Here is a 57,671-nt window from a genome sequence, read left to right as displayed (position 1 = left end):
CACCGAACAGCAGGCAGCCTCGCTCGAAGAAACCGCGGCCGCCGTCGACGAAATCACCGTCACGGTCCGTTCGTCGGCCGAACGCGCCAAGGATGCCGACCAGATCGTCCGCCAAGCCAAGCGCAGTGCCGACGATTCCGCCGTCGTCGTCAGCAATGCGATCGACGCGATGGGCCGCATCGAGGATGCCTCGCGCCAGATCGAGCAGATCATCGGCGTCATCGACGAGATCGCCTTCCAGACCAACCTCCTGGCGCTCAATGCCGGCATCGAGGCGGCGCGCGCCGGTGAAGCCGGCAAGGGCTTCGCGGTGGTCGCGATGGAGGTCCGCGAACTGGCCCAGCGCTCCGCTGCTGCGGCGCAGGAGATCAAGGGGCTGATCAACAAGTCGACCAACGAGGTCAGCTCCGGCTCGCAATTCGTGCAGGAGACCGGCACGGTGCTCGCCAAGATCAGCGCCCAGATCGTCACGATCAGCCAGCATGTCGAGATGATCGCTCGCGCCAGCCACGACCAGTCCAACGCGCTGCAGAGCGTCAACGCGACCGTCAACCAGATGGACCAGATGACGCAGCAGAACGCCGCCATGGTGGAGGAGACGACTGCCGCCAGCCGCGAACTGGCCGACGAGGCCGATTCGCTGCGCCGGCTCATCCAGCAGTTCAAGATCGACGGCGAGGCGGCCGCCGCGCCGGTCTACCGCGCCGCCTGATCATCGATCGATCCGTCTTCATGCGAACGGCCCCGGACTTTCCGGGGCCGTTTCTATTTATTCCGCAAAACAGCGCCTCGATTGAGAAGATTTGAACGATGGAAGAATAGCTCGAATGCCCGGCCGCCTATCACGCCGGGATAATCGGAAAACGCTCGGAAACGAGGCGATCAATATCTCCGACAGCCATGATTTGCGGAGAATCTTCCTTAACGCTTTTAGTCTAATTTAACCTTGGTTTATCTCCCGGGGGTCTCGATGCTGCGCCTTTTCTCTACGTCGATCGTACGCCAGATCGTTGCGATCACGCTGTTTCTGCTGGCGATCAGCACGGCCGCCATCGTCGGCGTGACCTATTACAATCTGAGCCATCAGGTCATGGACGGCGCCGTCTCCGACGCGAAGGACGCCGCCCGTGCGATGGCCGTCCTCTACGGCGCGGCTGATCAGGCTGCAAAGATCGAGCTGAAGGACAATCAGCTCTCCGCTGTCACCGAAGACGCCATTCCCGCCCTTGCCGATCATTCGCTGGTCGACCGCACGGCGCAGTCGATCGCCGGCGTTGCGACCATCTTCCAAAAGCAGGGCGGCGACTACGTCCGCATATCCACAAACGTCAAGAAGGAAAATGGCGACCGCGCCGTCGGCACCAAGCTGGTCGCCGAGCACCCGGCCCAGCCGGTCCTCGCCAGGGGTGAAGCCTATTACGGACCGGCGGAGCTTTTCGGACGAAAGTTCATGACCGGTTATTTCCCGATCAAGAACGCCTCGAACGCCAATGTCGGCATTCTCTTCATCGGTATTCCGATGGAGCTCTATTACCAGCGCATGTATGAGCTGCAGATGCTGGTTCTCGGCGTCGGCGCCATCGTCATGCTGATCGTCGGCGTTCTCGCCTTCTATGCGATCCGCCTCTCGGTGAAGCCTTTGCAGGCGCTGACGACCAGCGTCCACTCGATTTCCGCGGGCGATCTCGAAGGAGCGATCCCCTGTATCGAAAAGAAGAACGAGTTCGGCGATATCGGCCGGGCTCTGGCGCTTTTCCGCGATAGCGCCCGCGCAAGGCGCGATCTGGAAACCCAGGCTGCCGAACAGCGCGCCTTGAGCGATGCCGAACGCGCCAGGAACGATGCCGACAAGCGCTCGCTCGACGGCCAGATCGATTTTGCCGTCAACCAGCTTGCTGCCGGCCTCGGGCGCCTGTCGCAGGGCGACGTCTCGCAGACGATCGGCACGCCTTTCGTCGGCCGGTTGGAGCAGTTGCGCGTCGATTTCAACGCTTCCCTTTTGCGGCTTCAGGATACGCTGTCCGGCATCCGCGACAGCGCCTCGAGCATCCAGCGCAACAGCGGCGCCGTCTCTGCCTCTGCCGGCGAACTTTCGAAGCGCACCGAGGCGCAGGCGGCGAGCCTTGAGGAGACCGCGGCCGCGGTGGAGGAGATCACCGTGACGGTTCGTTCTTCCGCCGAGCGTGCCCGGGAAGCCAACAATGTCGTGGCCGCGACCAAAAAGACCGCCGACAATTCCGGCGCCGTCGTCGGCGATGCCGTCTCCGCCATGGAGCGCATCGAGCAGGCCTCGCAGCGCATCGAGCAGATCATCGAGGTGATCGACGACATCGCCTTCCAGACCAATCTTCTGGCGCTGAACGCCGGCATCGAGGCGGCGCGCGCCGGTGAGGCAGGCAAGGGTTTTGCCGTCGTCGCCCAGGAGGTCCGCGAACTCGCCCAACGTTCGGCCGATGCGGCGCGCGAGATCAAGTCGCTGATCGAGACATCGAGCCGCGAAGTGACGGCAGGTTCCGAACTGGTCCAGAAGACCGGCAGCGTCCTTGCCTCGATCAGCCAGGAGATCATCGCAATCAGCGGCCATGTCGAGACCATCGCCACGGCCAGCCGCGATCAGTCGGCCGCGCTGCAGGAAGTCAACGGTTCGGTCAACGCCATGGACCAGATGACCCAGAAGAACGCGTCAATGGTTGCCGAGACGACGCAGGCAAGCCGCCTGCTCGCCGGCGAAGCCGATACGCTGATGGCGCTGATCGAGCGGTTCCGCATCGTCGCAGAATCTGCACCGGCTCATCTCGGGGCAAGAAAAGTCGCCTGAACCGCGCAGCCACAGCTGCCACGGGATTGCGCCGTGGCCTTGCGGCGCCTTCTGAGGTTGAGATCGAGCGACGTCAGCCAGGCGGCGAAGCCAATGAGGCCGCTGTTTCCGAACTCGGCATAGAACCTATCCTCCTCCGCCTTGCAACCGCATCGCTTGGGAGAGTGCCGATAGCCGATAGTGCCTGCGATGGTAATCATGTCGATCATGACGATGTCCTTTCCTGTGTCAGACATCATCTGATCTAAGCGGAGAATTTCTCTTTATAAACGGGGAAAATCCCGCTATGTTTTTCATCAATGAAAAACGCGAGTTGGGATTCCTATCAGCTCTTCCTGCAGGTGGCCCGGCTCGGCGGGCTGACGGGGGCTAGCACCGTAAGCGGGCTCAGTCCGGCGACCGTCGGCCGGCGCATGCTCGATCTTGAGCAGGAGATCGGCCGCGCATTGTTCTCGCGCAGCCAGACCGGATACCGTCTGACCCAGGATGGCCAGGCGCTGCTCGATCACCTTCAGGAAATGGAGGCCGCCGCCCGCAAGGTGGCGGCATGGCGGCAATCCGGCGAGGGCGGCACGACCGTCAGGGTCGCCGCCGGCACCTGGCTCGCCTGGCTGCTGACGGAGAATTTCGCCGCAATCCGCATGCCGGGCGATGCCTTCGCCATTTCGCTCACCATCGGCGAGGTGCGGGCAAGCCTTGCCTATCGCGAGAGCGATATCGGTATTCGCGCCTTCGAGCCCGAGGAGGCCAATCTTGCCGCACGTCAGCTCGGAGAGGTGGCCTATGCCGTCTATATCAGACGCAACGCCGCCGAGACCGACGAACGCTGGATTGCAGTCGCCGAGGAGGAGGCGATATCGGCCTATCTGCGCTGGCCGCACGCCCATGCCGCAACAGGGATCGTCGCTACCGTCAATCGGCCGCGTTCGCTGCCGGATCTGGTGCGCGCCGGCGCCGGCAAGACCGTGCTTCCCTGTTTCGTCGGCGATCTCCATCCCGAATTGCAGCGGCAGGGCGGCGAGTTGCCGGAATTGCGCCACCGGCAATGGATCGTCATGAATGCCGAGGACCGCCATCGCCCGGAGATCCGCACGGTCGCCGACCGCATGACCAAGCTCATCAAAAGTTATGCCGATCTCTTCGCCGGAAAACGACCGAGCCGCGGCTAGAGCTTATGGCATCAGCCGGCCCACCAGCGCCCACCGCGCTCGCCTAAGCGCATACCCGCGTACATCCTCCCGACCGCTGATCAGCGCGAATTTGTCACTTCGCTTGACCATTTGAGAGAAGTAATCGGCTTGCAAGATCGGCAATTCCGATAACTCCAGCCCGTGCAGCCAGTTTAGCGGGTACTATGTTCGATCTTATGGCGGAGGGGGCTTGAATGCTGATATCGCGAACCAGATCGAGATAGCCTTCGGCAAGGCCGACACCACCTCCAATCACAATCTCCGCGGGATCGAGTATAAGTTGAATATCCCGGCAAAGCATGGCGATCCCACGCGCAGATCGGGCAACGATCGCTTTCGCCCAAGTTTCGCCGTTTCGCGCAGCATTAAAAATGTCGGGGGCGGGCGTGGCGCCAAATCCCTGTCGCGCCGCTTCTGCCTGCATCCAGCGCCCGGACACTTGGTCCTCCAGATAGGTGGAACAACCACCAAAATTTTGCGTCAGCCCGAAATGCCCGGCGAGACCCCCAAGTGGCCGACCGTTGATAACGATACCTCCACCGACACCCGTCGATACGGTCAGAAAAACCAGATCGCCACCAGACCCGGCGCCAAAGCGATACTCACCCCACGCCGCCGCCTGAGCGTCGTTCATCGCAAGGGCGCGTACGCCAAACAAGGCCGAGGTTTTGTCGACCAGAGGGTAGTTTTCAGGTATTCCCAGTGTCTCAGGGTTCATGGCCGACCAAAGCCCATTGCGGATGAAGCCGGTCACCGCAAGGCCGATTGCATCATATTTACCATGCCAACGCTCCGCGGCAGCGTGGGCGTTGGTGAGCCAGATATCCGGTCCGTCAGAACGCTGCGTTGGAACGGTCACCTCCTCAAGGACCTCGGCGTCAGACACGAGCGCCGTCATCGTTTTTGTTCCACCGATATCGATGGCAAGCACCGGCCTCGTCACGCGTCAATCTCCAACGCCAGTATGCGATCAAGCTCGTGGGCGGCGTCCCTGTCCAGCACAATGGTCGCATGGGCATGGCGTGCGAGCGCGGAGCCGGGAACGGCATCTGTTATTGGCCCTGCAAGGCTTGCCGCGACTGCGCCGGCCTTCTCGATGCCGGTCGCCAGAACAACGATTCTCCGCGATTCTAGAATAGTGCCGATTCCCATCGTGATGGCATGCGTGGGTTGGCGTGAGCCCGGCTCGAAATAGCGCGCATTGGCTTCCATCGTCGAGGCTGTCAGCGCAACCCGCCGGGTGCGGGTGTCATGCGGAGATCCCGGTTCGTTAAAGCCGATGTGGGCATTGCGGCCAAGGCCGAGAAACATCAGGTCGATGCCTCCACGCGCTGCAATCTGCGTTTCGTAGCACGTGGCCTCCGCGCTCGCATCCGCAGTTGAGCCGTCCGGAATATGGATATGTCTCTGCATGAAATCGATGTGCCGGAACAGGTTTTCACGCATGTAGAAGGCATAGGATGCAGTGTCGGTGCCCGAAATCCCAAGATACTCGTCAAGATTGAAGGCGTGGGCGCGATTGTAGCAACCACGGCCGTTCCGAAAGTCCTCAATCAGACGAGCGTACACCCTAAGTGGTGTTGCTCCCGTCGGCAAGCCGAGCGCGCTGTCCGGCTTTTCTTCGACTTGCCGGATCAGAATTTCCGCGACGATGGCAGAGGCTTCGTCGACTGTATCCTTGACGATGATTTCCATGGTTTTTCCGTTCAATTCAGGCGTTGTCCAGTCGCGGCGTCGAAAACGGACGCCTTCTCGGCCGCTATTTGTACCTTGATCGTCTGCCCAGGGGCGGTGCTCCCGGTTTCCAGCCTTGCCGTCGCCGTCTGTCCGTTGATCGATAAAGTGACGTTGTCCTCAGGGCCTGTCGACTCGACCAGGTCGACGATGGCGTCATGACCCTCCTCATCGTGACGGGCCAGCTTTATGTGTTCCGGCCGCAAACCAAGGATGACGTCTCCCGAAATGCCTTCGGAAAGTCCTGGGAGCGGAAGAGGCAGTTTCCAATCCTTTCCATCCGTGAAGATCACTGCAGTCCCATCCATAACAAGGCGGCCGCTGATAAACTGCATGGACGGCGAGCCGACGAACCGGGCCACAAAGGTGTTGGCCGGTTTGTGATAGATCTCATAGGGCGAGCCGATCTGTTGAATATCGCCCTTGTTCATCACGACAATTCTGGTCGCTAGCGTCATGGCTTCGATCTGGTCGTGGGTCACATAGACCATTGTCTTTCCGACGCGCTCGTGCAGTCTCTTGATCTCGGCGCGTGTCTCGACGCGCAACGTCGCATCGAGATTCGACAGCGGCTCGTCAAAGAGGAAAATCTTCGGGTCGCGCACAAGAGCCCGTCCGATGGCAACACGCTGGCGCTGGCCACCGGAAAGCTCGCGCGGCTTCCGCTCGAGAAGCGGTTCAATTTGCAAGAGGCGTGCGACCTCCGACACCCTTTGCGAAATTGTCTCACGCGAGAGTTTGCGCATCCGCAGCGGAAAGCCGATGTTCTGCGCAACCGTCATGTTCGGGTAGAGCGCATAGGATTGGAACACCATTGCGACATCGCGCTCCCGCGTCGGGATGTGTGTCACTGGTCGACCCTCGATCACGATTTCTCCAGCGTCGATCGGATGCAGACCCGCGATCGCATGCAGCAGGGTGGATTTCCCGCAGCCGGAGGGGCCGAGAAGGACGACGAATTCGCCTTCATCGACCTCGACATCAATCCCTTTCAGCACCGAGATCGGGCCATAGGATTTTGTGATTTTCCGTAGGGAAAGCGACTGCTTGCTGGCCTGGATCATGCCGGTCATCCTTTTATACTTCCGAGTGACATGCCACGTACGACCTGGCCTTGAACCAACATGCCGAGAACGAGCATCGGCAGCATGACAAGTGTTGCGGCTGCCGTCAGCGGTCCCCACTGCACCCCCTGAAAAGTCAGGAACGAGGTGATACTGACGGGCAGTGTCTGGGTGTCCCGCCCGGTCAGGACGAGGGCGATGAAGAACTCATTCCAGGTAAACAGCACACACAGGATCATCGTCGCGACGATGCCGCCCTTGGCAACCGGCAGGAACACGTTCCAGAAGATCGTCAGTTCGCGCGCGCCGTCCACTTTTGCCGCGTCGCGCAGCTCCTTCGGTATGTCCTCGAAGAAGGTGATGAGCAGCGATATGGCAAAGGGCACATTGATGAAGGCGTAGACCGCAATGATCACCCAGTGATTGTTGAGCAATTTCAACTGCGCGGCTAGAAAGTACGTGGGAATGATGAAGATCAGGGGTGGTGCTATCCTGAGGCTCAGCACGAACTTTTCATTGCTGCGGCGCACCGGTTCTTCCTGTGCCACGAGCCCATAGGCGACAAGCGCACCGATCGCGACCGATATGGCGCTTGCCGTAATGGAGATAAGGACGCTGTTCATGAAGGCGCGAATGAAGACGCCATTGTTGAGAACGCGTTGGTAGTTCTCCCAGGTCGGTTCGAAGAACCAAATCGGGGGGATCGCAAAGGCGTCCTTCGTCGTCTTTACCGATGTGACGACAACCCAGTAGAGCGGAAACAGCACGACCACGATGAGAACGAGGATGGCGATATAGAAGGCCATTTTGCGCATCATACGGCTCCCCGTGCTTGAGCCTTGAAGGCAAGGTTGTACAGCAACAGCAGCGCGACATTGGTGAAGATCGTCAACACCATGGCAACGGTCAGGGCGTAGGAAATGTCGAAATTGGTGAATGCTGAAATATAACCGTAGAGATTGAGTGTTTCCGTCGATAGCGCTGGCCCGCCGCGGGTCATGATGTAGAAAATGTCAAAGGTCTTCACACTGTCGATGGCGCGGATGAGGGCGACGACAAGAAGCGCACGGTGAAGCGCTGGCAAGGTGATGTGCCAGAGAACCTGCCACTCCCGAGCGCCGTCGACACGCGCGGCGTTTTGCGGGTCGCCCGGCAGCGCTTCCAGGGACGCCATCGTCAAGAGCACGACAAAGGGTGTCCATTGCCAGATGTCGGCAATCATCACTGAGAACAGGGCGACGTTTGGATTGCCAAGCCAATCGACCGGACCGAGATGAAGCAGGGACAGGAGGTAGTTCGCCATACCGCTCGACGGGTCGAACATGAAACGCCATGTCAGCCCGACGACGATGGGCGTCATGACGATGGGCACGAGCATGGTAGCTCGCGCGATCCTCTTGCCATGGAATTCCCGGTCGAGCAGCAAGGCGACGAATAGGCCGATGATCAGTTCAATGGTCGTGGCCAGCACCGTGAAGAGGACCGTGCGCCAGAGAGCATTGAGGCCGCGTGGGTCGAGCAGAAGCCGCAAGTAGTTGTCCAGCCCGATGAACTGTTCCTGCCCTGGCCGCATCAGACTGATATTGTGCAATGTCAGCCACACGACATAGATCGTGATGACCACCGAGACCGCGCCGAAAAAGGCAATCACCGGCTGATAGAAAAGCTTTGTCGCGTCGTTGAGCATAATGATCCCCGCAGTGTAGCCACGTCCGGAAATCCGGACGTGGCGCCCGTTTGTTAGCGGGCGAGTGCTGCGTCGTTGGCCGTGTTGGCTTCCGCCAGTGCGTCCTTTGCCGAAGCGGTGCCGGCGAGCGCCTTGGATACGGCAATACCAGCATTGTTGATGATTTCGTTCGCAGCCGTGACCGTCGGCAGATATTGCGGATTGCCCTGGTTGATCGAAGCCAACATCGCTTCCTTGAAGGCTCCGTAGCGCTTGTTAAATTCATCCGAATTCAACGCAGCTTCAGACGTGACACCAGAGTTGGGCGCGATGCTAAACGACTTGATTTGCTGCTCTTTCGCCGTTGCCCACGACGCAAACAGCCATGCCGCTTCCTTCTGGGCGGAGGCCGACGTGATATAAAGGCTGTGCACAGCGAGGGACGATGAGCCACCCTTCAATGCGTCGGTCTGTTTGGGAACCGGCACGTAGCCAACCTTGCCGACCACTGATGACACAGCCGAGTCCTCGTTGAATGCTCCGTTGACCGTTGCATCCATTGTCATACCGGCCTTGCCCTGCTGGAAGAGAACGTGATTTTCTTCCCAACCGAAATTGGCAGCGCCGACAGGACCGTAGTCGCGCAGGATTTTTGCAAAAGCATCGAGCGAGGCGGCGGCCTCCGGCGTTCCCAGGGCCGACTTTCCATCCTTGGTGAGGAATTCGCCGCCGTAACCCCACAGCCAGCCTGCCCAGACATAGACGTTCTGGATACCTTGGGCGCCACGCATCGTAATGCCTGCGATTTCGCCGTTGGACTTTTCCTTGATGGTCTTTGCCGCGCTGATAACCTCGTCAAAAGTCTTCGGCGGGGTGAGGCCGTATTGCTCGAACAAATCCTTGCGATACATCAGGAACGTGCTCTCGCCATAAACCGGCAGGCCGTAGAGTTTGCCGTCGACAATATTCGTGTTGAGGTAGCCGGGCACGAAATCGGCGCGGTCGAGATATTTGGGCAGCTTTTTCGCAAGATCGTCGAGTGGATCGATATATCCGGCCTTAACGAAGCCCGGAATATAGATAATGTTGTTCTGGACGACATCATAGCGGCCAGAGCCGGACGAGAATTCCAGGAGCATCTTGGCGGTGATGTCGGATTCCGGGATGACCTCGAGTTCCACTTCGATGCCGGTTTCCTTGGTGAATTCCGGCAACAGCTTTTGGATGCCATCGGTGGTCGGGTGACCTTCCATCAGAACCGCAATATGTGTTCCTGCATATGGCTGATTGGCGTTCTGTGCGATCGCCGGCAGGGCCGAAGAGGTCGCAAGTGCGAGCGTGAGTGCAAGTAGTTGGCGTCGTTTCATGTCATTCCCCTTTTTTTGAACTATCCATGCGTTGCGTTGAATTGCTTGATCGATGATGCGCTAGAGTCTCTCCACCTCGCCGCTTTCCGCCGAGCGGATGAGGGCTCGGGTCAATTCCAACGAGCGAATGGCTTCTTCGCCGCTGGCCACCTGAGAGGGGCCGCCGTCGAGCCATTCGAGAACGCTGGCAAGCTGGAGCTTGAGGTCGCCGCCAACCCGATTTTCGACGATCGGCCAATGCTGGGTGTCGATCTCGCGGGATGTCTGGTTGTCTGCGAAATAGAGGCCGCTATCGCCGCACTGCACTTCGAATGAACCCTCGGTGCCGATGAGTTCCATGCGTGCGTCGATCATGTGGCGAGCGCCGGCAGGCAATGACCAGGCGCTTTCAAACGTCACGACGGTCCCGCCCGAGAAGCGTACGACCGCTGCGATCGTATCCTGCGTGCCGAGCGATCCGAGGAGAATGTCGGTCTGCTGGGCGTAGACGGAAACCGGAGTCTGATCCTCGAGCATCCAAAGCACCATGTCGACATCATGCACTGTGACATGCAGTGCTAGCGGCAAGGTGCCGCCGTAGCGCTTGGGGCCTTCGGTGCGGGCGCTGTTGCGGCGGGCATAGATGTGAATAGGCGTGCCGATCTTGCCCGACGTAATCAGCTCGCGCGCCTTGTAGTAGCGCGGGTCGAACCGAAGCAGATAGCCGACCCCGAGCTTGACGCCCGCCGCCTCACACGCCGCGACGATCTTGGCTGCGTCTTCCATGGTCGAGGCGATCGGCTTTTCAACGAAGAGATTTATGCCCTTTGCCGCAATGGCGAGCGCCGGATCGAGATGAAGGTGATCCGGGGTGCAGATACTGACCAGATCAAGCTCTTCGGCAGCCAGCAGTTCCTGATGGGAGCTGTAGGCTTTGACGTTGCCGCGCAACTCACCTGCCAGCGCAGCGGCGCGTCCGATGTCGCTATCGACGACGGCGACGAGTTCAGCACGGGGTTCGTTTGCGAAAATCGAAGCGTGCATCGAACCCATGAAGCCGGCTCCAATCACGGCAACGCGAAATTTCCTTGTCATCTGTTTTCTCCATTGAATTCAGGTGTTTGCCGTGCACCGGCCACAGCATCCGCAAACCGTCGTGTGATCACATCCGGACGGGTGATGGCAGAACCGACCACGACAAACGCTGCACCATATTCGATCGCTCTGCGTGCATCGGTTGGTTCCCAGATCCGGCCCTCGGCCACGAACGGGATGCCTGCACGGAAAAGATCTTCCATCAGCTTAAAATCCGGCGCCTCGCTCTGTGGCGAATAGGGCGTATATCCAGACAGGGTCGTGCCTGCGAAATCAGCACCTAGGGCAACCGCTGCCCGCCCTTCGTCCAAGGTGCTGATATCAGCCATGGCGATCCGGCCCGCCTGATGCACCGCCTCGACAAGGGCAGCGACGCTGCAGGGTCTTGGTCTCGCAGTGGCGTCAAACGCCACAATGTCTGCGCCCGCCTCGCAAAGCTGGCGAACGTCCTCCAGCGTCGGTGTGATGTAAATCTCTGAATCCGGATGCTCGATCTTGGTAATGCCGATGACGGGGACGCTGACGGCATTTCGCACGGCGGACACATTTGCGACGCCCTCGATACGAACCGCCTTCGCGCCGCCCAACACCGCCGCCTTGGCAAGTGCCACAATGTGATCTGTCGGCTGCAAGGGGCTGCCGTCAGCCGCTTGACAGGAAACGGCAAGTGTTCCGCGCAAGGCTTCAAGGATGCTCAAGTTCCAATACCCTTCGTCTCAAATTCGAGGTCACGGTATCATAGTGAAATAAACCGTCAAGAAATTATTTATGATGAAAATTTCCGCCAAGACGTGAGAGCAAAAAATCAACCCGGCGAAAAGGGCGCTCGCAGGGGTCTTAAACGTTACGGTCGGTAACGCTTTGGGCGGTGTCGAGAATGGTAATAAGGCGGTCCGGCTCAGCCATCGTCATATAGGACGCCAGAGCATCGACAATCAGTAACTGGCTGATCTTCGAGGGAAAGGCGCCCCCCGTAAGCGGTGTCTCCGGCCAGGATGCCAACAGCACATGCGTGCACGTGGCTGCCAGCGGGCTTTTCGATCGATTGGTGATCCCGATCACGCGTGCGCCCCTCGCATGCGCAAGCTCGGCAATCTTGACCGTATCAAGGGTCGAGCCCGAACTTGAAATCAGGAAATAGACATCAGCGGGATTCGAGGTGGCAGCAGCCATAGTTGCCAGATGCGCGTCGCGGGCGATATGGGAATGCACACCCAGGCGTGCGAGCTTATATTCCAGATATTGCGCTGTGATCGCCGAAGCGGCGACGCCAAAAATCTCGATGTGTTTTGCCTGCAGCAATTCCTGGGCAACGGCTTGTATTATGCTACGGTCGAGCAGCCGCTCCGTTTCATCGAGGGCCGTTCTTGCGGTCTCCACAAGGTTCTGAACCGGATCTCCCGTTGATATCGGGACGCTGGTTTGGCTCTGTGTCGCCAACTCCTGCGCCAAAGCCAGCTTGAAATTCTGGAACCCGGTGAATCCCAGCTCACGGCAGAACCGCATCACGCTGGCTTCCGAGGATTGCGCGTCTTCTGCAAGCTCGGTGATACTTTTGTAAAGTACCGCCTGCGGGTCTTCCAACGTGTAATCTGCGACACGCTGTAGCGCGCGCGTCATGTTCGGAGCGCGTGAGCGAATACTCGCAACGAGAGCCATATGCGGTGTCGGATTCACGTGATGTCCTCAAAAATGTTCTCCGACCCAGGGGGATGGGCCGGAAAATATGCGGTCGCATGCCATTACGCCATCACGATCACCGTTTATCCACCCTGCTCTCGCAAGAAAACTCGCGGAGCGAAAGCCGCTATAGAGTGTTGCAAGATGTTCACTTGCGATTTTCACGACGGGTGAGCCGGCTTCATGTGTTCGGCAATACGGCGTGCCGTTTTCGATGGAGAGCGATAGCGTCTCGACCTGATCGCCCTTCATTATCTCCAACGTGACCTGCTCGGTCACTGAGCTGTAGCCACGCGCCAGAAGCGCGTCCGTTGCGGAAAGGACCCGCATCAGAAACTCCTCCTGGTGGACGAGACGCCATCCCTTGTCCGGCATCGCGAAAACCAACTTGTCCTGCGCCGAACCGTGCCACCGCACCCGCGGGTATACGGTCGAGAATGTCCCCAAAAACCGCAATATGCACCGAGCCGCCCGTCCGGACAGCGCCGCCCAATCCCGGATGATCATACATTCGGGATTGCTCGTATCGATGATCACATACGCAGCGTCCTCGTCGAAGACGTAAATGGATGTCGGGGGATCCGGCCATGTCAAAAGAAGGGACCATTGTGCCGCACTACGCTGCAGATTGCCTGCCTCCACCACGCATTGTCGCTCATGGATAGAGGCTAAGGTCGGCAGCGCGGCAGGCATCGTCAACTGACGGCAATGGTACTTTTCCTTGATTTTATAAAGCTCTGACGTTTCCGCTTCGTAGACAATTTCCGATCCGGCCAATTCATATCCGCCTCTTCGATAGACGGGGCGGGTTGATGCAAACAAGGTTGTGAGAAAAGCGCCTCTGCTGGCAGCGATCGCACCTGCATCCTCCAGGATGGCATCTGCGAGACCCAGGCCGCGGTATTCGGGTAGAATGGCCACATGTGCAATGTTGCATGCCGGCACGGCTCTGCCACCGAACCAGTGCCCGGTGGCGATGAGAACGAAGACCGCCGCCGGCCTATCCTCATGGTCGACGATATAGAAATTTTCGAGGCCCACCTTGCCCACGTAGGCCTCAGTCTGTTGCGCTGAAAACCCGAAGGACGTTGCATAGGCCTTTGCGATGAAATCCGCATCCTGTGTTACTGCAATACGTGACGTCATGGTGCGCCTTGATGATAATTGCCAGAAAAATTCCAACTCTGAAAAATATTTTTATACGAGTGATGCGCAGCTGTCGAGGGCCGCCAACCTACCGGCTCGGTCATTTCCCGGAACGCCGACTAGGCGGCGGTGACAATTGCGGCAAGTTGCGAAGAGCAGTGGCGCGCACAAGCCTAAATCGGATGAGCTTTCGAAAAGGATGAGCGCCCGCCCGTCTCTCCGACGTGCAGGCGCTCTGATTGAGCAGCGGGCCGCCACCGTCGGCCCGCTGCCGGTCGTCAATGCCGGTTGGTGACGACGACCGGAATCAGTAGGTCGCCCCAGTGGCCGTCGCCGCCGTGATGACGGGCCGAGCGCACCAGTTCGACCGAGACGCCGGCCTCGACGGCTTTCATGACCGATTGGTTCAGCCGATGCAGGTCGTTGGCGAGCATGCGGATCGTCGTCTGCTGATCCTCGCTCATGCTGCTTGCCTGCTCCTCGGCCCGTTCCCTGACGCGTGTAATGGATGCCATGATCTTCTCCTCCTCTTCGGGTTATTCCGCAGCCGGTTTGAACTGCGCATGTTCGGTCGAGCCGTGCATCGCCGTCGTCGAAGATCGGCCGCCGGTGATGGCGAGCGACACGGCGTCGAAATAGCCGGTGCCGACCTCGCGCTGGTGTTTGGTCGCGGTATAGCCATTGGCCTCGGCGGCGAATTCCGCCTGCTGCAGCTCGGAATAGGCCGACATCTGCCGCTGCCGGTAGCCGCGCGCCAGTTCGTACATGCCGTAGTTCAGCTGGTGGAAGCCGGCGAGCGTGATGAACTGGAACTTGTAGCCCATCGCGCCGAGTTCGCGCTGGAACCGTGCAATCGTCGCCTCGTCGAGATTCTTCTTCCAGTTGAAGGAAGGTGAGCAATTATAGGCGAGCAGCTTGCCAGGATGGACCCTGTGCACGCCTTCGGCAAAGCGCCGCGCCTGATCGAGGTCCGGCTTCGAGGTTTCGCACCAGATGAGATCGCAATGCGGCGCATAGGCCACGGCACGCGCGATGCAGGGCTCGATGCCGTTTCGCACCTGATAGAAACCTTCGACCGTGCGGCCGGCATCATAGTCGACGAAGGGCTGGTCGCGCTCGTCGATGTCCGACGTCAAGAGCTTTGCCGCTTCCGCGTCGGTGCGGGCGATGACCAGCGTCGCAACCCCCATGACGTCGGCGGCAAGCCGCGCAGCATCGAGATTGCGGATATGGGCGGCCGTCGGGATCAGCACTTTGCCGCCGAGATGGCCGCATTTCTTCTCCGAAGCGAGCTGGTCCTCGAAGTGAACGCCCGCAGCACCCGCCTCGATATAGGCCTTCATGATTTCGAAGGCGTTGAGCGGTCCGCCGAAGCCTGCTTCCGCATCGGCAACGATCGGCGCAAACCAGGTCTCGACGGAAAGTCCCTGGGCTTCCGCGGTCTCGATCTGATCGGCGCGCTGCAGCGTGCGGTTGATGCGTTTGGCCAGTTCCGGACCGGCATTGGCCGGATAGAGTGACTGGTCGGGATACATCGCCGATGCCGTATTGGCGTCGGCCGCCACCTGCCAGCCGGAGAGATAGATTGCCTTCAGTCCGGCGCGCACCATCTGCATGGCCTGGTTGCCGGAAAGTGCGCCGAGCGCATTGACGAAATCCTCCTGGTGAATGAGCTGCCACAACCGGTCCGCCCCCATTTCGGCCAGCGTATGGCGCAGCGCCACCGAGCCTCTGAGCCGCCGCACGTCATCGGCCGAGTACGGCCTCTCGATGCCATCGAAACGGCGTGCTGATGCGTTTGGAACAAGCTTGTAAAAATCCGTCATGCTGCTCTCCTCACTAAAAAGCCTGACAAAGGTGCCGCGTGACAAGATTGACAATATCAGCCGGTATGACCAGAAAAACCTTTGATTTCCTGCTCAGAAAGAGGTTAAGATGACGAGGATTGACAGAGCGGCGCTGTGAATTTGTAAAATTTTGTAAATACAGCGCTCCTTCCTTGTCAAAGGGTGTGACATGGCGGAACGAAAGATATTCGCAGGCCCGAAAGTCAGGCGCATCCGCAATGCGCTGGCGCTGACACAGACCGCCATGGCCGAGGCGCTTGAAATATCGCCTTCCTACCTGAACCTGATCGAGCGCAACCAGCGGCCGCTGACGGTGCAGCTCCTTCTCAAGCTTGCAAGCGTCTATAGGGTCGATCTGGAGGAGTTGCGGGGGCAGACCGGCGGCAGTCTCGACCAGCTCAAGGAGATCTTTGCCGATCCGCTGCTGTCGGGCGAGTTGCCGGGTGATCAGGAACTGGTGGAGGTGGCCGAGGCAGCACCCAATGCCGCGAGCGGCATGATCAAGCTCTACCGCGCCTATCGTGAGCAGGCGGCAAGGCTGTCCGATCTGACGGTGCTGATGGCCGCCGAAGGGCATGCGCCGGTCGCCGCCGGCCGGTTGCCGCTGGATGAGGTGCGCGAGGCGCTGGAGCGCAGGTCCGGCTATTTCGGACGGATCGAGACGGCGGCGGAAGCCTTTGCCGCAACGCTCCCCTGGGGCGTCGATCTTGTCGCCGGGCTGAAGGATTGGCTGCGCTCCGAGCGCGGCATCGCGGTGCGTGTCCTGCCCGTCCATGTGATGCCGGATCTGCGCCGCCGTTTCGATCGCCATTCGATGCGGCTTTTCATCTCGGAGCGTCTGTCACAGGCCGACCGTGCGCATGAAATCGCCATCGAGGCCGCGACTCTCGCTTTGCTGCCGGCAATCGATGCCGAGCTCGCCGATCTCCCGCTCTCCTCCGCCGAGGCGCGCCGCATCGCCCGCTTCGAGCTTGCCCGCCTCGCCGCGCTGGCGCTCACAATGCCCTATGAAGCTTTTCTGTCGGCGGCCAAGGCAACGCGCTACGATATCGATATTCTGCGTGCGCGCTTCGGCGTCTCCTTCGGCCACGCCGCTGCGCGCCTTGCCATGCTGCAGCGGCCCGGGGCGGCCGCCATTCCCTTCTTCCTGATCGAGATCGATGCCGCTGGCCACCGGCTGCGCAGGGCAGGCTCCCAGGGTTTTCCGCAGGCCCGTTTCGGCGGCGGCTGTCCGAAGCTCAATATCCACGCCGCTTTCCTGCAACCGGGCCAGATCCTCGCCGAAACGGTCGTCATGCCGGACGGGGCATCCTTCCTGACGGTCGCCCGCACCTTGGAGGGACCGAGCGTCGAATTCGGCGAAAGGGTAAGGCGCACCGCGATCCTGATCGGCTGCGACGCCGCCCTTGGCGAGGGTGTGGTCTATGGGCAGGCGATGGCGCTCGATCCGGTCACGATCGGTCCGGCCTGTCGCCTTTGCGAGCGGCGCGGCTGCCTTTCCCGGGCCGAGCCGCCGGTGACGAGACCGCTCGGGCTCGACGAGATGGTGGCGGGGCTCAGCGCCTTCGATTTCCAGTGATTGTGAAATCGTTGAGGGCGCGGGATTTTGCGCTTGTGGGCTGTGAAATTCCTTCTTAGTCTGCGTGGAAAACCAGAGGGAAAAGATGTCCGGGGGTGCGGAATCTTTGAACAAACAGGAGAAGTCATGAGGTCAACCATCCTATGCGTGACGGCCGCCGCCGTTACCGCACTCCTTGCTGCCGTGCCGGCCTTTGCGCAGGAGCGTGTGGTCAACGTCTACAACTGGTCGGATTATATCGACAGTTCCATTCTCGAGGATTTCACCAAGGAAACCGGCATCAAGGTCGTCTACGACACCTTCGATTCCAACGAGACGCTGGAAACCAAGCTCTTGGCCGGTGGTTCGGGGTATGACGTCGTCGTCCCCACGGTATCCTTCATGCAGCGCCAGATCGCCGCCGGCGTCTACCAGAAGCTCGACAAGTCGAAGCTGCCGAACCTGGTCAACATGTGGGATGTCATCATGAAGGGCGTGGCGTCCTTCGACCCCGGCAATGAATACAGCGTCGACTACATGTGGGGCACGACGGGCATTGGCTATAATGTCGACAAGGTCAAGGCTGCCCTCGGCACCGACGAGAAGCCCAATTGGGACGCGTTGTTCGATCCGGCGAAAGCGGCGAAACTCAAGGACTGCGGCATCTATATGCTGGATTCTCCAACCGACGTCGTGCCCTCGGTACTCGCCTATCTCGGGCTCAATCCGAACAGCACCGATCCCGCCGATCTCAAGAAGGCGCAGGAGGTTCTCACGGCCGTCCGTCCCTTCGTCCGCAAGTTCCATTCGTCCGAATATATCAGCGCGTTGGCGAACGGCGATATCTGCATCGCGCTCGGTTATTCCGGCGACATGTTCCAGGCCCGCGACCGTGCCGCGGAAGCCAATGCCGGCGTAAAGGTCGATTATTCGGTCCCGTCGCAGGGCGCTCAGATCTTCTTTGACGTCTTCGGCATTCCGAAGGATGCACCGCATGTCGCCGAAGCCCATGAATTCATCAACTACATGATGAAGCCGGAAGTGATCGCCAAGGCCTCGAACTTCGTCTTCTACGCCAACGGCAACAAGGCCTCGCAGCAGTTCCTCGACAAGGAGGTCCTCGACGATACGGCGATCTACCCGACGCCGGAGGTAATGGCGAAACTCTTCACCGTTCCGCCGCTCGATCCGAAGACGCAGCGGATCGTGACGCGGCTATGGACCACCGTGGTCACCGGCCAATGATAGAATAACGGCCCGGACGGAAACGTCCGGGCCTTTTTTGACGATTCCGGTCGGGTGAAGCCGGGAACAAAAGCCGAGAACAAAAGAAAATAATGTATTTTCGGGGAACAATATGAAGTCTCTAGGCAATATTCGCCGCTCTTTCGCACCTTGGACCGATCCGTCCGCCAAGCCCTTTATTTCAATCAAGAACGTCACCAAGCGTTTCGGTGATTTCACCGCCGTCGATAACCTGTCGCTCGATATTTATCACCGCGAGTTCTTCGCGCTGCTCGGCGCTTCCGGCTGCGGCAAGTCGACGCTTCTGCGCATGCTCGCCGGCTTCGAGCAGCCGACCTCGGGCGAAATCGTGCTCGACGGCACCGACATGGCCGGCACGCCGCCCTATCGGCGCCCCGTCAACATGATGTTCCAGTCCTATGCGCTTTTCCCGCACATGACGGTCGAGAAGAACATCGCCTTCGGCCTGAAACAGGACGGCATGGCGAAGGACGAGATGACCGACCGCGTCTTGCAGATGTTGAAGCTCGTCAAGCTGGAGCAATTTGCCTCCCGCAAGCCGAACCAGCTTTCCGGCGGCCAGCGCCAGCGCGTGGCGCTGGCCCGCTCGCTCGCCAAGCGCCCGAAGGTGCTGCTGCTCGACGAACCGCTCGGCGCGCTCGACAAGAAGCTGCGCGAGGAAACCCAGTTCGAGCTGATGGACCTGCAGCAGAATCTCGGCCTCACCTTCGTCGTCGTCACCCACGACCAGGAAGAGGCGATGACCATGGCCGACCGTATCGCCGTCATGAGCCACGGCAAGGTCGTGCAGGTGGCGACGCCGGCCGAAATCTACGAGGCGCCGAATTGCCGCTTCGTCGCCGATTTCATCGGCGATGTGAACATTTTCGACGGCAAGGTCGCCTCATCGGGCAACGGCACCGTCGAGATATCAATCGACAGCGGCTTCAGCGTGCGGGTCGCTGCCGCCGAGACGCCCTCCGCAGGCAGCGCCGTCGGCTTCGCCATCCGGCCGGAAAAGATGCGGGTCGGGCGCACAGCGCCCGCCAACGCCTCCGTCAACGCCGCCAGAGGCGAACTCTGGGATATCGCCTATCTCGGCGACATGACCGTCTTCCATGTGAAATTGCAAAGCGGCAACGTCGTCAAGGCCTCGTCCCTCAATGCGCAGCGCTCCGTCGACGACCCCTTCACCTACGATCAGGAAGTCTGGGTCTCCTTCGACGAGAATGCCGGCGTCCTGCTGAAGGATTGACATCATGGGCAAGTTCACGTCCGGCCTCTACAATCGCCTCGTCATCGTCATCCCTTACGCCTGGCTGCTGCTCTTCTTCCTGGCGCCCTTCTTCATCGTCTTCCGCATTTCGATGTCGACGACGGCGATCGCTATGCCGCCCTATGAGCCTGTCTTTTCCTTCGCCGACGGCTGGGCCGGCCTCTTAAGCAAGATCGGCGAATTCTCCCTCGACAATTACACCTACCTCACCGACGACCCGCTCTATTTCAACGCCTATGTGTCGAGCGTGGTGATCGCCGCGATCTCCACCTTCCTGACGCTGCTGATCGCCTATCCGATCGCCTACGGCATGGCGCAGGCGCCACGTGGCCTGCGGCCGACGCTGGTGATGCTCGTCATCCTGCCCTTCTGGACGAGCTTCCTGATCCGCGTCTACGCCTGGATCGCCATCCTCAAGCCGGAGGGGCTGTTCAACCAGCTGCTGCTGTCGCTGCACCTCATCGACACGCCGCTGATCATCCTCAACACCAATACCGCCGTCTACATCGGCATCGTCTATTCCTATCTGCCCTTCATGGTGCTGCCGCTTTACTCGGCGCTGGAGAAGATGGACGGCACGCTGATCGAAGCCGCACAGGATCTCGGCTGCCCGCCGATCACCGCCTTCTGGCGCGTCACCTTCCCGCTGTCGATCCCCGGCGTGGTGGCCGGCTGCATGCTGGTCTTCATCCCGGCCGTCGGCGAATTCGTCATCCCCGATCTGCTCGGCGGGTCGCAGACGCTGATGATCGGCAAGACACTGTGGAACGAGTTCAATTCCAATCGCGACTGGCCGGTGTCCTCGGCGGTGGCAACCATCCTGTTGCTGATCCTGGTCATCCCGATTGTCTTCTTCCAGAATGTCCAGGCCAAAGCCGAAGAGCGGGGGAAATAAACCATGCTGAAATGGACCCGCTTCAACATCGTCTCCGTCACGCTCGGCTTCGCCTTCCTCTATCTGCCGATCGTGCTTCTGGTGATTTTTTCCTTCAACGAATCCAAACTCGTGACCGTCTGGGGCGGCTTCTCGACGAAATGGTATGTCTCGTTGATGAGCAATCAGGCCTTGCTCGACGCTGCCTGGGTGACGCTGCGCGTCGGGCTGCTGTCGGCGACGTTGGCAACCATCCTCGGCACGATGGCGGCGCTGACATTGGTGCGCTACACCCGCTTTCGCGGCCGCATGCTGTTTTCGGGCATGGTCTATGCCCCGCTCGTCATGCCGGAGGTCATCACCGGCCTGTCATTGCTGCTGCTCTTTGTGGCGATCGGTCTCGACCGTGGTTTCTGGACGATCACGCTCGCGCATACGACGCTGACCATGTGCTTCGTCGCCGTCGTCGTGCAGTCGCGCCTGCTGAGTTTCGATCATTCGATCGAGGAAGCGGCCCAGGATCTCGGCGCGCCGCCGGTGCGCACTTTCTTCGAGATCACCCTGCCGATCATCGCGCCCGCCGTGCTCTCCGGCTGGATCCTGGCCTTCACCCTGTCACTTGACGATCTGGTGATTGCGAGCTTCACCTCGGGGCCTGGCGCCACCACGCTGCCGATGAGGATCTACAGCCAGGTCCGCCTTGGCGTGACGCCCGAGATCAATGCGGTGTGCACGATCCTGATCGGCGTCGTCGCCTTCGGCGTCATCTGCGCCTCAATCGTCACCAAGCGCCGCGAAACGCAGCGACAGAGGGACGAGCGCGCCGCTGCGGCCGGTGCGTGAGGTCTAAAGCGCGTGCTCCTCGAGCTTTATGTCTCTATTTTACGCATGTCGCGCAAAACCGCTGCACACTTTTGCGCGACATGCTTCATTGCGCGTGGGGTGTATTGCCGAATAGCGGAACCGGTGAGATCACCGGGTTCGGCCATGAACCGCCGACGAAGAACGGCAGAAGCGGCAGCTCCGCCGCCTTGGCCGGATCGGTTGCCTCCAGCGATCCGGAAAGCGCCAGCCCGTTCGACTGATAGGTGATGACGCCGGAAAGTGTCAGCGTCTGTGTGGCGCCGGCGATATGGGCGTCGTGCATCTCGGCGGTGCCGTTGGCGAAATCGGCCTGAAGGTTCAGCTGGTTGAAGGCGAAGGCGCCGCCTGCTGCCGCGCTCAGCGGAAAGAACGGCTTTTCGGCCGCCTGTGTCCGGAGTGCTGCGGCATCGATGCCCGGAATCGTACCTTCCCCCGTCCAGAAACGCAGCTTGCCGGTGACGTCGGCAAGACCGGTCGTCCAGATCGCCTTCGGCGACTGCAGGTCGAGATCGAGTGATCCTGTCGCAAGCGGCAGCGGACCCTTCAGCTGCAGGCGCTCGACAAGGGCTGCGAAGTCGGCATTGCGGATCGACAGCTGTAGCTTGCCGCCGCCATCGAAGTCGCGCTGCGTCGCTTCCAGATGCGCGGTCATCTCGCCGCCTTCGAACTGGCTGTCGCCAATATCGAATTTCGCTTCGCCGCCGGCAACGATCACGCTGGCGCCGACGTCGGAAAGTTCGAAGAGACCCATCTGCGCGCGCCGCGCCGAAAGCCTGACGTCGAGGTCGAGCGCCTGCAGCGGCCCGCCTATGCCAGCGGAGATTTCCTCCGCCTCGCCGGCGGCGAGCCTGAGCGCGAAGGCGTCGAGGAAGGGCTTGAGGTTCATCTGGTCGAAGGCGAGCGTGCCGCCGATCTTCGGGCGTTTGCCGGGTTGGGTGAAAAGGTCCATCACCCCGGTGGCACTCGCTTCGTTCAGCGAGAGACTGAGATTGTTGAAGCGCAGCCCGTTGCCCGACGACATGATGTCGGATTCCAGCGAAGCGCTCTTCAACGTTGCGATGCCCGGGATCGATTTGCCCGACCACGTCAGCAGCGCGGACACATCGGGAATGCTGGCGGTGATATTGCCGGAAAGGGCCGAAAGGCTGGCGATGCTAGCAATCCCCTGGAAGTGCGCGGTCAGCAGGTTTGATGTGAGCGACGTCCGGGTTTCGGCATTCCCGCCGGCAAAGGCGAGCAGCGGCTGGCGCGAGGCGAAATCGACCTTCAGGTCCTCGCCGTTGATGCGGGCGATGACGACCGCCGAGATCGCGCCGGATAGCCTCGGCCAGGCGATATCTGCGGTGACGCTCTCGAAATGATAGGTCTTGGCGGACTTGATGTCGGTGACCACAAGCGTGCCGTCCTCGACCGTCACTGCGCCGATCTCGGCATCGAGATCCGGAGCGAGCACCTCAGCTCCGTTTTCGGAGCGCACGCCGCTGATCGCGCGTGCGAGCAGGCCGGCATAACTCCAGTCGATCAGCCCTTTCTCGTCGCGCGTCAGCGCCAGGTTGGGGCGCACCAAATGGAATTCGTGGAAGCTTGTCCGGCCTCGCAACGCATCGATGAGGCTGAAATCGGCCGACAGGCTTTCAATGCTGCCGAGCATCTTGTCGCCGCTTTCGCGCGGCTGGCGGATGGTGATCTGGTTCAGCGTGATGCGCGGTGTCGGCCAGAATTCGAGAACCGGACTGCCCTTGATCTCGGCATGGTAGCCCGTCCATTTCGACAGTGCGTCCTCGATGCCGGAGCGCACGAAGCCGGTCGAGATGAGATAGGGTGCGGCCACCCTGAGCGCCACGAAAAGCGCGAGCGCGATCAGCAGGAATACCGTCGACAGGCGGGCGAAGGCCGGAAGCCAGCGCGAAACGGGTCCGATCTTCCTGCGCCACCTGCGATGTCTTGACGTGCTCATGATCTCCGCCGGCAAATTCAGCCGGTCATCCCGTTATGCGCTGATTTCGCCGGATATAGGAAATATCAGGCATATGCAAATCCCGACAGCGCCGCGCGTCTTTTCAGACGCGCAAAGGACGCTGTAGCACTTTCAATTAAATAGTTGGAGCATGATGTCGTCCGAAAACCGCTCACACTTTTCGGCATCATGCTCCAGGCGACGGATCGCGTCGGTTCCGCGCTTTATAATGCAATGCAGCATGATATAAGGACGGCATTGGGGAGGAGGATTGAATGCAGGATAACAGACCACTTTGGGTGCCCTCGCAGGATGCCATTGCAAAGAGCCCGATCCATGCCTTCATGGAACGCTGCAATGCCGATTTCGGGCTTTCTCTTTCTGGCTTTGAGGACCTGCATGCATGGTCGGTGGCCGAGCGGGAGAATTTCTGGTCGACCGTCTGGGATTTCTGCGGCGTGAAGGGAGAGCGCGGCGCAGAGGTGCTTGCCAATGGCGACCGCATGCTGGAGGCCCGCTTCTTTCCCGATGCGACGCTGAACTTCGCCGAAAACCTTCTGTCTGGCCGTGGTGACGGCGATGCGATCATCTTCCGCGGCGAGGATAAGGCCGAGGACCGCTGGTCGTGGGACCGGCTGCGTGCGCTGGTCTCGAAGTTGCAGCAGGCCTTCTCAGCACTCGGCATCGGCAAGGGCGATCGCATCGCCGCCATGATGCCGAACATGCCGGAGACCGTCGCCGCCATGCTCGCCGCCGCCTCGATCGGCGCCATCTGGTCGTCCTGTTCGCCTGATTTCGGTGAGCAGGGTGTGCTCGACCGTTTCGGCCAGATCGGCCCGAGGCTGTTCATCGCCTGCGATGCCTATTGGTATTCCGGCAAGCTGCAGGATGTCGGCGCCAAGGTCGCCACCGTCACAAAAAGTCTGGGTGTTCCCTCCATCATTGTCCACTACGCCGGCGATGCCGAGGCAGTGGCGCGCAAGACGCCAGGGGCTTCAACGCTTGAGGCCTTTGTCGCGCCTTATGAGGCAAGAGAGGTCGAGTTCGCACGGCTTGGTTTTTCGCACCCGCTCTACATCCTCTTTTCATCGGGCACGACAGGCGTGCCGAAATGCATCGTGCATTCGGCCGGCGGCACGCTGCTGCAGCATCTGAAGGAGCAGCGGCTGCATTGCGGCCTGGAGGCGGGCGAAAAGCTGTTCTACTTCACCACCTGCGGCTGGATGATGTGGAACTGGCTGGTCAGCGGTCTCGCCAGCGGCGCAACGCTCTGCCTGTTCGACGGCTCTCCCTTCGCACCCGACGGCAACGTGCTGTTCGACTATGCCGAGGCCGAAAAATTCGCCATCTTCGGCACTTCGGCGAAATATATCGATGCGGTGCGCAAGGGCGGGCTGACGCCGCGCGCAAGTCACGATCTGTCCAGCCTGCGGCTGATGACCTCCACCGGTTCGCCGCTGTCGCCGGAAGGGTTCACCTTCGTCTATGAGGGCATCAAGGAAGACGTGCAGCTCGCCTCGATCTCGGGCGGCACCGATATCGTCTCCTGCTTCGTGCTCGGCAATCCGCTGCAGCCGGTCTGGCGCGGCGAGATCCAGGGGGCTGGCCTCGGCCTTGCCGTCGATGTCTGGAACGATGATGGCAAACCGGTGCGCGGGGAGAAGGGTGAGCTCGTCTGCACCAAGGCCTTCCCCTCGATGCCGGTAATGTTCTGGAACGACCCCGATGGCGCCAAATATCGCGCCGCCTATTTCGACCGCTTCGACAATATCTGGTGCCATGGCGATTTCGCTGAATGGACGGAGCATGGCGGCCTGATCATCCACGGCCGTTCGGATGCGACGCTCAATCCCGGCGGCGTGCGCATCGGCACGGCGGAGATCTACAATCAGGTCGAGCAGATGGAGGAGGTGGCCGAGGCGCTCTGCATCGGCCAGGAGTGGGACGACGACGTGCGCGTCATCCTCTTTGTTCGCCTTGCCCCCGGTGTGGCGCTGACGGAGGATCTCGTCAAGGCGATCAAGACGCGTGTTCGCACCGGCGCCTCGCCGCGGCACGTGCCGGCGAAGATCATCGCGGTTGCCGATATTCCCCGCACCAAATCCGGCAAGATCGTCGAGCTTGCCGTGCGCGAGGTCGTTCACGGCCGGCCGGTGAAGAACCAGGAAGCGCTCGCCAATCCCGAGGCGCTGCGGCTCTTCGCCGGGCTAAACGAACTGAAGGATTGACAGCGATCGGAAACTACAAGCTTTCACCCTCTATCAATCTCCTGTCATGGAAACCTTTCGTTAAGAAAGGTTTGTCAAAGGTGAAGCCATCTTGGGGGTCGCACATGAACGAGGCGGCCTGGGGCCTTCTGGCCTCCGAAACATGACGTTGATCGACTGAGCTCTTGTTGAACAGCACCAAATTCTAGGCAGCCTCTGGCTGCCTTTTCTTTATGCGCTTACACCGCCGTGCGTCTTTTCAGACGCGCAAAGCGCGGCTCTAGCCGGCCAGCACCCGCTGCGACGGGAAGGTGATCTCGACGAGCGTGCCCTCGTTCGGCGTCGAGTTGATCGAGAACGTTGCCCGGTTGGCATCCACCATCGCCTTGGTCAGCGGCAGGCCGAGCCCGGTGCCGTCGCCGCGATGGCGCGATTGGGTCGAGGAGACCTGCCGGAACGGCTTCATCGCCTGGTCGAGTTCGCCGCGCGTCATGCCGATGCCGGTATCGCGGACCCTGAGGACGACGCTGCCATTGGTCTCATAGGACGTGGAAACGACGATCTGCCCGCCCGATGGGGTGAAGCGGATGGCGTTCGACAGGATGTTCAGGGCGATCTGCTTAATCGAGCGTAGATCGGCCACGACATCGGGCACCGATTGCGACAGCGCGGTGCGGATGATGACGCGCTGGCCATTCGCCTGCGGCTGTATCAGCGCCACGGCCTCAGAGACAGCCTCGTTGAGACCGACGGCATCAAAATCGAGATCCATCTCGCCCGCTTCGATCTTCGAAATGTCGAGCAGGTCGTTGACGATGTCGAGGACGTGCCGGCCGGAGCGGCCGATATCATTGGCATATTCGATATAACGCGGATGGCCGATCGGGCCGAAGCGCTCGCCCGCCATCATGTCGGAAAAGCCGATAATGGCGTTGAGCGGCGTGCGGATCTCGTGGCTGACACGGGCGAGGAAATCGGTCTTGTGGGCGTTGGCGGTTTCGGCCGCGCCCTTGGCATTGCGCAGCTCGTCCTCGGTGCGCTTCCACTGGGTGATATCGCGGATGACGGCGCAATAGCCGTTGGAGGAGGTGAGCTGGCCCATCGTCATGAACAGCGGCACGAAGCCGCCGGCGGCCTCGCGGCCGATCACTTCACGCCCGTCGTTCAGCACACTCGCCACGCCATGGCCGGAGAGGCCGTTCAGATAGTCGATCACCGCCTTCTGGCTCTCATGGGCAAACAGCATGACGAAGGGTTTGCCGCGCGTCTCCTGCTCGTCGTAATTGAAAAGCGCACTGGCCGACCGGTTCATCGAGCGGATGTCGCCCTCGGTGCCGATGACGACGACGCCATCGGTCGCCGTTTCCAGGATCGAGCGCAATTCTTCCACTTCGACCTGAAGCTTGGCGACCTTCTCGACCATCCGCTCGGGGCGGCCTTCGGAACGGCCCTCGGACCGGTTTGCTTCCCCGCGGCCATCTTCCTTGCCTTCCACCGGCATCAGCGCCAGCATCAATGCGTTGGCGTCTTCCCAGCGCACCGATTGTAGCCGCGCGGTCACCGGCGCCAGCGTATCATCGGCCTTGACGAGCATCATGGTGCCGGAGCCGACCGACTTTTCCTCGAGTTCGCGGCGCTGCAGCAGGGCTTCGATGCCGCCCACCTCGCGCAATGCCTCGAGCGTGCCGTAGCCCGTCAGCCGCATGAATTCCGGATTGGCATGAATCAGCGCATCGCCGATATGAATGAGCACGGCAACAGGCAGCTGGTCGACCGTGCCCACCGAAAGCCCGTCCGTCATCTTGACGCGCGGCGGGATGAAGCTTGTGAGAACCTCGATCTGGCTGACCGTCTCCTCAAGCCCTTCCGTCGCCTCGTCCTCGGCGATGATTGAAGGCTCTTCGGCGACGACGACGTCTTCGCGCTCGGCCTCGACGGCATTCTCGAAGATCGCCTCCAGCGGCGCCATTTCCTCGAGCGACGGTGTTTCCGCCTTCTCGACGGCGGGTATTTCGGCCTCGAACTCTTCGGGTCCGGAGGGTTTTTCGAAGCCGGCGGTTTCAGTGACGGCGGGTTCCACCGGCGCCGGGACGGCAGGCCCGTCCTTGTTGGCTCCGAAGGCTTCGAGGCGTTTGGCGATCTCGCGGAAATTGGCCTGTTCGGCGGCCGTCAGCCCGGCACCGCTGTTGTGGAGCTGAATGATCTTGTCGGAGAAGCGGCGATTGGGCGTTTCCGAAATGCGAAGCGCCGGCGGTTCTTGCGGAAGATCGGCTGCGGGCTCGGCGGCGGAAACGTCGCCGGCATCGGCGCTGCCTTCCACTTTTTCTGCAGCACTTTCTGGGGCAGGTGTCTCGATGGCCGCCTGCTCGGTGGCAATCTCTTCCGGCGCTGGCTCCGTCTGCGGCGCCTGATCCTCGACCTCTTGCGTCAGGGCGGGCTCGATCAGGGGCTCTTCAAGCGCTATCTCCGCTTCGTGTACCACCTCGGCAACGGTCTCGGCAGGCGGGCCGAGGCTCGCTGCATCATGGCCGATGCCGTTGGGGCCGAGTGTCAGACCGAGCGCCAGTGGATCTTCCTGGGCATCGGAAAGCCGGACGACGCCGAAGCCGCGGAACCCATCGAAGTCGCGGTTACGGGTATAGGTCGGCAGCGCCGCCAAATCGACCGGAACGACGAGGCTGGTGCCTTCGACCGGCCAGTGGATTGTCTTGCCCGACCACGTGTCGCGGCGGGCGAGCGCCTCCGAAAGCTTGCCGTCAGGATCGAGATTGAAGAGGGCGGCGACATCGCCGAAGCCAGAGCCGATAATGTCGGACGCATGCGGACCGACGGCCTCGGCAAATTCGTGGCTGACCTCGTTGAACCGGCCTTCGGCGTCGATCTTCCAGACGAAGCGCGTGGCGCGGCTGTTCGGCCTGAAGACGAAGCCGGGCTCAGCCGCAAGCTCAGGGGCAGGGGGTACGTCGGGGATCACGGGCGTTACGATGACGGGCTCTTCATGGACCGCATCCGGCGTGTCTTCGATAGGCGTTTCGCGGGCTTCAACAGGCGGTTCCACCGTCTCGGCAACGGAGGCCAAATCGTCCTCGACCGCGGCGGGCTCGTAGGCCTCAGCCGCGCTGCTATCGATCATGCCGTCGTCACTCTCCGGCTCCGCATCCACGGCAGGATAAAACCCATCGTCAACCGCCTCGTCTGCGGATGCAACAGCTGTCTCGGCCGGCTGTTCGCTTTCGCCGGCGATCTCCTCGAGTGTCTCCTCGACTTCTTCGATCCCCGAGACCGCCTCGATGATCTCGGTGAAGCCTGTCGCGGCGACAGGCTCGTCCTGAAGCGCTTCGGCAGGCGGCACGCTTTCTTCCTGTGCGGGCGCATCGACTGGGTCGAGCGCGGGCGTATCGATCGGGTCGAGATGACCGACCGCAGTCTCCACGGCAAAGAGCAGATTGAGCGCCGGATCGTCGCTGAGCTTGCCGACGGCGGCCGGAAGATTGCCTCTGGCGGTGGCGACGGGACGCTTCACCAACCGGTCGGGATGTGCGCCGGCAAGGTTGATCAAGGTCTTTGCCGTCTGCTCGGAGATCCCGAGCGAGGCAAAGCCCGGCGAAGCCGCGATGACCTCGCCATTGGCGCCGATCACCGCCATATGCGTATCGGGATCATCAAGTCCCTGCAGCATCTGGGCCGCCGATGCGCCGGCTGCGAGCGGCTTTGCCGAGATCGGCACTGAAAACAGGATGGCCTTTTCGCCCTGGGAAAGCCGGATCAGTTCGGCAGCCGCCTGTACCTGCGCACGCTGAAAGCCCTTGGCAACGCGGATGATCAGGCTGCGGCTGTCGCCGATATCGGTGAGCTGGCGCGCCGCCGTTTCCAGTTGGCGGAAGGTTATGTCGGCGCGGTCTACGCCCTGATCGAGCAAATCATAGACTGCCGAATGGTCGAAAAGCTCGGCACCTGCACCGTTCGCCCAGAGCAGACGGGCAAGATCGGCCGAAAACAGCACCATGGCCTCGCCGCGTGAAAAGCGTTCCCGTACCCGTGCATGCACGGCGATATCGATGAACGGATATTGGACTGCGGGCATGTTCGAACCTTGTCGCTGTCGGCCTTCTTAAATTAACGGCTTATTAATAACTGCGGGGCGCATGCCGGTCCAGAAGAGGAGGGGGTTTTCGGCCGGAAAGGTTAACGTCTTGTGCACTGCACAATAATTGTTGCAATGCACAATGAAATGTCTTATATAAGCATCATCCAACAAACGCAGGCAGCGGCTGCCTCAACCCAAAGGATGCGACCCATGGCTACCATAAAGACCGACGACGTTTTTTCAATCGCTTCTTTCGACCCGTCCAAGTTCACGGAATCTTTCCGTGAATTCGCCGAAAAGGGCGCCCAGCAGTCGAAGGATGCCTATGCCAAGCTGAAGACCGCTGGCGAGGAAGCCGGCAAGACGCTCGAAGCCACCGTCCAGACGGCGCAGGCCGGCTCGGTCGAGATCGGCCTGAAGGCGATCGACGCTCTGCGTGTCAATGCCGAGAGCTCGCTCTCGCACCTGGAAGCGCTTCTCGGCGTCAAGTCCCCGGCCGAATTCTTCGAACTTCAGACCTCGTTCCTGCGCAAGCAGGCCGAGCTGGCTGTCGAACAGGCGAAGTCGATGCAGGAAACCACCAAGCAGGTGGCCGAGAAGCTCGCAAAGCCCTCCAAGGACGCCGCCGAAAAGGCCATGGCTTCCTTCAAGGTCGCCTGATCGGTCTTTACCGATCGCAGATAAAAGGCTGGACCTCGCGTCCGGCCTTTTTGTATATTGACGAGGAATGGGGCTTGAATTCGTCGCCAAGTCCTCGTATGTGACCCCCATCGCGCCAAGCGCGATATATGCGGTTGTAGCTCAGTTGGTTAGAGCGCAGGTTTGTGGCACCTGAGGTCGGAGGTTCGAGACCCCCCAACCGTACCATCCCCCCACGTCAACTCCCCATCAGGCGAATTGTTTTAGCCAATGTCATTTCGACCGAAAATCGTCGATATAGACGTTTAACTGTATCTGTAACGATCCTGCACCGATGTTGGAGTGTTTTGCCAAAAGCGCGACCTTTCACGTGTGGAATGGCATACGAAACGTGCCCCTGACTAACGAGCAACATCTCGAAAACTAATGGCGCGGCGCCCTGAAGAGCACCTACGCTGCCGGTGGCGAATTTGCTGCTTATTTGCCACATAAAATCGAACATTTAAGAAGCGCAACCCGTCCGTATGGTGCCATACCGCCGTGTGAGCTAAATGTTAGGCACGCAGCTGCGAGGTCCGCGATTGCGACAATACGCCACTCGATACGGAATGATCCGCCCAGGCGGAGACAACGTTCGGCGGCGCCGAAACAATGCGGACCTCTCGCTCTCCCGATATCACCAAGCCTGAGACTTATTAAATTTCAACAGATGACTGTAACGTCAATTTAAGTGCCGTCGTGGCAGCAATTGCGAAGGTTCGAACGGGCGAGCACAGGATCCTGGAATATGGCTTCTGGCCCTCGATAGAGTTGCGGAGAAAGCGCTTCATGAGCGTTGGTTACTAAGGTCAAAAACTTCCTCAAGCGAAATAAAGCTTTTAGTTGAATTTTCCCCTGATTTGGGGCAGAGGGAAACCGGCATTAGGCGCGGCCGAATGGAATAGGCAAACGGGTATTTTATGACGGACCTTATTACTCCGACGAAGAACGTCAGCTCGACTGGGGATCAGAAAGTAGACGGGCTCTTCAGCGGCACCGCCTGGGACGGAACGATAACCTATGCGTTTCCCACCACCTCGTCATCGTATGCCGATGATGGCGCCGATTTATACTACGAGAAGTATTATTCTTTCACTCCAATATCGTCGCAGCAGCAGTCTCTCGCCTTGTACTTTATGGAGCAATCCTATGGGAGTGCGGCAAATGACGGCTTCTCCGTCGAGGGGTTCACGAACGCCAACTTTGAGGCCGGAAGCGCGAATACCGCAACGGTGCGGTTTGCACAAACCTCGGATCCCTATCTGGAGACGGCAGGGGCCTATTTCCCAGCTGCCGGCGAGCGGGGTGGTGATATCTGGTTCGGGACGGGATATGCTGGCACCGAAGATGATTATCGCTTCCCGAGGTTCGGCAACTATGCGGGCCAAACCTTGGCGCACGAGCTGGGTCACGCTCTCGGACTGAAACATGCTCACGAAGGGGGGACAGTCGTTCCGAGCGCCTACGACTCGCTCGAATACACGATCATGACCTACCACACATTTATCGGAGACGATGAGAGGGGGGCCAAGTATGAGCATGATGGCGCGCCACAAACCTTCATGATGCTCGACATCGCCGCCCTGCAGGAAATGTATGGTGCGGACTACACGACGAACAGCGGCGATACCGTCTACAAATGGAATCCGAACCAGGGCATCACTTATGTCAACGGCGTTGCGGCCATCACGCCCGCTGCCAACCGCATCTTCGCGACAATCTGGGACGGCGGCGGTATCGATACCTATGATTTGACCGCTTATACCACCGCCCTCAAGATCGACTTGCGTGCAGGGGGATATTCGGTCTTTTCCCAGGGCCAGTTGGCCGACCTGGGAGGAGGTCCGAATAATGGTTATGCCCGCGGCAATATTTTCAACGCCCTTCTTTATCACGACAATACTGCGTCCTTGATCGAGAACGTTAAGGCCGGCTCCGGCAATGATACGATCACAGGCAACGAGGCGGATAATACCCTCTGGGGCAATGCAGGAAATGATTCCCTTACCGGCGATTCCGGCAATGACACGCTCGACGGCGGGACCGGAATCGACAAGATGTCGGGCGGGGTGGGCAACGACGTCTACATCGTCGACAATGCCAACGATGCTGTGATTGAGAATGCTAATGAGGGGACGGACACGGTCCGGACGGCGGTTGGGGATTTTACACTCGGCACCAACGTCGAAAACCTGACCTACACCGGCACCGACGGGTTCGCCGGTTATGGCAACGCGGCGGACAATGTGATTACCGGCGGGACGAGATTTGATTGGCTGGATGGGAAGGCCGGCGCCGACACTCTGATCGGTGGTGCGGGTGATGATACTTATATCGTCGATAGTCTCGGCGATATCGTGGTCGAGGCGACCGACGGCGGCGTTGACAGGATCTTGACCGATCTTGCCGCTTATTCGCTGGCGGGGATCGCCAATGTCGAGAACCTCGTCCTCCGGAGCAACGGCAATTCTACCGGTACCGGCAATAGCCTCGACAATATGATCACCAGTGGGACGGGCAATGACACGCTTTCTGGTGGGGCAGGCAACGATACTCTGGACGGTGGCCGGGGAGCTGACTCGCTTACGGGCGGGACCGGCAACGATATTTATGTCGTTTACGATGTCGGCGACACTATCATTGAAAACGCCGACGAGGGCATCGATACGGTGCAGACGTATCTTACGGGCTACACACTGAGCGCCAACGTCGAGAACCTCACCTATCACGGACCTTGGGCGTTTGGGTTTGTGGGCACGGGCAACAATCTCGATAACGTGATCACCGGGGGCGGCGCCACCGATACGCTTTCCGGCGGCGCCGGCAATGACACGCTGGATGGCTGGACAGGTGCGGACACCTTGATCGGCGGTACGGGCAACGACACCTATGTCATCGACAATGCCGACGACCGCGTCACCGAAGCTGCCAATGGGGGGATCGACACGGTTCGCACGACCCTGGCAGCCTATACGCTTGGTAGCGATGTCGAGAACCTCACCTATAGCGGCACGGCAGCCTTTACCGGGACGGGCAATAGCCTTGCTAACACGATCAAGGGCGCGGCGGGTGCCGACACCCTAGACGGGAAGGCTGGAGCAGACATACTGATCGGCGGAGCGGGCAACGACATCTATATCGTCGATGATCTTTCCGATGTGGTCACCGAAGGGCTGAATGAAGGAACCGATCTGATCAAGGCGCTTTCCTCCTATGCCTTGACTGCCAATGTCGAAAACCTGACCTTCATCGGCACCGGCGATTTTAGCGGGACGGGAAACAGCCTCGCCAACGCGATCACCGGCGGCGCCGGCAACGATCTTCTGGACGGCGGAGCCGGCAATGATACGCTGAGCGGTGGTGCCGGCAACGACATCTATGTGGTCGACAGTGCGAGCGACGTGATCAATGAGCAGGTCAGCGCCGGCACCGACGAAATCCGCACGGCGCTTGCAGCCTACTCGATCGCCGCATTGGTCAATGTCGAGAACCTGACCTATTCGGGATCCGCGAGCTTCACCGGCACCGGCAATGCGCTCGCCAACACGATCACCGGCGGCGCCGGCAATGACACACTGAACGGCGGGACAGGCGCCGACGGCTTGATCGGCGGGGCGGGCGACGACGCCTACATCGTCGACAATGCCGGCGACAGCGTCACCGAGGACGTCGATGCGGGAAGCGACACGGTTCGCACGACACTGGCAAGCTATACGCTTGCCGCCAATGTCGAGAATCTCACCTATATCGGCACGGTAGCCTTCACCGGCACGGGCAATGACCTTGCCAACACGATCAGGGGCGCGGCAGGTGCCGATACCCTGGACGGGGGGGCCGGTGCGGACAGCTTGATCGGTGGTGCGGGCAACGACACCTATATTGTCGATGATCTGGCCGACGTGGTCACCGAAGCGGCCGAGGTGGGTATTGACACGGTTCGCACGACGCTGGCCGCCTACACACTGGGGGCGAATGTCGAGAGCCTGCTCTATACGGGATCCGGCAGCTTCACCGGCACCGGCAATGCGCTCGTCAACACGATCATCGGCGGCGCTGGCAACGACACGCTTGATGGCGGCACCGGCAATGATACGCTGATCGGCGGCGCCGGCAACGACACATTGATCGGCGGGGCCGGTTCCGACACGATGTCGGGCGGGACGGGCGACGACATCTATGTGGTCGACAGTGCGACCGACGTAATCAACGAGGCGGTCGGCGCCGGCACCGACGAAATCCGCACGGCGCTTGCAGCCTACTCGATCGCCGCCTTGGTCAATGTCGAGAACCTGACCTACACGGGGTCCGCCAACTTCACCGGCACGGGCAATGTGCTTGATAACACGATCACCGGCGGTATCGGCAACGACACGCTGAATGGCGGGGGCGGTGCGGATACCTTGATCGGTGGCGCGGGCGACGACACCTATATCGTCGACCATGCCGGCGACATCGTCACCGAAGCCGCCGATGCCGGAACCGATACGGTTCGCACCACACTGGCAAGCTATACGCTTGGCAGCGATGTCGAGAACCTCACCTATATCGGCACGGTAGCCTTCGTCGGAACAGGCAATAGTCTCGACAACACGATCACGGGTGGCGCTGCCATCGATATGCTTTCCGGCGGCGCCGGCAATGATGTGCTGAATGGCGGGGCAAGTGCGGATACCTTGATCGGCGGGGCTGGCCACGACACCTACATCGTCGACAATGCCGGCGACATTGTCACCGAAGCCGCCAACGCGGGGACCGACACGGTTCGTACGACATTGGCCGCCCACACATTGGCGGCCAATGTCGAGAATCTCACCTACATCGGAACTGGGTCGTTTGCCGGGACAGGGAATCTGCTCGACAACGTTATCACGGGTGGTGTTGGCGCTGACAAGCTCATGGGGGCTGCGGGCAACGACACACTGATCGGGGGCGGCGGTTCCGATACGATGTTAGGTGGGATGGGCGACGACGTCTACGTCGTCGACGTTGCGACGGACCTCGTGATCGAGAACGCGAACGAAGGGATCGACATAGTCCACACGGTGCTTGCGACCTACTCGATCGCCGCACTGACCAATGTCGAGAACCTGACCTATACGGGATCCGCCAGCTTCACCGGCACCGGCAATGCGCTCGCCAACACGATCACCGGCGGCGCCGGCAATGATGTGCTGAATGGCGCGGCAGGTGCGGATACCTTGATCGGCGGGGCTGGCCACGACACCTACATCGTCGACAATGCCGGCGACATCGTCACCGAAGCCGCCAATGAGGGAACCGACACGGTTCGCACGAACCTGGCGGCCTACACACTGGGGACCAATGTCGAGAACCTCACCTATATCGGAACTGGAGCGTTTGCCGGAACAGGGAACGCGCTGAACAACGTTATCGTCGGCGGCAGTGGTTCTAATGCGCTGACGGGTGGCGCCGGCAACGATATCCTCACTGGTGGGGCGGCAGCCGACGTCTTCGTTTATTCGCCGAATTGGGGCCATGATACGATCACAAACTTCGTGGCAACCGGCTCCGCACATGACGCGATTTCGATCGATCACAGCATTTTCGCCGACTGGGAAACGCTTTTTGCGGCAATCGAGCAGTTCGGGAGTGACACAATTATTACAGCCGATTCCGACAACACCATAACGTTAACGAATGTTGCCGTTTCAAGCCTTCAGTCGTGGGACTTCTTGTTTGCGTGATCCTTTCTCGGACCTCGCGGCACCTTGTTTGGCGGGAAGGGGGCTAACCGGTAGCGGCGTGAATCAATTCCGCTGAGACGGCAGCGTTTGGACCCCCACAGTGTCGGGCGAGAGACAACGGGCAAATCAAAATGCTCTGCTGAGTTGGTGAGTTCCGCCGCGTTGCTATAGTTGAATGAATTTTCGCCGCACGAGCTTCAACATAAATGCAAAAGAAGGGTTGATTATCAAACTCTGCGGCCGGCCTGCATAAGGTTTGCAAACTGACATCCGGGAGCGCACGTGCAGCCTCTCGAGTGCAGGAACGAAAACCGGGATCCTGTCGATTAGATGGAACCCGTGCCATCTCGGACCGTTCTCCATGTTAACGGGAGAATTGCATGTCGAAAACCCTTCTCTACGGTGCGACGAAGATCGACGAGACAAACAGCGCTTATGCGCCGGTCGAAAGCCTCGCCCAGTTCCAGTGGAAGAACCGCGTCTTCGTGGTTTTCGCCGACAGGGATAATTCTCGCGCCGCCCGCCAGGAAAATCAGTTGCTGGCCGACCGCTCGGCCCTCGATGAGCGCGACCTCGTGGTGCTGAAGATTTCCGGCGCCGGCGTTCGATCACTCTTTGGTGCGGCTGACAGCCTCGACGGCGAAGCGATCCGCCGCGATCTCAAGGCGCCCGGCGCGGGCGAATTCGCCGCCTTCCTTCTTGGCAAGGACGGCACCGTCAAGCTCAAGCTCAGCGAGCCGATCACCAATGGTGAGCTCTTCGCCATCATCGACAGCATGCCGATGCGCGCTGCCGAATCGCTGAAGCCGGACAAATAACTCCGAACGTTGTGTAGAACCAAGATCATGAAAGGGAGGCGGTCATGTCCGTGCCCAACGAACCCATTCCAGACCAGCCGCCGATGCCCGGGCCCGGCTGGAAGCCGGTGCCGCCGATCAAGGAACCGGAGCCGGACAGGCTGCCCGACGAAGCGCCGGTTCCCAATCCCGACGAGAACGACGAACCGGCAAAACACACTTTCGAGACTTAGAGAAAGATGTGCCGTTCGGCGCTGACGAGTTCCTGAAGAAAATCGGCGACGCTCCTGACGCGTAGCAGGTCGCGCGCCGTTTCGTGATAGGTCGTCCAGTAGGCGCGCCGGATCGAAACCTCCGGCACGATGCGCTGGAGTTCCGGATATTGCCGGGCAATATAATCGTGCAGGATGCCGATGCCGGCGCCTGATCGTACCGCCTCCGTCTGCCCGATCGCCGTCGAAATCTCGAAGCCTGCATCCCAGCTCCGCATGACTGCGCCGGAAAAATTCAGGGACGCGGTGAAGATCAGGTCTTCGACATAGCCGATGCGGCGATGCGCCTTGAGCGCGTCGATATCGGCGGGTGCTCCCTGTAAAGCCAGATAATCCCGCGAGGCATAGAGGCCAAGCGTGTAATCCGTCAGCTTCGAGGAGACGAGCCGGCCGTGGTCCGGTCGCTCCAGCGTGATGGCGATATCCGCCTCGCGCAGCGAGAGCGAGAAAGAGCGCGGCACAGGTACGAGCTGGATCTTCAGCTCCGGATGGCGCTCGATCAACCTGCCCATGCGCGGCGCAAGAAAGGAAACACCGAAGCCGTCGGGCGCGCCGACGCGCACGGTCCCGGCAATTGCCGTATCTGTGTGGCCGAGGCTGGCCTGTGCTGCGAGCATTTCCGTTTCCATCCGCTCTGCGGATGCCAGGAACACTTCGCCTTCGGCCGTCAACTCGCAGCCATTCGTGCGACGGATGAAAAGCCGCGTCTTCAGCGCCTCTTCCAGCGAAGTCAGTCGACGTGAGAGCGTGGCGTGATTGAGCCCCAGCCGCTTCGAGGCGGCAAGGATCTGCCCGGTGCGGGCGACGGCGAGGAAAATACGAACATCGTCCCAGTTCATGGCTTGGCACGCATCGCGATCGGATCGACCTCGATAAGCGTCAACGATGTCACCATGTGCGCCGTCTGGTTCTTGTACTTAAGGAAATGCGGTGTTCGCAGATGAGCCTCGTATGCTGCCTGGTCGGCGTAGACTTCAAGAATACGGATCTGGTTCGGGTTGTCCCTGACGGAAACAGCGCTCAGGGAAAGGACGCCGTCTTCCAGCGCTAGGGATGCTTCGATTTCTTCCGTGAGCAATGCGCGATAGGTTTCAAGCGTGTCCGGATCGATCTCCAGCTCTGCCATTCTGACGACGGGTTTCCGGCTCATCGGTTTGACCTCCCTTGGGGTTTGACTTGTTGGCGTGCGGTGCCAAGTTTGGAAGCAGCCGCAGCGCCCGATGCGATGATAGGGCTATAATTTACGCACAACGGTTGCTTATATCAGCGCATTGATTTGTGCAAATTGAAGTGCGATTGTCGGCCATCGAAAAACAGGAGGAACACCCATGCGTGAGATCGGTCATTTCATCGGCGGCAAGCAGGTTGCCGGCACCAGCGGCCGCGTAAGCAACGTCTACAATCCGGCAACAGGCGAAGTACAGGCGACGGTCGCACTCGCAAGCGTCGAGGAACTGCGCGCTGCCGTCGAAAACGCCAAGGCTGCACAGCCGAAATGGGCTGCCACCAATCCGCAGCGCCGTGCCCGCGTCTTCTTCAAGTTCGTCGAACTCTTGAACAAGCACATGGACGAGCTTGCCGAAATCCTCTCCAAGGAGCACGGCAAGACGATCGAGGATGCCAAGGGCGATGTCATTCGCGGCCTTGAAGTCTGCGAATTCGTCTGCGGCATTCCCCATCTCGCCAAGGGCGAGTTCACCGAGGGCGCTGGGCCTGCGATCGACATGTATTCGATTCGCCAGCCGGTCGGCATCGGCGCCGGCATTACCCCCTTCAATTTCCCGGGCATGATCCCGATGTGGATGTTTGCGCCGGCGATCGCCTGTGGCAACGCATTTATCCTGAAACCCTCCGAGCGTGATCCCTCCCTGCCGATCCGCCTCGCCGAACTGATGATCGAGGCCGGCCTGCCCGCCGGCATCCTCAACGTCGTCAATGGCGACAAAGGCGCCGTCGACGCGATCCTCACCGATCCCGATATCGGCGCCGTCTCCTTCGTCGGTTCCACGCCAATCGCCCGCTACGTCTATGGCACCGCGGCGATGAACGGCAAGCGCGCCCAGTGCTTCGGCGGCGCCAAGAACCACATGATCATCATGCCCGATGCAGACCTGGATCAGGCCGTCAACGCGCTGATGGGCGCAGGTTACGGCTCGGCCGGCGAGCGCTGCATGGCGATCTCGGTTGCCGTTCCGGTCGGCGAGGAGACAGCCAACCGCCTCGTCGAGAAACTGACGCCGAAGATCGAATCTCTGCGCATCGGCCCCTATACCGACGACAAGGCCGACATGGGCCCGCTCGTCACCAAGGAAGCCTATACCCGTGTTCGCGGGTTGATCGACCGCGGCATCGAGGAAGGCGCCAAGCTCGTCGTCGACGGCCGCGATTTCAAACTCCAGGGCTATGAAGACGGCTATTTCGTCGGCGGCTGCCTGTTCGATCACGTCACGCCGGAGATGGATATCTACAAGACCGAGATCTTCGGACCTGTGCTCTCCGTCGTTCGCGCCAACAACTATGAGGAAGCGCTGTCGTTGCCGATGAAGCACGAATACGGCAACGGCGTTGCGATCTACACCCGCGACGGCGATGCCGCTCGCGATTTTGCCTCGCGTATCAATATCGGCATGATCGGCATCAATGTTCCGATCCCGGTTCCGCTCGCCTACCACTCCTTCGGCGGCTGGAAGGCCTCGAGCTTCGGCGACCTCAACCAGCACGGCACGGATTCGATCAAGTTCTGGACGAAGACCAAGACCGTCACCGCCCGCTGGCCCTCCGGCATCAAGAGCGGCGCTGAATTCGTCATGCCGACGATGAAGTGATCGTGACCACATTCCAATCTGCAATCTGGAATTCGGGGGCCTTTGGGCCCCCGAATTTTTCCTCGTTATAGTGACTGCCGGCGATTATCGGTCCGGCGTCGAGGATGTCCAGCGCCGAGGTCAAACTGATGCGCAAGGCGCCCGAGCGCAAGCAGGCGATCTTCGATGACGTTGGGATCCTGGAGCGGGATTGACGTCGCGGCAAATGGCCTCATAAGCTGAATGCGAATTTCATATTTTGGAATTGTTCAAAACTAGCAAACCGCCTATATAGGTCTGAACAGACGAGTCAGGAGAATGGCATGCGGTTGACGAAGCAGACGAACTATGCGGTTCGCATGTTGATGTATTGTGCTGCCAACGACGGGCACTTGAGCCGGATTCCGGAAATCGCCAGGGCCTATGGCGTTTCCGAGCTCTTTCTTTTCAAGATCCTTCAGCCGCTGAACAAGGCGGGTCTGGTCGAAACCGTGCGCGGTCGCAATGGCGGCGTGCGCTTGGGCAAACCGGCCGCCGACATTAGTCTTTTCGACGTCGTTCGGGTGACGGAAGACAGCTTCGCCATGGCCGAATGCTTCGAGGATGACGGTGAGGTCGAATGCCCGCTGGTCGACAGCTGCGGTTTGAATTCGGCACTGCGCAAGGCGCTTAACGCCTTCTTCGCCGTGCTGTCGGAATATTCCATCGACGACCTCGTCAAGGCGCGTCCGCAGATCAATTTTCTTCTCGGAATTACCGGCGAGCCGGCATATCGCAAACCCGCGATCGTTGCCCCCGCCGCCTGATTTAAAGATCAGAATTTGCTTCTGAACCGCGGTTGCCCTGGCAACCGCGGTTTTTGTTTTTGCGGACGTCTCATCGGCCTCCGAATGCTGGGAAAATGCCGGTTGCATGTCGCGATGGGCGCGCTTTTATACCAAATGCGACAAAATTTCGGTCATTTTTGTCCGAATATTTCCAAATGCGGCTGATTTTTGACTGAAAATTTCTAAAATTGTCCAGCTGGAAAATTTTTCTGCATAGCCCGTTGCTTTCAGTAGATAAATATCGTTCCATCAACCGTCGATCGAGATGCATTCTACGATCTCCAAACATCAAGAAGAACAACCGGGAAACAATATTATGAAAAAGATCTCTGTCCTCCTGGCAGCGACGGCCCTGATTTCCGTCATGGCGACGTCGGCCTGGTCCAAGACCCTTGTTTATTGCTCCGAGGGCTCGCCGGAAGGCTTCGACCCGAGCCTCTATACGGCAGGCACGACCTTCGACGCGTCGTCGCGCACGGTCTATAGCCGCCTCGTCGAATTCAAGCATGGCGGCACCGAGATCGAGCCGGGCCTAGCCGACAGCTGGAGCGTTTCGGCCGACGGCACGGAATACACCTTCAAGCTTCATCCTGGCGTCAAGTACCAGACCACCGACTTCTTCACGCCGACGCGCGATTTCAACGCCGACGACGTCATCTTCTCGTTCGAGCGTCAGCTTAAGGCTGACAATCCGTGGAACAAGTATGTCGAGGGCGGCTCTTACGAATACGCCGCCGGCATGGGCTTCCCGGAGCTGATCAAGTCGATCGAGAAGGTCGATGACCTCACAGTCAAGTTTGTCCTCAATCATCCCGAAGCGCCGTTCCTCGCCGATCTCGCCATGGACTTCGCCTCGATCGTCTCCAAGGAATATGCCGACAAGCTTGCTGCCGACGGCAAGATGGCGCAGATGAACCAGCAGCCGCTCGGCACCGGCCCGTTCACCTTCGTCGCCTACCAGCCGGATGCTGTCATCCGCTACAAGGCGAACGAAACCTATTTCAAGGGCAAGGAAAAGATCGACGATCTGGTTTTCGCGATCACCTCTGATGCTGCCGTCCGCGCGCAGAAGCTGAAGGCTGGCGAATGCCACCTCATTCCTTATCCGAATGCGGCCGACGTCTCCGAACTCAAGAAGGACGAGAACCTGACCGTGCTCGAGCAGGCCGGCCTGAACGTTTCGTATCTTGCCTACAACACCTTGATTGCTCCCTTCGACAAGGCCGAAGTCCGCAAAGCGCTGAACATGGCGATCAACAAGCAGGCGATCGTCGACGCCGTCTTCCAGGGTGCCGCGGCCGTTGCCAAGAACCCGATCCCGCCGACGATGTGGTCCTATAATGATGCCGTCGTAGACGACAAGTACGACCCCGATGCGGCGAAGAAGATGCTGGCCGATGCCGGCGTCAAGGATCTGAAGATGAAGATCTGGGCGATGCCGGTTTCGCGTCCGTACATGTTGAACGCGCGCCGCGCCGCAGAATTGATGCAGGCCGACTTGGCCAAGGTCGGCGTCGATGCGGAAATCGTCACCCATGAATGGGCCGAATATCTGAAGCTCTCCTCCGACAAGAAACGCGACGGTGCCGTGATCCTTGGCTGGACCGGCGACAACGGCGACCCTGACAACTTCATGGATACGTTGCTTGGCTGTGATGCTGTCGGCGGCAACAACCGCGCTCAGTGGTGCAACAAGGAATTCGACGATCTGATGACGAAGGCCAAGCTGACGGCCGACGTCGCCGAGCGCACGAAGGCGTATGAGCAGGCTCAGCTGATCTTCAAGAAGGAAGCTCCCTGGAATACACTCGACCACTCGTTGGTCTTCGTTCCGATGAGCAAGAAGGTCTCGGGCTTCTTCATGGATCCGCTCGGAATTCACCGCTTCGACGGCGTGGACATTTCCGAATAATAAAAAATCTGTAAACTACCCGGTCAACGCCGGGTGCGGCCGGCGGTCAGGTTCCCCTGACCGCCGGAAACTATTGGAAAACCTGCTATGTTGCGTTTTTTCATCGGCCGCCTCGCGGTGCTGATCCCGACATTCCTTGGCGTTTCGCTTATAGCCTTCTCGTTCATCCGCATGATCCCCGGCGACCCCGTCATGCTTTTGTCGGGTGAACGTGTGATGGCGCCGGAACGTCACGCCCAGATCATGCATGATCTCGGTTTCGACCGGCCCATATATGTGCAGTATTTCGATTATCTCGTAAAAGTGCTGCACGGCGATCTTGGCACCTCGATCGTCACCAAGCGGCCCGTTCTCGGCGAGTTCTTTACATTGTTCCCGGCAACGCTGGAGCTTTCGCTCTGTGCCATCATCATCGCCGTCTGTCTTGGCGTGCCCGCCGGCGTCTTTGCGGCCGTCAAGCGAGGCACGTGGTTCGATCAGAGCGTGATGGGTGTCGCGCTCATCGGTTATTCCATGCCGATCTTCTGGTGGGGCCTGCTGCTCATCATCTTCTTCTCCGGCTATCTCGGCTGGACGCCGGTTTCCGGCCGCATCTCGCTGATGTATTTCTTCAAGCCGGTCACCGGGTTCATGCTCGTCGACAGCCTGCTGTCGGGCCAGAAGGGGGCTTTCGCCTCGGCCGTCAGTTACCTCATTCTGCCGACCATCGTGCTGGCGACAATTCCGCTCGCGGTTATTGCGCGCCAGACGCGTTCGGCGATGCTCGAGGTTCTGGGCGAGGACTATGTCCGCACGGCGCGCTCGAAGGGCCTGAAGCCGCTGCGCGTCGTCGGCGTGCATGCGCTGCGCAATGCGATGATCCCTGTCATCACCACGATCGGCCTGCAGATCGGCGTCCTTCTTGCAGGCGCCATCCTCACTGAGACGATCTTCTCCTGGCCGGGCATCGGCAAATGGATGGTCGATTCGGTCTTCAAGCGCGATTATGCCGTGGTCCAGGGTGGTCTTCTGCTGATCGCCGGCGTCATCATGCTGGTCAATCTGATTGTTGATGTCCTCTACGGCTTCATCAATCCGCGCATTCGTCATTAGGAGCGGTCCATGAGCACGGTCACCGTCAAAACCGGCCAGCCATCCGCTCTTGCGGAGTTCTGGCATTATTTCTCCCGTAACAAGGGCGCCGTCATCGGCCTCGTTGTTTTCGTAATCATCCTCGTCGTGGCAATCCTCGCGCCGCTCTTTGCGCCGCACGGTCCGAATGAGCAGAACCGCGCAGTCCTGCTGTCGGTACCATTCTGGATGCAAGGCGGCAGCGCTTCCTTCCCGCTTGGAACCGATGCCGTCGGCCGCGATATCCTCTCGCGCCTGATCTACGGCGCGCGCTTCTCGCTCTTCATCGGCGTCGTCGTCGTCACGCTTTCGGTCATTTCAGGCGTCCTGATCGGCCTCGTCGCCGGATTTTTCCGCGGCAAGATCGATACGGCGATCATGCGCCTGATGGATATCATCCTGGCCTTCCCGTCGCTGTTGCTCGCTCTCGTGCTGGTGGCCGTGCTGGGACCCGGTCTCACCAATGCGATGATCGCGATTTCGCTGGTCAACCAGCCGCATTTCGTGCGCCTGACGCGCGCCTCGGTCATGTCCGAGCGCGAGAAGGAATATGTCATCGCCTCGCGCGTCTCAGGCGCGGGCACTTTCCGCCTGATGTTCCAGACGATCCTGCCGAACTGTCTTGGGCCGCTGATCGTCCAGGCGACGCTCGCCTTCTCGGCGGCGATTCTCGATGCCGCCGCCCTCGGCTTCCTTGGCATGGGCGCCCAGCCGCCGACACCCGAATGGGGCACGATGCTTGCCGAATCGCGTGAGTTCATCTCGCGCGCCTGGTGGGTGGTGACATTCCCGGGTCTTGCCATCCTCATCACCGTTCTCGCCATCAACCTGATGGGCGACGGCCTGCGCGACGCGCTCGATCCCAAGCTGAAGAGGTCGTGATGTCCCTTCTTGAAATCGAAAATCTGACTGTCGAATTCCAGACTTCCTCTGGTCTTTTCCGCGCCGTCGACGGCGTATCGCTTGCCTGCGACAAGGGCGAGATCCTGTCGATCGTCGGTGAATCCGGCTCGGGCAAATCCGTTGCCATGCTCGCCCTGATGGGGCTTCTGCCCTGGACAGCGAAGATCACCGCCGACCGCATGCAGTTCGACGGCCAGGATCTGCGCGGCATCTCCGCCCGCCAGCGCCGCAGGATCGTCGGCAAGGATATGGCGATGATCTTCCAGGAGCCGATGTCGAGCCTCAATCCGTGCTTCACGGTCGGTTTCCAGCTCGGCGAGACCCTGCGCGTCCATATGGGCCTCAACCGCAAGGAACGCCGCCAACGCTCGATCGAGCTCTTGAACCTCGTCGGCATTCCGGCGCCGGAAGACCGCCTGTCGAACTTCCCGCATCAGATGTCCGGCGGCATGAGCCAGCGCGTCATGATCGCCATGGCGCTCGCCTGCAATCCGAAGCTCCTCATCGCCGACGAGCCGACCACCGCGCTCGACGTGACGATCCAGGCGCAGATCCTCGACCTGCTCGTTCGCCTGCAGAAGGAGCAGGGCATGGCGCTGGTGCTGATCACCCACGACATGGGTGTCGTCGCCGAAACCGCCGAGCGCGTCCAGGTGCAATATGCCGGCCAGAAGGTCGAGGAACAGCCGGTGAGGGCGCTGTTCCGCGATCCGCATCATCCGTATACCGCAGCCCTGCTCGCCGCTCTGCCGGAACGCGCCAAAGTCGGCCAGCGTCTTCCCTCGATCGCCGGTGTCGTTCCCGGCCAGCATGGTCGCCCGACGGGCTGTCTGTTTGCGCCGCGCTGCGGCTTTGCCACGGTCGAATGCGATCGCGGCGTCGTCCGCCAGGGGCCGGAGCTCGGACTGGCGCTCTGCAACTATCCTTTGAAGGACGGCAAGCCGCTCGGACATCCCGGCATCATGGCCGTTGAAACTGCAGGAGACCTCGTATGACGGGCGCTGTTCTCGAGGGCAGGGATCTCGCCCGCTTCTACACCGTCAATCGTGGCCTGTTTAAAGCCGATGCCACCGTCAAGGCGCTGAACGGCGTTAGCTTCAGCCTGCATTCCGGCAAGACGCTCGCCGTCGTCGGCGAATCCGGCTGCGGCAAGTCGACGCTCGCTCGCCTGGTCACGATGATCGAGAATCCGACATCGGGGCAATTGCTGATCGACGGCAAGCCCGCCCAAGTCGGCGACCGCAGCCTGCGCAGCCAAGTGCAGATCGTCTTCCAGAACCCCTACGGCTCGCTCAACCCGCGCCAGAAGGTCGGCTCGATCCTCGAAGAGCCGCTGAAGATCAACACCAATCTCGACGCTGCCGCCCGCCGCCGCAAGGTGGAGGAGATGATGGCCCGCGTCGGCCTGCGTCCGGAGCATTATGGCCGCTATCCCCATATGTTCTCAGGCGGCCAGCGCCAGCGCATCGCCATTGCCCGCGCCCTGATGCTGCGGCCGAAGGTGCTGGTGCTCGACGAACCGGTTTCGGCGCTCGACCTTTCGATCCAGGCGCAGGTGCTGAACCTGTTGATGGACCTGCAGAAGGAGATGGGGCTTGCCTATCTCTTCATCTCGCACGGCCTGTCCGTCGTCCATCATATCGCCGACGAGGTGATGGTAATGTATCTCGGCCGTCCCGTGGAAACCGGTCCCGCCGCCGAGGTCTTCGCAAGGCCGCGCCATCCCTATACGGCAGCCTTGCTGTCGGCGACGCCGATCGCCGATCCCGATCGCGAAAAGACCCGCATTCGCCTGCAGGGTGAACTGCCTTCGCCGTTGAAGCCGCCGTCGGGTTGCCACTTCAATCCGCGCTGCTGGAAGGCGCAGGACCATTGCCGCCAGGTTTCTCCCGAATTAACTGGGGAAGGCACACATCAATATGCCTGTCACTTCCCGCTCGATTGAGCGGGAAGATAAGCCCGAGGAGTAAACATGCCGGATGAGCAGATGAACAGGCCTCATGCGATCATCGTCATGGGGGTCAGCGGCTGCGGCAAATCCTCTGTCGGCGAGAAACTCGCCGAAGCTCTGCACCTGGCCTTCGTCGAAGGTGATGCGCTGCATCCCGCCGCCAATGTCGAAAAGATGTCGAAGGGCATTCCGCTGACCGATGAGGACCGGATGCCCTGGCTCGACCGCATCGGCGAAGACATCAAGGCCTCACTGGAAAAAGGCGAGGGCATTATCGTCTCCTGCTCGGCGCTGAAGCGTCTCTATCGCGACAGGCTCAGGGCTGCTGCCGGCGGCTATCTGTTCTTCGTCTATCTCGAAGGTTCCAGGGCGCTGCTGATGAAGCGTATGGGCGAGCGCAAGGGACATTTCATGCCGGCCTCGCTGCTCGACAGCCAGCTGGCGACGCTTGAGGTGCCCACAGATGAGCCGGGCGTCGTCACTGTCGATATCGACGACTCGGTGGAAGGTATTACGGCAACGGCCTTGAAAGGTCTCGCCATACTCGGCGTCACGGCTTGAAACGCTGCGGCGAATAGGCCGCAATATCGATGAACGGCGTCTCGCCGGTGATGACTTCGGCAAGCACACGGCCGGTCACTGGCCCGAGCGTCAGCCCGTGATGGGCATGGCCGAAGGCAAACCACAGGCCCTGATGGCGCGGCGCCTTGCCGATGATCGGCATCATGTCTGGCGTGCAGGGGCGCGCGCCCATCCAGGGTTCGGGATCGAGCCTGCCGCCGAGCGGGAAGATCGTGCGCGCCGCGGCTTCGGCGCGGCCGAGCTGGACCGGCGTCTTCGGCGCGTCGAGCGTTGCAAATTCCGCCCCTGTCGTCAGGCGGATGCCGCGGTTCATCGGCGCAAGGAGATAGCCGCGTTCGGCATCGAGCGTCCAGTTGTTGAGCACGGCATTGCCCTCGGTGGCATAGTGCATGTGATAGCCGCGCTTGACGCCGAGCGGGAAGGAGTAGCCGAGCCGGCGCGTCGCAACGGCCGCCCAGGGACCGAGCGCCATCACAGCATCGTCGGCTTCGAGCGGACCTTCCGCGGTCATGATTTTCCAGCCGGAGCCGAACGGACCGAGCGAGGCGGCGTCGCCCGCGACGAACCGGCCACCGAGGCTCTCGAAATAGCGGCGATAGGCCGATGTCAGCGCATGCGGGTCGAGCACCGACCAGGGGTCGCGCCAGCGGATGCCGCCGGCGAAATCGCTGGTCATCATATGAGGCTCCATGCGGGCGATATCGGCCGAGGTCAGGCTGTCATACTCGACGCCGAATTCATTCTGCCAAAGTGCTGCCTCTGCAAAAGCCGCGTCGCGCTTGGCTTCACTGCGGAAAATCTTCATCCAGCCGTCCTTGCGGATCAGCGCTTCGGCCTGCGACGCCTCGATCAGATCCTTGTGTTCGACAACCGAATTTTCGATCAGCGGCGCATAGGCCCGGGTGATGTTCGCATGGCGGCGCGCATTGGAATTCCACCAGTAGCGAGCGAGAAAGGCGATCTGGCTCGGCAGCGTGCGCAGGTGATAATGTGCATCGATGCGGTTATTCAGCGCATAACGCAGCAAAAGCCCGAGCTGCTGGGGAAAGCCATAGGGCATGACACCTTCCCGCTGGATCAGGCCGGCATTGCCGAACGAGGTTTCATTGCCCGGATCCTTGCGGTCGATCAGCGTCACCTGCCGGCCGCGCCGCTGAAGATGGATGGCCGTGGAAACCCCGACGATGCCGGCGCCGAGCACGATTGCGTTTTTCGTCATTTCCGCTTGCATTCCGCTTTGTCTAATGCGGTGAAAATGCCCGCGCCGATACCGCGACGCAAACGGAAAATCGCATTCATTTCAAAATCATTGCGCTTTTCAGTGCGGCATTTTCAGCCTTCACGCGGACATGGAGGATAAGCGCGTTGAGAAGAGAAAAGACGATCGCGTAAAGCGGCAGGCCGAAGGCGAGGGGAAGGGCGGCGATCTCGCCGACGACGATCGCATAGTTCGGATGGCGGAGGAAGCGATAGGGCCCGGATCTGACGAGCGGCGCGCCGGGCAGGACGATGATACGCGTCGTCCAGCGGCCCTTCAGCGTGGCCAGCACCCAGAGCCGCAGCGCCTGCAGCCCCATGAACACCAGAAACCAAAGGAGCGCGACTGGCCGGCCCGGTGCAAGCAGCCAAAGCCCGATGATCCAGCCGGCATGCAGCGCTACCATGGTGGGATAATGCTCGGGTGCCACCTCTCTGGCGCCTCTGGCAAGAAGCGCCGCCGTGTTGCGCCGGGCGAGCACGAGTTCCGCCAGCCGCTGCAGCGTCACGAATGCCAGAAGCGCGATCGACGGCCACATCATGCCGCCCTCCGCAGCGTCACGCAGCTGGCCGAAAAGCCCGGCCCCATGGCGATCATCGCGGAGCGCGCCGGCAACCCGGCGCGGATTGCCCGCTCCAGCACGAACAGGATGGTTGGCGAGGACATGTTGCCATATTCGGCAAGCACGGCGCGCTCGTGATCGAGCGTGCCCGGCACCAGCGAAAGCGCGCTCTCCATCGCGGCCAGCACCTTCGTGCCGCCGGGATGGCAGATGAAGCGGTCGATATCCTCCGGTTTCAGCCCGTTGCGCGCCAGAATAGCCCCCACCGCCGGGCCAAGCTCCTTTTCGGCAAAGGGCGGCAGCGATTGCGCCAGTACGATGCCGAAGCCGCCGTCGTCGATCTTCCAGCCCATGATATCGAGCGTGTCGGGAAAGAGATGTTCGCCGGTCGACTCCACCTCCGCCAGCCCGTCTTCGCCTGATCGCAGCACGCAGGCGGCTGCGCCATCGCCAAAAAGCGCTGTCGCGATGATGTTCGGCCGCGTCAGCTCGTCCAGCCGGAAGGCGAGCGTGCAAAGCTCGATCGAGACGAAAAGCACAACAGTGCCCGGCCGGCTTCGCGCCAGCCGCGAGGCGATCGCAAAGCCCGACACGCCAGCCGCACAGCCGAGCCCGAAGACCGGCACACGTTCGATATCGGGTCTGAAACCCATCCTGCGGCTAAGCTGTGCATCGAGGCTCGGCGTCGTAAAGCCGGTGGAGGAGACGGTCACGACACAGTCGACATCGCTGGCCTCAAGCCCTGCCTGGCGAAGGGCGGAGCTGGCAGCCTCGACGAATAGCCCGCCTGCCACCTCTGCAAAGGCCTGCATCCGGTCCTGCCAGCCATGCGGCTCGTCGAACCAGGCAAGCGGCCGCGCCGCATGACGCTTTTCGATACCGGCGCTGTCGAAGACGCGGGCAAGATGGCGGAAATCCTCGAAGCGGTCGGCAAACAGCCGGGCCGAGGCTTCGACCGCCTGTTTCTGGAAAATGACATGTTCTGGTGTGGCGACGGCGAGGCTGACGAGTTTCACGGTATCGGTCACGGAGTTCTCCTTGTCGTTCCCGGCGCAACGACTGAGAACACGCCTACGCCGAAATTATTCGGATCAGCGCGCTTCACGAAACCGTGATGAAAAAAAATGCGAGGAGCAGCCGAATAAAGTCCGAAGCAGCGGTGTTCTCTCCTCGCAACGTCATTTCTAGAGGAGTTTCCCTATGACGATCATGACAGCCCGCATCGCTTCCATCGTTCTCGGCGGCTGCCTTGTCGCTTCTGTCTTCTCCGGCCCGGTCTTTGCGGTTGGCGATAACAGTAGCACAACGCCCACCTGCAAGAAGGGCGAGATCTACGACCAGAAGACCAAGAAATGCGTCAAGCAGCAGAGCGCCAACGTCTCCGACGAGAACCGCGCCGACTATGCCTATTCGCTGGCCAAGGCCGGTCGCTATGAAGAGGCGCTTGCCGTGCTCGACACCGTCAAGGACCAGAACACCGCGGAAGTGCTGAATTATCGCGGCTATGCCACCCGCAAGCTCGGCCGCACCGACGAAGGCATCTCCTACTACCTGCAGTCGGTGAAGATGGATCCGCAATATGCCAAGGTCCGCGAATATCTCGGCGAAGCCTATGTCATCAAGGGCCAGCTCGATCTCGCCAAGGACCAGTTGAACACGATCAAGGCGATCTGCGGCACCGGTTGCGAGGAATATCAGGACTTGAACGCCGCGATCCTTGACCCTTCGAAGATCTGATCGGCCGGTCACGGGCGGGAAAACGGAAGCACGAAAGGGATGTAAGAATGTCGGTCGCGCGCAGCCATTTTCCTGCCTATAGTCGCGCGAGAATGGAATCGCCGGTTCATCCGGCGGTTCCAAGGGATGCAGGATTGGCGGAGGCGGCCATCGCGAGCGAAGCGGATATCAGAAGCGGCCTGACGGAAAATCTGGCAAGGCTCTGGCGTTATGGTCTCGTTCTCTCGCATCAGCGCGATATCGCCGACGACCTGGTCCAGGCGACCTGCCTTCGTGCGCTGGAGCGCGCCGATCAGTTCATCTCCGGCACCCGGCTCGACCGCTGGCTGTTTTCGATCCTGCACTCGATCTGGCTGAACGAAATTCGCTCCCGCCGGGTGCGCCAAGGCCAGGGTTTCGTCGATGCTGGGGAGACGCTGACCTTCGACGGCGCGCACGACACCGAAACGCATGTGATGGCCCATCAGGTGCTGAAACAGGTGAATGCGTTGCCTGAGGCGCAGAGGACGGTGGTTTTCCTCGCCTATGTGGAAGGACTTTCCTATCGCGAGGTTGCAGGCATACTGGATATCCCGATCGGAACCGTGATGAGCCGGCTGGCTGCTGCCCGCGCCAAGCTCTCCGGCGCCGGACCGGAAGGGGGACGGCAATGAACACGAAACACACCATTCCCTCCGACGAGGACCTGACCGCCTTCATCGACGGCGAGCTGACGGCCGAAGAGGCCGCGCGCATTCAAACCATGGTGGAGGAAGACGAGAGCACCGCCGAACGGCTGGAATTCCTGGCGCGCGCCAGCCTGCCGTTCAAGCAGGCCTTCGCCCCGCTGCTGTCGGAAGCCCCGCGCGAGAAGCTGGAGACGATGCTTGCCGCCATCCCGGCGCAGCCGAGCGCAAGACCTGCCTCCACGCCCGCATTCGCCAGCCGTCGCCGCTTCCTCGGCGCACTCGCGGCCTCGCTCGTCGTCGGCATCGCCATCGACCGCGCCGTCATCGGCATCGGCAAAGGCTTTTCGGCAAAGGACGAAAACGGCGAATGGCGCACCGTGGTCGCCGATTATATCTCGCTCTATACCGCGGAAACGCTCGCCGGCCCCGTCCCTGGCAGGGAGGACCAGGCCGCCCAGCTCGCCAGTCTTGACGAAAAGCTCGGCCTGTCACTCTCCCCTGAAGCCGTCTCGCTCCCGGGGATCGATTTCAAACGCGCCCTGCTGCTGCAATATGACGGTAAGGCGCTTGCCCAGGTCGCCTATCTCGACCCCGAGACCGGCCCGATGGCGCTCTGCATTGTCAAGTCTGACGCGGGGCCGAAGGCGCCGGACCTCGAAAACCGCAAAGGTATGAATGTCGTCTACTGGTCGAACGCGACGCACGCCTTCATGCTGATCGGGCATGCTGCGGCGGATCGGATGACGGCGATTGCGGAAGGGGTGCGGGGGAGGGCGGCGGTGTGACCGGCTATTGGCGGCGGCGTGGATTTACGCTGATAAGTCCTGCGATCGATTGCGCATCAGGAACTGGCCTAACCGGTTCACGATCTTAAAGGCCCAGAACATCGATGTTGAGACCTTGAGGCCGTGGTCGGCAAGGGCGCGCAGCACCTCCTTGTTCTGACGCGATATATTTTGAACGTTCTTGTTCGTGGCGCCCCCTAAGCGCATTCTGACCAGGACTCGCGGGATATAGATTGTTCTGATCTGCACGACCTCCAAAAATCGCATCATCAGCTCGACGTCGGCTGCAAGCCGATAACGCAGATCAAACCGCCCGAACTGTTCATAAATGCTACGTCGAACATAGAAGGTCGGATGTGGCGGACACCAGCCGCGGGCGAAAGAACCGGATCTGAACGCACGCGATTTCCAATAGCGGATCTTGCGATCGATATGCCGGTTGGAAACATAGACGAGATCGCCGTAACAGCCGTCATATGCTTCATCATCCAGCGCAGCCGCCACAGTTCCGAGGGAGTCGCCGCTCTCGAAAACATCATCCGCATTCAGGAATCCAATAATATCGCCGGTCGCTAGACCAATCCCTTTGTTCATCGCCTCATAAATACCTCCATCCGGTCCCGAAAGCACACGGCGGTTCTCGGCCGGTGCCGAAGCGATGATGGCGAGCGTAGAATCTTTTGAGCCGCCGTCGATGATGATGTGTTCGAAATTGCGGTAGGTTTGAGTGTCGATGGACCGTAAGGTATCAGCGATGGTCTGCTCGACATTCCAGCAAACGGTGATGAGGCTTATCCGAGGAGGGCTTGGATGGGCAGTGTCTGCGACCATTTTGACGGGTGTCTTGCTCGTATTCGAAGAGGCGAAATCTAGCCAACCCGTAGCAGACGGAAAGGCAGCGCCGCAATCTAGTACTGCAAGTTATCCTCGATCAATGCCGTATTGGTTGGCGGTTGAACTGCTCCTCCTCTCGCTAAGTGCATTGCATGGGGATCGATCTATCTGTAGTGAGCACTGTCGAATAGCGATCGTCATCACGACAACCTTGCGAATGCGCGGGGATTGACCAGTTGCAGGAGGTCTCTTGTCTTTGAAGAAAAAGCTGCGCAAGGGCATATTGCTCGCCGGGGGCTCGGGCACTCGGCTCCATCCCGCGACTCTCGCCATTTCGAAGCAACTTCTTCCGGTTTTTGACAAACCGATGATCTACTATCCCCTGTCAACGCTGATGCTGGCAGGTATCCGGGATATCCTGATTATCTCTACGCCGCAGGACACCCCACGATTTGAACAGCTGCTGGGTGACGGCGCCCAATGGGGATTGAATCTTCAATACGCCGTGCAGGCCGCGCCGGAAGGAATTCCCCAGGCATTCTCGATCGGCAGAGAATTCATCGGGCGAGAGGCAACCGCCCTCGTGCTTGGAGACAATATCTTTTACGGCAACCTGCTGACTCATGATCTATCCGCGGCTTCCGCGAGGTCGGACGAAGCGACGATCTTCGCGTATAAAGTCCACGATCCCGAACGGTATGGGGTGGTGGAATTTGACGGTCAGGGCAAAGTCCTCACCCTGGAGGAAAAGCCATCCAGGCCCCGCTCTTCTTATGCTGTGACGGGTTTATATTTCTACGACAATGACGTGATTGACATTGCTGCCGGTTTGAAACCCTCACCGCGCGGCGAAACCGAAATTACCGATATCAATCGGCATTATTTGTCCGCCGGCAGGCTGAATGTTGCCGTCCTGGGGAGGGGGCATGCGTGGCTTGATACGGGCACGCACGATTCACTCCTTGAAGCCAGTCAGTTCATTGCCACCATCGAGCGTCGCCAGGGGCTGAAGATTGCCTGCCCCGAAGAAATCGCCTTTCATTTGGAATACATAGATGCCGAGCAGTTGCTAAAGCTGGCAGCTCCACTTGAAAAGAGCTCTTACGGTCGATACCTCATCAGCCTGGTGAGGGAACCAGCTCCGCATTTCCCAACCGGCTGAACCGGCAAAACTGGAAAACCAATCTTGTCTGCTTTTACCCTGCTTACGTTAAAGACGATGTCCGACGCACGAGGCGCGTTGACCGTCATGGACGGAATACTGCCATTTCCGGTCGTCCGGAGCTTCTGGATCTATGGTGCCGACGGATATAAACGCGGCGGCCATCGTCATCACCGGACTCGGCAGGCGTTGGTGGCGCTTTCGGGAAGCGTGGTGATTTCGATGGACGATGGAAAAGCTCAGGAAGAGATCACCTTGTCGTCGCCGGACCAGTGCCTGCTGGTCGAGCCAAGGGACTGGCACGAAATGACCTTCGGTCCGGGTTCGATTCTGCTCGTTTTTGCCTCTCACGGATATGATAAGGACGACTACATCGACACCCCCTATGAACGGCTCTGAGATGATTGAGTACGAAAGTCTTGCGCAGGCCAATCGCCCGCTAATGGAAGATCTGGAGGCGGCTGCTTCCCGCGTGATTCGTTCCGGGTGGTACATACTTGGCAATGAAGTTTCCTCATTCGAAGCCGAATTTGCCACCTTTGCCGAAAGCAAACATTGCATCAGCGTAGCCAACGGTTTGGATGCGTTGATCCTGTCGATCGAAGCGCTCGACCTGCCTAAAGGCAGCGAGGTCATGGTCGCTTCCAATACTTACATAGCAACTATCCTGGCAATCCTGCGTGCTGGCCATAAACCTACTCTGGTGGAGCCCGAGCGGGAAACGTTCAATATAGATCCGGAGCGTCTTCCTGCAGCGCTCACACCGGACACGCGAGCTATATGTGTGACGCACCTGTTCGGAAAAGCCTGTCGGATGACTGAGATCATTGCGTTTGCGAGCGAGCATGGGCTGCAGGTGATAGAGGATTGCGCGCAGTCTCACGGTGCGCGCTATGACGGTAGGCTGACCGGCACCTTTGGTATCGCCGGCTGCTTCAGCTTTTATCCGACCAAAAATCTGGGTGCGCTGGGAGATGCCGGTGCGATCGTTACGGACGATGATGAGTTTGCCGATCGCCTCAGACATATGCGCAATTACGGCTCGAAGAAAAAATATGAAAACCTTTATATCGGTGTGAATTCCAGACTTGATGAGATGCAGGCGGCATTCCTGCGGGTTAAACTCCGTCACCTCGATCAGGTGACCGAGCACAAGCGCGCGCTAGCGAACATCTATTTCGCCAATCTGCCCAAGTGGCTGACGCAACCGCTTCGGCGTTCTTCCGAGTATGATGTCTTTCATATCTTCGGAATACGTCACTCGGCCCGTGACGAATTGCGTCAGTGGCTGCTCGATAACGGGGTGAAAACCGAGATCCATTACCCGATCGCGCCGCATCGGCAGAAGGCAATGCAAGGAATTTTATCCGGCAATTATCCCATCGCCGATGAACTGCACGCCACCGAACTGAGCCTGCCTATTTCGGCGGGGCATAGCAGTGTTGAGATCGAGCGAGTCTGCAGCCTGTTTGCCGCGCTCCCCGAAAAGTTGAAGTTGACCGCATGACAGAGCACCGGAAGGAACCGGCCCCCGCACGCGAGGAAGATTGGGATATCATTATCAGGCCCTCGAAGGGCAGTGCGCCGGATCTTGGCCTTGTCTGGCGATATCGCAATCTCATCTGGATGTTCTTCAAGCGAGATTTCACGACATTCTACAAACAAACCGTTTTGGGGCCCGTCTGGTACATCATTCAACCGTCGCTGACGGCGATGACCTATTATGTCGTGTTCGGAAAGATAGCCAATCTTTCCACGGATGGCCTTCCGCCTTTCTTGTTTTACATGTCGGGTACGATCATCTGGAGCTATTTTGCTGCGTGTCTGACCAATAACTCCGAAGTCTTTTCGAAGAACGCCAATCTGTTCGGAAAAGTCTATTTCCCCAGGCTTGTGGTGCCACTGTCCGTTGCCATGAGTGGTCTTGTCGCATTTTCCATCCAATTCCTGCTCTTGCTGACAGTTGCCTTTGGGATCAAGATCGCGAACCCCGATCTGGCATTGAGCTATCGTTTCCTGTTTTTGACGCCAATGGTGCTGCTCTACATTGCAGTGCTGGGTATTGGTGCTGGACTTGTGGTTTCCGCTCTGACGGTCCGTTTTCGCGATCTCGTCTATGCCGTCGGATTTATGACGCAACTCTGGATGTACGCTACGCCGATCGTGTATCCATTCAGTCAGATCCCGGAACGGTATCATTGGTTCTACTACATCAATCCAATGACGACACCGGTTCAGATTTTCCGTTGGGCGCTCTTTGACGCTTCAGCTTTGCCCGTCACTCTCTGTCTTGCCAATCTAGCGGTGACCGTTGCGATCACGGTATTTGGGCTGGCACTTTTCTCGCGGGCGGAAGCTAACGCGATGGACACCGTCTGATGAACGATATCGTTATTCGAGCGGAACACGTCAGCAAGCTATATCGCCTCGGCGTAATCAATCACGGCACGCTTTATCGTGACCTTCAGAGTTGGTGGGCTAGGTGGCGCAATCTTCCGGATCCTAACGTGTCGGTGTCCGACTTTACGTCCGACCGGGGCAGGCAGTCGCGGCTCAAGGGAGACATCTTCTATGCGCTGGATGATGTCTCCTTCGAGGTCGGGCACGGCGAGATAGTGGGGATTATCGGCAGAAACGGGGCCGGAAAATCCACGCTGCTGAAGGTAATGTCGCGTATCACTATGCCCAATTCTGGGTTCATAGGAATAAGAGGTAGAATTGCCAGCCTGCTTGAGGTTGGCACCGGCTTTCATCCGGAGCTTACCGGTCGAGAGAACGTCTATCTCAATGGCGCCATTCTTGGCATGACTCAGGCTGAGGTCAGATCGAAATTCGATGAAATCGTCGAGTTTGCCGAAATCGGCGAATTTATCGATACGCCTGTGAAGCGATATTCGTCTGGGATGTATGTGCGTCTGGCTTTCTCCGTCGCAGCGCATCTTGAGCCGGAGATTCTTCTGGTTGACGAGGTGCTGGCCGTCGGAGACGTCAACTTCCAGAACAAATGCATGGGGCGCATGCAGGAAGTCACGAAGGCCGGTCGAACGATTCTCTTCGTAAGCCACAATATGACCGCCATAAGCAGCATCTGCCCGAAATCGATTCTAATGGCCGATGGCAAGGTCGCCGCGATGGGCGATACCGCAGATGTGATGAAGGCCTATCTCGATCGCCCGGAATTCGGCGGTACGGCAAGCTACTCGGTCAATCCCGAGGACGTCGATGGAAAGGCGATTATCTGCCGTGTTGCGGTATTGAACGACAAGGATGAAGTTTCGGGAACACTGGAACTTTCGAAGGGATTCTCGGTCGAGGTCGAATACGAATTGAGGGAGCCTCTTTCCGGCCTATCGGTCGGGATGCAGATCAAGATGGAGGACGGCTACACCACGCTCGTCAGCCTATCCGATCCCGAACTTGACGTCGGACGCTTGAATACCCGACCGGCCGGCTACTATCGAGCTCGCGTT

General features: G+C 60.0%; 50 protein-coding genes and 1 tRNA gene (2 of these 51 cut by a window edge). 30 read left to right on the top strand and 21 right to left on the bottom strand.

What is annotated here, in order from left to right; genetic code table 11:
- Together C3Y91_RS37250 and C3Y91_RS37245 are read left to right on the top strand one after the other, a co-directional pair.
- Window positions 1-712, top strand: partial view of a methyl-accepting chemotaxis protein gene (locus tag C3Y91_RS37250; RefSeq protein WP_168576437.1) — the 3' portion only. The gene continues 1,820 nt to the left of window position 1, outside the view; the window shows 712 of its 2,532 coding nt (coding positions 1,821-2,532); its start codon lies beyond the left edge, outside the window; it ends in the stop codon at window positions 710-712.
- 258 nt (window positions 713-970) lie between these two features.
- Window positions 971-2,818, top strand: coding sequence for a methyl-accepting chemotaxis protein (locus C3Y91_RS37245; protein ID WP_168576436.1), 1,848 nt, complete (start codon window positions 971-973; stop codon window positions 2,816-2,818).
- Here the strand turns inward: C3Y91_RS37245 and C3Y91_RS37240 are convergent.
- The gene (locus tag C3Y91_RS37240) at window positions 2,791-3,027 is read right to left on the bottom strand and encodes a hypothetical protein (protein WP_168576443.1); all 237 of its coding nucleotides are present in this window, start codon (window positions 3,025-3,027) and stop codon (window positions 2,791-2,793) included. The genes C3Y91_RS37245 and C3Y91_RS37240 overlap by 28 nt on opposite strands.
- Window positions 3,028-3,117: 90 nt before the next feature.
- On the opposite strand from C3Y91_RS37240, the gene C3Y91_RS37235 reads away from it, so the two are divergent.
- Window positions 3,118-3,987, top strand: a complete 870-nt coding sequence (locus tag C3Y91_RS37235; protein ID WP_168576435.1) for a LysR family transcriptional regulator — start codon at window positions 3,118-3,120, stop codon at window positions 3,985-3,987.
- Window positions 3,988-4,081: 94 nt separating this feature from the next.
- On the opposite strand, the gene C3Y91_RS37230 is transcribed toward C3Y91_RS37235, so the two are convergent.
- From C3Y91_RS37230 to aceA, 12 genes are all read right to left on the bottom strand, one after another.
- Entirely contained in the window at window positions 4,082-4,951 is an 870-nt protein-coding gene (locus C3Y91_RS37230) for an ROK family protein (protein ID WP_168576434.1), read from the bottom strand.
- Window positions 4,948-5,703, bottom strand: coding sequence for a glucosamine-6-phosphate deaminase (gene nagB / locus C3Y91_RS37225; RefSeq protein WP_168576433.1), 756 nt, complete (start codon window positions 5,701-5,703; stop codon window positions 4,948-4,950). Before nagB ends, C3Y91_RS37230 begins: the two co-directional genes overlap by 4 nt.
- 11 nt (window positions 5,704-5,714) lie before the next feature.
- Entirely contained in the window at window positions 5,715-6,815 is a 1,101-nt protein-coding gene (locus tag C3Y91_RS37220) for an ABC transporter ATP-binding protein (RefSeq protein ID WP_168576432.1), read from the bottom strand.
- Window positions 6,812-7,621: a carbohydrate ABC transporter permease gene (locus C3Y91_RS37215; protein WP_168576431.1), complete on the bottom strand. Its 810-nt coding sequence runs from the start codon at window positions 7,619-7,621 to the stop codon at window positions 6,812-6,814. The genes C3Y91_RS37220 and C3Y91_RS37215 overlap by 4 nt, the downstream gene beginning before the upstream one ends.
- Entirely contained in the window at window positions 7,621-8,493 is an 873-nt protein-coding gene (locus C3Y91_RS37210) for a carbohydrate ABC transporter permease (RefSeq protein WP_168576430.1), read from the bottom strand. The genes C3Y91_RS37215 and C3Y91_RS37210 overlap by 1 nt, the downstream gene beginning before the upstream one ends.
- Window positions 8,494-8,546: 53 nt before the next feature.
- Window positions 8,547-9,839, bottom strand: a complete 1,293-nt coding sequence (locus C3Y91_RS37205; RefSeq protein ID WP_168576429.1) for an ABC transporter substrate-binding protein — start codon at window positions 9,837-9,839, stop codon at window positions 8,547-8,549.
- A gap of 60 nt (window positions 9,840-9,899) precedes the next feature.
- Window positions 9,900-10,913 (bottom strand): Gfo/Idh/MocA family protein, encoded by a 1,014-nt coding sequence (locus tag C3Y91_RS37200; RefSeq protein WP_168576428.1) that lies wholly within the window; start codon window positions 10,911-10,913, stop codon window positions 9,900-9,902.
- Window positions 10,910-11,611 carry an N-acetylmannosamine-6-phosphate 2-epimerase gene (locus C3Y91_RS37195; RefSeq protein WP_168576427.1) on the bottom strand — a complete coding sequence of 234 codons (702 nt, stop codon included), beginning with the start codon at window positions 11,609-11,611 and terminating at the stop codon, window positions 10,910-10,912. Before C3Y91_RS37195 ends, C3Y91_RS37200 begins: the two co-directional genes overlap by 4 nt.
- 139 nt (window positions 11,612-11,750) lie before the next feature.
- A complete protein-coding gene (locus C3Y91_RS37190) occupies window positions 11,751-12,590 on the bottom strand; it encodes a MurR/RpiR family transcriptional regulator (protein ID WP_309506198.1) in 840 nt (279 codons plus the stop codon).
- Between the two features lie 9 nt (window positions 12,591-12,599).
- Window positions 12,600-13,739 carry a GNAT family N-acetyltransferase gene (locus tag C3Y91_RS37185; RefSeq protein ID WP_168576426.1) on the bottom strand — a complete coding sequence of 380 codons (1,140 nt, stop codon included), beginning with the start codon at window positions 13,737-13,739 and terminating at the stop codon, window positions 12,600-12,602.
- A 278-nt stretch (window positions 13,740-14,017) separates the two neighbouring features.
- Window positions 14,018-14,254 (bottom strand): SMc00767 family acetate metabolism repressor, encoded by a 237-nt coding sequence (locus tag C3Y91_RS37180; RefSeq protein ID WP_003545603.1) that lies wholly within the window; start codon window positions 14,252-14,254, stop codon window positions 14,018-14,020.
- Window positions 14,255-14,275: 21 nt separating this feature from the next.
- On the bottom strand, window positions 14,276-15,565 hold the full coding sequence (aceA, locus tag C3Y91_RS37175; protein ID WP_168576425.1) for an isocitrate lyase: 1,290 nt from the start codon (window positions 15,563-15,565) through the stop codon (window positions 14,276-14,278).
- A 190-nt stretch (window positions 15,566-15,755) separates the two neighbouring features.
- Here aceA and C3Y91_RS37170 point away from each other — a divergent pair, with 190 nt between their 5' ends.
- The 5 genes from C3Y91_RS37170 to C3Y91_RS37150 all read left to right on the top strand — a co-directional run bounded on the left by C3Y91_RS37170 (window position 15,756) and on the right by C3Y91_RS37150 (window position 21,382).
- Window positions 15,756-17,165, top strand: coding sequence for a helix-turn-helix domain-containing protein (locus C3Y91_RS37170; RefSeq protein WP_168576424.1), 1,410 nt, complete (start codon window positions 15,756-15,758; stop codon window positions 17,163-17,165).
- 126 nt (window positions 17,166-17,291) lie between these two features.
- Window positions 17,292-18,389 carry a polyamine ABC transporter substrate-binding protein gene (locus C3Y91_RS37165; RefSeq protein ID WP_027685946.1) on the top strand — a complete coding sequence of 366 codons (1,098 nt, stop codon included), beginning with the start codon at window positions 17,292-17,294 and terminating at the stop codon, window positions 18,387-18,389.
- A gap of 112 nt (window positions 18,390-18,501) precedes the next feature.
- Window positions 18,502-19,644 (top strand): ABC transporter ATP-binding protein, encoded by a 1,143-nt coding sequence (locus C3Y91_RS37160; protein ID WP_168576423.1) that lies wholly within the window; start codon window positions 18,502-18,504, stop codon window positions 19,642-19,644.
- Between the two features lie 4 nt (window positions 19,645-19,648).
- Complete coding sequence (locus C3Y91_RS37155; RefSeq protein WP_018244859.1) at window positions 19,649-20,560, top strand: ABC transporter permease subunit; 912 nt, start codon at window positions 19,649-19,651, stop codon at window positions 20,558-20,560.
- 3 nt (window positions 20,561-20,563) lie between these two features.
- A complete protein-coding gene (locus C3Y91_RS37150) occupies window positions 20,564-21,382 on the top strand; it encodes an ABC transporter permease (protein ID WP_168576422.1) in 819 nt (272 codons plus the stop codon).
- A gap of 85 nt (window positions 21,383-21,467) precedes the next feature.
- Here the strand turns inward: C3Y91_RS37150 and C3Y91_RS37145 are convergent, their stop codons facing one another.
- Window positions 21,468-23,360, bottom strand: coding sequence for an AsmA family protein (locus C3Y91_RS37145; RefSeq protein ID WP_168576421.1), 1,893 nt, complete (start codon window positions 23,358-23,360; stop codon window positions 21,468-21,470).
- A 275-nt stretch (window positions 23,361-23,635) separates the two neighbouring features.
- Between C3Y91_RS37145 and C3Y91_RS37140 the strand changes: the two genes are divergently transcribed.
- Complete coding sequence (locus C3Y91_RS37140) at window positions 23,636-25,588, top strand: acetoacetate--CoA ligase (protein ID WP_168576420.1); 1,953 nt, start codon at window positions 23,636-23,638, stop codon at window positions 25,586-25,588.
- Between the two features lie 259 nt (window positions 25,589-25,847).
- Here C3Y91_RS37140 and C3Y91_RS37135 read toward each other — a convergent pair whose 3' ends face one another.
- Window positions 25,848-29,651 carry an ATP-binding protein gene (locus tag C3Y91_RS37135; RefSeq protein WP_168576419.1) on the bottom strand — a complete coding sequence of 1,268 codons (3,804 nt, stop codon included), beginning with the start codon at window positions 29,649-29,651 and terminating at the stop codon, window positions 25,848-25,850.
- Between the two features lie 213 nt (window positions 29,652-29,864).
- Between C3Y91_RS37135 and C3Y91_RS37130 the strand changes: the two genes are divergently transcribed.
- From C3Y91_RS37130 to C3Y91_RS37110, 5 genes are all read left to right on the top strand, one after another.
- On the top strand, window positions 29,865-30,314 hold the full coding sequence (locus tag C3Y91_RS37130) for a phasin (RefSeq protein WP_168576418.1): 450 nt from the start codon (window positions 29,865-29,867) through the stop codon (window positions 30,312-30,314).
- A 130-nt stretch (window positions 30,315-30,444) separates the two neighbouring features.
- Window positions 30,445-30,521 (top strand) — tRNA-His (locus C3Y91_RS37125).
- 731 nt (window positions 30,522-31,252) lie between these two features.
- Complete coding sequence (locus C3Y91_RS37120; RefSeq protein ID WP_168576417.1) at window positions 31,253-36,037, top strand: M10 family metallopeptidase C-terminal domain-containing protein; 4,785 nt, start codon at window positions 31,253-31,255, stop codon at window positions 36,035-36,037.
- Between the two features lie 380 nt (window positions 36,038-36,417).
- The gene (locus C3Y91_RS37115; RefSeq protein ID WP_018481371.1) at window positions 36,418-36,855 is read left to right on the top strand and encodes a DUF4174 domain-containing protein; all 438 of its coding nucleotides are present in this window, start codon (window positions 36,418-36,420) and stop codon (window positions 36,853-36,855) included.
- Window positions 36,856-36,899: 44 nt separating this feature from the next.
- Window positions 36,900-37,067, top strand: a complete 168-nt coding sequence (locus C3Y91_RS37110; RefSeq protein WP_017990318.1) for a hypothetical protein — start codon at window positions 36,900-36,902, stop codon at window positions 37,065-37,067.
- On the opposite strand, the gene C3Y91_RS37105 is transcribed toward C3Y91_RS37110, so the two are convergent.
- Together C3Y91_RS37105 and C3Y91_RS37100 are read right to left on the bottom strand one after the other, a co-directional pair.
- A complete protein-coding gene (locus C3Y91_RS37105; RefSeq protein ID WP_024321402.1) occupies window positions 37,064-37,945 on the bottom strand; it encodes a LysR family transcriptional regulator in 882 nt (293 codons plus the stop codon). The genes C3Y91_RS37110 and C3Y91_RS37105 overlap by 4 nt on opposite strands.
- Window positions 37,942-38,256, bottom strand: coding sequence for a putative quinol monooxygenase (locus C3Y91_RS37100; protein WP_018070269.1), 315 nt, complete (start codon window positions 38,254-38,256; stop codon window positions 37,942-37,944). The genes C3Y91_RS37105 and C3Y91_RS37100 overlap by 4 nt, the downstream gene beginning before the upstream one ends.
- A 178-nt stretch (window positions 38,257-38,434) precedes the next feature.
- Between C3Y91_RS37100 and C3Y91_RS37095 the strand changes: the two genes are divergently transcribed.
- The 8 genes from C3Y91_RS37095 to C3Y91_RS37060 all read left to right on the top strand — a co-directional run bounded on the left by C3Y91_RS37095 (window position 38,435) and on the right by C3Y91_RS37060 (window position 47,174).
- Entirely contained in the window at window positions 38,435-39,931 is a 1,497-nt protein-coding gene (locus tag C3Y91_RS37095; protein ID WP_018070268.1) for a CoA-acylating methylmalonate-semialdehyde dehydrogenase, read from the top strand.
- A 302-nt stretch (window positions 39,932-40,233) separates the two neighbouring features.
- Window positions 40,234-40,716: an iron-responsive transcriptional regulator RirA gene (rirA, locus tag C3Y91_RS37090; protein ID WP_003545647.1), complete on the top strand. Its 483-nt coding sequence runs from the start codon at window positions 40,234-40,236 to the stop codon at window positions 40,714-40,716.
- Window positions 40,717-41,053: 337 nt separating this feature from the next.
- Window positions 41,054-42,649, top strand: a complete 1,596-nt coding sequence (locus C3Y91_RS37085) for an ABC transporter substrate-binding protein (RefSeq protein ID WP_018070266.1) — start codon at window positions 41,054-41,056, stop codon at window positions 42,647-42,649.
- Between the two features lie 87 nt (window positions 42,650-42,736).
- Window positions 42,737-43,741, top strand: a complete 1,005-nt coding sequence (locus C3Y91_RS37080) for an ABC transporter permease subunit (RefSeq protein ID WP_018070265.1) — start codon at window positions 42,737-42,739, stop codon at window positions 43,739-43,741.
- 9 nt (window positions 43,742-43,750) lie between these two features.
- The gene (locus C3Y91_RS37075) at window positions 43,751-44,641 is read left to right on the top strand and encodes an ABC transporter permease subunit (protein WP_018070264.1); all 891 of its coding nucleotides are present in this window, start codon (window positions 43,751-43,753) and stop codon (window positions 44,639-44,641) included.
- Window positions 44,641-45,657: an ABC transporter ATP-binding protein gene (locus tag C3Y91_RS37070; protein ID WP_020397434.1), complete on the top strand. Its 1,017-nt coding sequence runs from the start codon at window positions 44,641-44,643 to the stop codon at window positions 45,655-45,657. Before C3Y91_RS37075 ends, C3Y91_RS37070 begins: the two co-directional genes overlap by 1 nt.
- A complete protein-coding gene (locus C3Y91_RS37065) occupies window positions 45,654-46,607 on the top strand; it encodes a peptide ABC transporter ATP-binding protein (protein WP_018070262.1) in 954 nt (317 codons plus the stop codon). The genes C3Y91_RS37070 and C3Y91_RS37065 overlap by 4 nt, the downstream gene beginning before the upstream one ends.
- Before the next feature lie 27 nt (window positions 46,608-46,634).
- Window positions 46,635-47,174 (top strand): gluconokinase, encoded by a 540-nt coding sequence (locus tag C3Y91_RS37060; protein WP_018070261.1) that lies wholly within the window; start codon window positions 46,635-46,637, stop codon window positions 47,172-47,174.
- On the opposite strand, the gene C3Y91_RS37055 is transcribed toward C3Y91_RS37060, so the two are convergent.
- From C3Y91_RS37055 to C3Y91_RS37045, 3 genes are all read right to left on the bottom strand, one after another.
- Entirely contained in the window at window positions 47,164-48,414 is a 1,251-nt protein-coding gene (locus C3Y91_RS37055) for an NAD(P)/FAD-dependent oxidoreductase (RefSeq protein ID WP_130689376.1), read from the bottom strand. The two genes, C3Y91_RS37060 and C3Y91_RS37055, sit on opposite strands and share 11 nt — an antisense overlap.
- Window positions 48,415-48,490: 76 nt before the next feature.
- Window positions 48,491-48,994 (bottom strand): isoprenylcysteine carboxyl methyltransferase family protein, encoded by a 504-nt coding sequence (locus C3Y91_RS37050; RefSeq protein WP_018497420.1) that lies wholly within the window; start codon window positions 48,992-48,994, stop codon window positions 48,491-48,493.
- A complete protein-coding gene (locus C3Y91_RS37045; RefSeq protein WP_130689377.1) occupies window positions 48,991-50,043 on the bottom strand; it encodes a type III polyketide synthase in 1,053 nt (350 codons plus the stop codon). Before C3Y91_RS37045 ends, C3Y91_RS37050 begins: the two co-directional genes overlap by 4 nt.
- Window positions 50,044-50,215: 172 nt before the next feature.
- Between C3Y91_RS37045 and C3Y91_RS37040 the strand changes: the two genes are divergently transcribed.
- The 3 genes from C3Y91_RS37040 to C3Y91_RS37030 are packed head-to-tail and all read left to right on the top strand — an operon-like array spanning window position 50,216 to window position 52,205.
- On the top strand, window positions 50,216-50,752 hold the full coding sequence (locus C3Y91_RS37040; protein WP_018497422.1) for a tetratricopeptide repeat protein: 537 nt from the start codon (window positions 50,216-50,218) through the stop codon (window positions 50,750-50,752).
- Between the two features lie 47 nt (window positions 50,753-50,799).
- On the top strand, window positions 50,800-51,405 hold the full coding sequence (locus tag C3Y91_RS37035; protein WP_130689378.1) for an RNA polymerase sigma factor: 606 nt from the start codon (window positions 50,800-50,802) through the stop codon (window positions 51,403-51,405).
- On the top strand, window positions 51,402-52,205 hold the full coding sequence (locus C3Y91_RS37030) for an anti-sigma factor family protein (protein ID WP_168576416.1): 804 nt from the start codon (window positions 51,402-51,404) through the stop codon (window positions 52,203-52,205). Before C3Y91_RS37035 ends, C3Y91_RS37030 begins: the two co-directional genes overlap by 4 nt.
- A gap of 24 nt (window positions 52,206-52,229) precedes the next feature.
- On the opposite strand, the gene C3Y91_RS37025 is transcribed toward C3Y91_RS37030, so the two are convergent.
- A complete protein-coding gene (locus C3Y91_RS37025) occupies window positions 52,230-53,036 on the bottom strand; it encodes a glycosyltransferase family 2 protein (protein ID WP_018070254.1) in 807 nt (268 codons plus the stop codon).
- Window positions 53,037-53,289: 253 nt separating this feature from the next.
- Between C3Y91_RS37025 and rfbA the strand changes: the two genes are divergently transcribed.
- The 5 genes in view from rfbA to C3Y91_RS37000 are tightly spaced (at most 24 nt apart) and all read left to right on the top strand, a layout consistent with a single transcriptional unit that may run on beyond the window.
- Complete coding sequence (rfbA, locus tag C3Y91_RS37020) at window positions 53,290-54,201, top strand: glucose-1-phosphate thymidylyltransferase RfbA (RefSeq protein ID WP_018070253.1); 912 nt, start codon at window positions 53,290-53,292, stop codon at window positions 54,199-54,201.
- 24 nt (window positions 54,202-54,225) lie between these two features.
- The gene (locus tag C3Y91_RS37015; protein ID WP_018070252.1) at window positions 54,226-54,600 is read left to right on the top strand and encodes a sugar 3,4-ketoisomerase; all 375 of its coding nucleotides are present in this window, start codon (window positions 54,226-54,228) and stop codon (window positions 54,598-54,600) included.
- A gap of 1 nt (window position 54,601) precedes the next feature.
- The gene (locus tag C3Y91_RS37010) at window positions 54,602-55,708 is read left to right on the top strand and encodes a DegT/DnrJ/EryC1/StrS family aminotransferase (protein WP_026170762.1); all 1,107 of its coding nucleotides are present in this window, start codon (window positions 54,602-54,604) and stop codon (window positions 55,706-55,708) included.
- Window positions 55,705-56,580, top strand: a complete 876-nt coding sequence (locus tag C3Y91_RS37005; RefSeq protein ID WP_018070250.1) for an ABC transporter permease — start codon at window positions 55,705-55,707, stop codon at window positions 56,578-56,580. The genes C3Y91_RS37010 and C3Y91_RS37005 overlap by 4 nt, the downstream gene beginning before the upstream one ends.
- Window positions 56,580-57,671 carry the 5' portion of an ABC transporter ATP-binding protein gene (locus tag C3Y91_RS37000; protein ID WP_018070249.1) on the top strand. The gene runs 228 nt beyond the window's last position, so only the first 1,092 of its 1,320 coding nucleotides appear in the window; its start codon is at window positions 56,580-56,582; its stop codon lies off the right edge, out of view. Before C3Y91_RS37005 ends, C3Y91_RS37000 begins: the two co-directional genes overlap by 1 nt.

The sequence above is a fragment of the Rhizobium ruizarguesonis genome, from assembly GCF_012349115.1.
Lineage (GTDB): Bacteria > Pseudomonadota > Alphaproteobacteria > Rhizobiales > Rhizobiaceae > Rhizobium > Rhizobium ruizarguesonis.
The sequence above is the reverse complement of the archived record's forward strand: the minus strand, read 5'-3'. Positions and strand labels throughout refer to the sequence as shown.

Excerpts from the sequence above, each read along its gene's own strand:
- C3Y91_RS37245 (WP_168576436.1), top strand. The coding sequence starts at position 971 with ATGCTGCGCCTTTTCTCTACGTCGATCGTACGCCAGATCGTTGCGATC.
- C3Y91_RS37240 (WP_168576443.1), bottom strand. The coding sequence starts at position 3,027 with ATGATCGACATGATTACCATCGCAGGCACTATCGGCTATCGGCACTCT.
- C3Y91_RS37235 (WP_168576435.1), top strand. The coding sequence starts at position 3,118 with ATGAAAAACGCGAGTTGGGATTCCTATCAGCTCTTCCTGCAGGTGGCC.
- nagB (WP_168576433.1), bottom strand. The coding sequence starts at position 5,703 with ATGGAAATCATCGTCAAGGATACAGTCGACGAAGCCTCTGCCATCGTC.
- C3Y91_RS37220 (WP_168576432.1), bottom strand. The coding sequence starts at position 6,815 with ATGACCGGCATGATCCAGGCCAGCAAGCAGTCGCTTTCCCTACGGAAA.
- C3Y91_RS37215 (WP_168576431.1), bottom strand. The coding sequence starts at position 7,621 with ATGCGCAAAATGGCCTTCTATATCGCCATCCTCGTTCTCATCGTGGTC.
- C3Y91_RS37210 (WP_168576430.1), bottom strand. The coding sequence starts at position 8,493 with ATGCTCAACGACGCGACAAAGCTTTTCTATCAGCCGGTGATTGCCTTT.
- C3Y91_RS37205 (WP_168576429.1), bottom strand. The coding sequence starts at position 9,839 with ATGAAACGACGCCAACTACTTGCACTCACGCTCGCACTTGCGACCTCT.
- C3Y91_RS37200 (WP_168576428.1), bottom strand. The coding sequence starts at position 10,913 with ATGACAAGGAAATTTCGCGTTGCCGTGATTGGAGCCGGCTTCATGGGT.
- C3Y91_RS37185 (WP_168576426.1), bottom strand. The coding sequence starts at position 13,739 with ATGACGTCACGTATTGCAGTAACACAGGATGCGGATTTCATCGCAAAG.
- C3Y91_RS37180 (WP_003545603.1), bottom strand. The coding sequence starts at position 14,254 with ATGGCATCCATTACACGCGTCAGGGAACGGGCCGAGGAGCAGGCAAGC.
- aceA (WP_168576425.1), bottom strand. The coding sequence starts at position 15,565 with ATGACGGATTTTTACAAGCTTGTTCCAAACGCATCAGCACGCCGTTTC.
- C3Y91_RS37170 (WP_168576424.1), top strand. The coding sequence starts at position 15,756 with ATGGCGGAACGAAAGATATTCGCAGGCCCGAAAGTCAGGCGCATCCGC.
- C3Y91_RS37165 (WP_027685946.1), top strand. The coding sequence starts at position 17,292 with ATGAGGTCAACCATCCTATGCGTGACGGCCGCCGCCGTTACCGCACTC.
- C3Y91_RS37160 (WP_168576423.1), top strand. The coding sequence starts at position 18,502 with ATGAAGTCTCTAGGCAATATTCGCCGCTCTTTCGCACCTTGGACCGAT.
- C3Y91_RS37155 (WP_018244859.1), top strand. The coding sequence starts at position 19,649 with ATGGGCAAGTTCACGTCCGGCCTCTACAATCGCCTCGTCATCGTCATC.
- C3Y91_RS37150 (WP_168576422.1), top strand. The coding sequence starts at position 20,564 with ATGCTGAAATGGACCCGCTTCAACATCGTCTCCGTCACGCTCGGCTTC.
- C3Y91_RS37145 (WP_168576421.1), bottom strand. The coding sequence starts at position 23,360 with ATGAGCACGTCAAGACATCGCAGGTGGCGCAGGAAGATCGGACCCGTT.
- C3Y91_RS37140 (WP_168576420.1), top strand. The coding sequence starts at position 23,636 with ATGCAGGATAACAGACCACTTTGGGTGCCCTCGCAGGATGCCATTGCA.
- C3Y91_RS37135 (WP_168576419.1), bottom strand. The coding sequence starts at position 29,651 with ATGCCCGCAGTCCAATATCCGTTCATCGATATCGCCGTGCATGCACGG.
- C3Y91_RS37130 (WP_168576418.1), top strand. The coding sequence starts at position 29,865 with ATGGCTACCATAAAGACCGACGACGTTTTTTCAATCGCTTCTTTCGAC.
- C3Y91_RS37120 (WP_168576417.1), top strand. The coding sequence starts at position 31,253 with ATGACGGACCTTATTACTCCGACGAAGAACGTCAGCTCGACTGGGGAT.
- C3Y91_RS37115 (WP_018481371.1), top strand. The coding sequence starts at position 36,418 with ATGTCGAAAACCCTTCTCTACGGTGCGACGAAGATCGACGAGACAAAC.
- C3Y91_RS37110 (WP_017990318.1), top strand. The coding sequence starts at position 36,900 with ATGTCCGTGCCCAACGAACCCATTCCAGACCAGCCGCCGATGCCCGGG.
- C3Y91_RS37105 (WP_024321402.1), bottom strand. The coding sequence starts at position 37,945 with ATGAACTGGGACGATGTTCGTATTTTCCTCGCCGTCGCCCGCACCGGG.
- C3Y91_RS37100 (WP_018070269.1), bottom strand. The coding sequence starts at position 38,256 with ATGAGCCGGAAACCCGTCGTCAGAATGGCAGAGCTGGAGATCGATCCG.
- C3Y91_RS37095 (WP_018070268.1), top strand. The coding sequence starts at position 38,435 with ATGCGTGAGATCGGTCATTTCATCGGCGGCAAGCAGGTTGCCGGCACC.
- rirA (WP_003545647.1), top strand. The coding sequence starts at position 40,234 with ATGCGGTTGACGAAGCAGACGAACTATGCGGTTCGCATGTTGATGTAT.
- C3Y91_RS37085 (WP_018070266.1), top strand. The coding sequence starts at position 41,054 with ATGAAAAAGATCTCTGTCCTCCTGGCAGCGACGGCCCTGATTTCCGTC.
- C3Y91_RS37080 (WP_018070265.1), top strand. The coding sequence starts at position 42,737 with ATGTTGCGTTTTTTCATCGGCCGCCTCGCGGTGCTGATCCCGACATTC.
- C3Y91_RS37075 (WP_018070264.1), top strand. The coding sequence starts at position 43,751 with ATGAGCACGGTCACCGTCAAAACCGGCCAGCCATCCGCTCTTGCGGAG.
- C3Y91_RS37070 (WP_020397434.1), top strand. The coding sequence starts at position 44,641 with ATGTCCCTTCTTGAAATCGAAAATCTGACTGTCGAATTCCAGACTTCC.
- C3Y91_RS37065 (WP_018070262.1), top strand. The coding sequence starts at position 45,654 with ATGACGGGCGCTGTTCTCGAGGGCAGGGATCTCGCCCGCTTCTACACC.
- C3Y91_RS37060 (WP_018070261.1), top strand. The coding sequence starts at position 46,635 with ATGCCGGATGAGCAGATGAACAGGCCTCATGCGATCATCGTCATGGGG.
- C3Y91_RS37055 (WP_130689376.1), bottom strand. The coding sequence starts at position 48,414 with ATGACGAAAAACGCAATCGTGCTCGGCGCCGGCATCGTCGGGGTTTCC.
- C3Y91_RS37050 (WP_018497420.1), bottom strand. The coding sequence starts at position 48,994 with ATGATGTGGCCGTCGATCGCGCTTCTGGCATTCGTGACGCTGCAGCGG.
- C3Y91_RS37040 (WP_018497422.1), top strand. The coding sequence starts at position 50,216 with ATGACGATCATGACAGCCCGCATCGCTTCCATCGTTCTCGGCGGCTGC.
- C3Y91_RS37035 (WP_130689378.1), top strand. The coding sequence starts at position 50,800 with ATGTCGGTCGCGCGCAGCCATTTTCCTGCCTATAGTCGCGCGAGAATG.
- C3Y91_RS37030 (WP_168576416.1), top strand. The coding sequence starts at position 51,402 with ATGAACACGAAACACACCATTCCCTCCGACGAGGACCTGACCGCCTTC.
- C3Y91_RS37025 (WP_018070254.1), bottom strand. The coding sequence starts at position 53,036 with ATGGTCGCAGACACTGCCCATCCAAGCCCTCCTCGGATAAGCCTCATC.
- C3Y91_RS37010 (WP_026170762.1), top strand. The coding sequence starts at position 54,602 with ATGATTGAGTACGAAAGTCTTGCGCAGGCCAATCGCCCGCTAATGGAA.
- C3Y91_RS37005 (WP_018070250.1), top strand. The coding sequence starts at position 55,705 with ATGACAGAGCACCGGAAGGAACCGGCCCCCGCACGCGAGGAAGATTGG.